The organism is Pedobacter sp. UYEF25 (assembly GCF_054061655.1).
Window position 1 is genome coordinate 1 of sequence record NZ_JBSSEL010000007.1, and the last position, 57,671, is coordinate 57,671.

Below are 57,671 nucleotides of genomic sequence, written 5' to 3' on the forward strand. Positions count from 1 at the left end.
GCAGCCACAAAAAAGGAGCTGCCCTAAACAGGCTGGCACAAAGCCGCCTTGAAAAATAAAGATAGAAATTATTTGGAATTCATCACAGAATCTTTTATGTTTCGGTCTAAAGGCGTTAAGTAGCTGGTGTAAATCCTAAAAGAGCCTTTATTAGGTTGCATAAATGCTATGAAAACAATTTTTACCTATTCAAGTCTGTCGATTAAAACTTCTTTATAATTGATGCATTTTTAAAATTTGCGATTATATCGATTCACTCATTTGCTTAATAGCATACCATTTCTATCTTTGTAACCGTTATCTTTGCACCGAAATGTATAATCATTAGAATCTTTTAAGGCTTTTAATAATTAGAATGGAAAAAGAACTCGTTTTTGTCATCATTTTGTTAGAGGAAATCTATAAAACCAATAGACACAATTGAAGGTTAAATATAATTTTTGAATTTAAACGCTTATTTGTACCGAAATGGATATCTTGATTAACCTTTTAGAACACCTGCGACAAACGAATGAAGTTGGTATTGCTGGCCTAGGAACTTTTTACAAGAAAAAATATCCAGGAAGTTTCGATAAAGAGAAAAAATCTTTTTCTCCTCCTAAAAATATGTTGCACTTTACAGCTGATGTGAAAGGGGCTAACACTTTTGAAACATTTATTTCAGAAAAGGAGCACGTTTCTAGAGAAAGTGCTCAAGATTACATTAGTCAGTTTGTAGAAGAGTTAACTCAAAAACTGAAGTTGGATCATGAAGCAACCTTACAAAACATTGGAAGGTTGTTTTATACAGCACAACTCGACTTGAGTTTCGAAGCCTCAGAAAAATTTGATTATGGCGCTGAGTTTTACGGTCTGCCAATTATTCCCGAAACTAAAATCATCGAAAAAGACATTCTAGCAACATCTGAAAATAAAGAGCACAGTAGCATTGCCGGGATTGTCGCTGATACTCCTTCAGCTGCAAATGAGCCTACAGAAACAGTAGAATCTTCCAACCCGTTTCCTGTTATTGAAAACATAGAATTAGATGAAGTAAGGACAGATCTTGAAAATACCTTAGCTCATTTAGAAACCCACAAAATCAATTCGGAACAGGAAGAGCCAATAAAAGATAAGCAAGATCAAAGCGCTGAGTCATCTACAACCACACCCACTGATATTGAAACGACAGAAGTGAACGAAAGGGACATCAATCTCGCAGATCGGCATTTTAATACTCCGATTGTTGAGCCGCGGTTAACTGAAAAAGAGTTTGAAACGATTTTACCCAACCAAGAAACGGAAAAAGAAAGAGAAGATACATCAACTCCAACTGTGTTGTCAGTTTTAGAAAGTAATCTTAAAAAAGAAACTAGCGAGAAACAGGTAACCGATGCCCCAGAATTTATCAAGGAACAGCACGAGGAACATCCAGAAAAATTTGGAACTGACCCAATGGAGCACCCTACAGAAAAAAGCATCTGGCCGAAGGTTTTTGTTACTTTTATCATTCTGTTGATTTTAGGCGGATTGGCTTATTTCTTCCAACCAAATTTGTTCAACCGAAGTGCCGATCCAATTGCGAAAGTGGTTGCTCCGATCGACTCTACTAAAGTGAAGATTACATCGATTGACACCGCAAAAGGCAAGCAAGATTCTATCAAAAAAGCAGATAGTGTTTTGAAAGTTAACATGGTACAATCACCAGTTAGAGATAGCATTAAAGGACAAAACATTGCAAACAACACACCTATTTTTACTTTCGACGTGATTGTTGCTTCTTACAAAACAGAAAAAGCTGCTTTGTCATACATCAGTATGATGAAAAAAAATGGCTATAATGCAAAAATTGCCAACATGACTGGCACTCGAAAAAAAATTAGCATTGCATCTTTCCCATCAGAACAGGAGGCAAAAAAACAACTGATTATCTTACAGAAAAAACTAAAAGGAAAAGGCTTTTACGTTCAAAAAATCAAAACACTATAAATGACTACTTTACTTATCATTCAAGATACCGCAAGGGTATTGCAAGATTCTCTCAACGCAGCAAACTCAAATTTAAGTCAGCCTGCTCCCGAATTACATTTTATAGATTTGTTATTTAAAGGCGGCTGGGTAATGTTGCCTCTAGGAATTTTAGCCTTCTTAGGCTTAGTTATTTTTGTGGAGCGATATATTACCATAAAAAAATCTACGAAAGAAGAGGCAAATTTAACCGGACAGGTTAAACAATACATTTTATCCGGCAATTTAGATGGCGCCTTAGCCATGTTACGCAACAATCATTCGCCACTTTCGCGGATGCTTCAAAAAGGTTTGAAACGCATAGGCAGACCAATTAAAGACATTGAGGCGGCAATAGAAAATGTAGGGAAATTAGAAGTTTCTAAATTGGAGAAAAATATAGGTATTTTAGGAATTATAGCCGGAATAGCACCAATGCTTGGATTTGTGGGTACAATTATTGGAGTAATTACAATCTTTCATGATGTATCTATAAAGGGCGCAATAGAAATTGGAACCATTTCTGGCGGACTATATATCAAAATGATTTCTTCGGCGACGGGATTGATCATTGGTATTATAGCCTATGTACTTTACCATGTTTTAAATGTAATGGTAGAACGTATTGTATTGAGGATGGAAACAGATTCCATAGATTTTATTGATTTATTAGAAGAACCTAGCAAATAATGAATTTAAGAAAGAAAAATAAGCCTCATGTAGAGGTACATACTTCGGCATTGAACGATATTATGTTTTTCTTGCTCTTGTTTTTTTTATTGGCTTCGGCAGTTGTCAATCCAAATGTGGTTAAGCTTTTGCTACCGCGATCGGAAAGTGGGCAACAATCTACGGCTAAAAAAGCCATTACGGTTACGATCGACGAGAACTTAAAATATACGCTCGACAAGAAGCCGATGACTTTAGACGAACTTCAACCAGCCATCGAGAAATATCAAGCGCAAGAACCAGATCTCACCATTATATTATATGTGGCAAGAGGTGTTTCCATTGAAAATACCATGCAAATTTTTGATATTGCAAACAAATTGAAATTAAAAGTAGTTTTGGCTGTAGAGCCTAAAAAGCGATGATGGAACACCAAGAAAATAACTATCCAAAAGCATTTGCCATTTCCGCGGGGATAATGATTTTCCTACTTGTCATAAGCTTTTTTATTGTTATAGGCCGGTTTCAACCACCGGAAAATGTCGGTATGGGCGGTATGGTTGTAAATTACGGTACTTCGATAGAAGGAATGGGCGATGACTATACAAGTATTGAAGAACCATCTGCCGATCCAAACGCGAATCAAAAAGCACCGGATAAAGTAACACCAGAGGATAAAGTTACTCCAAATACCAATTCTCAGGTAAACGAGAAAGAGATACAAACTCAAAATACAGAAGATGCTGTTGCTATAAATACCAAAAAGGTTAAAGAAAGCAACAATGCGCCAACTACTGCTACTGAAGAGAAACCTGCAAAGCCTGTAATCAATCAGAACGCACTTTATAAGGGCAAGAAAAATACAGGACAAGGCCAAGGGGATGGAACAGGTACTACTCCCGGAAATCAAGGTTCGGTAAATGGCGATCCACTTGCCAATAACTATGGAGAAGGCGGTTCTGGAAATGGAAATGTGGCGCTTTCGCTTGCAAGTAGGCGCTTTGTAAACATTCCTCGAATTCAAGATGATGGCCAAGCACATGGTAAAATAGCCGTAGAGATAAGAGTAGACAAAAATGGGAAAGTCATATTTGCCCGCGCAGGCGCTAGGGGCACAACACTATCTAACTTAGAACTTTGGCGCAAGTGCGAAGCAGCAGTTGTTGGTGCTAGTTTAAACAAGCTAGACTCTGCGCCAGATGTGCAAATCGGAGTAGTTGTGTTTAACTTTAAAGTGAAATAACAGCAGATCGGCAAAAATTGAACTCATCTAGTAATTAACGCAGTGAATTACGAGCAAACGTTACACTTTTTATATGGTAAACTCCCAATGTTTACTAGAATTGGTGCAGCGGCCTTGAAGAAAGATTTATCCAATACCATTGCCCTTTGTAACGCCATGGGCAATCCTGAGCGCAAGTTTAAGACCATCCATGTTGCCGGAACCAACGGCAAGGGATCCACCAGCCACATGCTAGCTGCAGTGTTACAGGCACAGGGCTACAAGACCGGCTTGTACACTTCTCCGCACTTAAAAGATTTTCGAGAGCGCATACTTATCGACGGAAAGAAAATTCCAAAGCCACAAGTTTCGAAATTTGTAAAAGCGCAAAAAGGGCTTATCGAACAGCTAGAACCGTCATTTTTTGAAGTGACGGTAGCCATGGCGTTTGATTATTTTGCTTCTTCTGAAGTAGAAGTTGCCGTTATTGAAGTTGGGTTAGGGGGGCGTTTAGATTCTACCAACGTCATTATACCTGAGATATCAGTAATTACCAACATAAGCCTAGACCATACCAACTTACTAGGCAGTACGGTACAAGAAATTGCAATAGAGAAAGCAGGGATAATAAAACAAGGAGTACCAGCGGTGATTGGTGAGACGCAAACAGCTGTGAAAACGATTTTCGAAGCAAAAGCCAAACAACTTAATTCGACTATTTTCTTTGCTGATGAAAAGCTCTTTTTAAAGAATAAAAAGATCAACCGCGGGCGACTATTATTTTCGGTTTACGAGGATGAAAAATTAAAATTCGACAAATTAAGGTGCGATTTAGCGGGCTCCTATCAGGAGAAAAATATTTTAACTGTACTAAAAACTATAAGCGTTTTAAATGATCAAAAAAGCTTTCAAGTATCAAAAAATGCTGTGTATACAGGCTTGAGGAACGTAAAAAAACTTACCCACTTGCAGGGCAGGTGGCAAATTATCCACAGAAATCCTCTAACGATCTGCGATACCGGGCACAATGTTGCTGGCATTCAAGAAGTGTTAAAAAACATTAATCAAACGCAATTTCGAAAGCTCCATATCGTATTCGGGATGGTAAAGGACAAAGCAATAGGCGAGATTTTAGCTTTGTTGCCCAAAGACGCAACTTATTACTTTTGCAGTCCGAACATTGAGCGAGGACTTAGTGAAGTTTCTTTAATGGAAAGTGCAAAATCTTTCGATTTAAAAGGGAAGCCTTTCTCATCTGTTAAACAAGCTAAAACAGCAGCATTTTCAGCTGCAAAAAATGAAGATTTCATATTTATTGGTGGAAGTACATTTGTTGTAGCAGAGGCTTTACCTTAAGTTAACGCCTTTACGCAATCGCTTTTTAAAAAAAAGGCTACTTTTGAAAAAAAAACCATGAAAAAAATTACTCTATTAGCTTTTATATCAATCATGTTATGTGTTGGGCAAATATTCGCTCAAAATAGAAAACAGTCTAAAGTTTCTGTTGCCAATGTCTCGAAAGATGTAGCCAGGCCAAAGCTGGTTGTCGGCATTGTGGTGGATCAAATGCGTTGGGATTATCTGTACAGATATTACGCGAGGTATGGCGAAGGAGGGTTTAAAAGGTTACTTAGCAAAGGTTTTAGTTGCGAAAACACGATGATAAATTATCTACCAAGCTATACTGCCGTAGGACATTCTACAATTTTTACGGGATCTGTGCCAAGTATTGATGGCATTTCTGGCAATGATTGGATAGATCAACTGACTGGCAAGAACATGTATTGTACGTCAGACAGCACCGTTACGAGTGTTGGTACGGAATCTGCAGATGGCAAAATGTCTCCGCGTAACCTATTGGTTTCGACCATTACAGATGAACTTCGGTTGGCAACAAACTTTAAATCAAAAGTAATTGGTGTTTCATTAAAAGATAGGGCTTCCATTTTGCCGGCCGGCCACTTAGGTTCTGCCTTCTGGTTAGACGATGCAAGTGGAAATTTCATCACTAGTAGCTATTATAGTAAGGAACTTCCTGCTTGGGTAACAAAATTTAATGATGAAAAAAATGTAGAAAAATTACTTTCAAACGGCTGGAATACCTTATACCCGATAAATACGTATACGGAAAGTACTGGGGATGATGTGCCATGGGAAGGAAAATATTCAGGAGAGAAAAGTCCGACTTTTCCACACGATTTAAAGGCTATATATGAAAATAGCAAAGGGGTAATTCGCAGCTCGCCATTTGGCAATACACTCACTTTGCGGCTGGCAACTGCAGCGATAAAAGCAAATGCAATGGGAAAAGGAACCGCGACGGATTTTTTGACCATTAATTGCGCTTCTACGGATTATGTTGGGCATCAATTCGGACCTAATTCTATTGAAGTTGAAGATACCTACCTACGTTTGGACAAAGATTTGGAAAACTTCTTTGTGATGCTTGATGCAAATGTTGGCGCAGGAAATTATACCGTATTTTTAACTGCCGATCATGGCGCTGCCCACTCCATCAATTTTATGAAAGCGCACAACTTGCCAGCTAGCGGATGGAATTCTAATCAATTAGAGAAAGATTTAAACCAAATGCTCGTCGATAAATATGGAAAGGGAAACTTGATCCGCGACATTAAAAACTATCAGGTAAATTTCGATTTAACTAAAATTACCAGTGAAAAATTAGATTTCGAAGCCATTAAGAAAGCAACTTGCGACTATATTAAAATGCTACCTGGCGTTACTTATGCCATCGACGTAGAGAAAATTGGGAGTTTACCCATTCCAGACCCCATTAAAAGCATGGTAATAAATGGGTATAATTTTAAAAGAAGTGGCCAAATACAAATTATTTTAAACAGTGGTGATTTTGAGGGAACGGGGCAGACTGGGACTACACATGGTACTTGGAGTCCTTACGATACGCACATTCCATTGGTTTGGTATGGATGGGGAATTAAGCAGGGATCGACAAATGTACAAGTAAATATGACAGATATTTCTGCGACGTTAGCTGGGCTCCTTCACATCCAAATACCAAATGGCTGCATTGGAAAACCAATAGTAGAACTGCTTTCTAAATAAAAATTTGGTAAAAATTGAAGCCGGCACATAGCCGGCTTTTTTTATTCAGAAAGTGTAAATAGAAATATAAAGCTGGCCTCGCACAGATTCCTTATATTTGGAATAAGCCAGGTATTCCTGTCGAATCTAATAAGATCATATCTAGTAATTGACATGCAAGTAGAAGAAAAATATACGCCGAAAAATAAAATCCGTTTTGTTACAGCCGCATCTCTTTTTGATGGTCACGACGCAACCATTAACATTATGCGTAGGATTTTACAGTCATCGGGCGCTGAAGTTATCCACTTAGGACATAACAGATCCGTAGATGAAGTGGTAAACTGCGCCATTCAAGAAGATGTGCAAGGCATCGCCATGACTTCTTACCAAGGTGGCCATATAGAATATTTCAAATACATGTTCGATCTTTTGACAGAGAAAGGCGCTAGCCATATTAAAATTTTTGCTGGCGGCGGCGGTGTATTTTTACCCATAGAAATTGAGGAATTGCAAGCTTACGGAATTACAAAAATTTATTCTCCAGATGATGGTAGAAAAATGGGTTTACAAGGCATGATAAATGACATGTTGCGGAAAACCGATTTTGTAACCATAAGTGAAATAACAGATGAATTTAAAAATTTAGCCAAAAAAAATAACAATAACATTGCGCGGCTTATTTCCTTCGCAGAAAATCATCCCGATCAGTTTTATACAGAAATGGCAAAAGCAAAATTGCCAAACACAGAAAAGAGTATTGTGCTGGGTATTACTGGCACCGGGGGCGCAGGTAAATCCTCGTTGGTTGATGAGTTACTGAGACGATTTTTACTTTATACAAAAGAAAAAACCATCGCTATCATTTCGGTAGATCCATCCAAAAGAAAAACCGGTGGTGCACTTTTGGGCGATAGGATTAGAATGAACGCAATCAATAATCCTAGGGTTTATATGCGGTCTCTTGCCACACGGCAGGCAAACCTTGCGCTGTCTAAAAATGTGCAAGAAAGCCTAGACATTTGCAAAGCAGCTGGATTCGATTTAATCATTGTGGAGACTTCGGGTATTGGCCAATCAGACACAGAGATAACAGACCATTGCGATGTTTCTTTATATGTGATGACGCCAGAATTTGGTGCTGCAACTCAGTTGGAAAAAATAGACATGCTCGATTTTGCAGACCTAGTGGCGATTAACAAATTCGATAAACGTGGTGCGTTGGATGCAGTTAGAGATGTACGGAAACAGTACAAACGAAACCATCAAAAATTTGATGTGCCGGATGAAGAGATACCTGTTTATGGCACCATGGCATCGCAATTTAATGATCCTGGAATGAACGAACTGTTTTTAGCATTATTCGATCAAATTAAAGAAAAAACCAATACCGATTTCGAACTAGATGCAACAAATATTAATGCAACCGCCGACAAAGCATACATCATCCCGCCCGACAGGATACGATATTTAGCAGAGATTACGGAAGCGAGCGATGCCTATAACCAATGGGTAGAAGCGCAATCTACCATTGCGAGAAAAATGTACCAGTTAGATGGTGTTATTTCTATGTTGGAAAACGTGAAAAACCAACAAGCGGAGCAAGATAAAACGGTTAAGGATTTAAAGGAAATATTGACTGAACTTGAAGACACGATAGATGGTCAGGCAAAAAAGCTATTGCGCAATTGGCCAGCGGTAAAAGAGCAGTATAGGCAAGAAAATTTTGTTTATCAGGTTAGAAATAAAGAGATTAAGCTTCCACTATTTTATGAGTCTCTATCAAAGTTAAAAATACCAAAAGTTGCATTACCAAAATATAAAGATTGGGGCGATTTGCTAAAATGGTTACTTACAGAAAACCTTCCAGGTGAATTTCCCTATGCAGCCGGTGTTTTTCCGCTAAAGCGTGAGGGGGAAGATCCAACTAGGATGTTTGCTGGCGAAGGTGGTCCTGAAAGAACGAATAAGCGCTTTCACTACGTATCTATTGGACAGAAATTTAACCGTTTGTCTACGGCATTCGATTCGGTAACGCTTTACGGAGAAGATCCCCACATTAGACCAGATATTTACGGAAAGATTGGGAATTCGGGTGTTAGCATCGCAACGTTAGATGATGCAAAAAAACTCTACTCGGGTTTTGACCTGTGTGCGCCAAGCACTTCGGTTTCTATGACGATAAACGGACCTGCTCCAATGCTCTTAGGTTTTTTTATGAATGTGGCGATCGATCAACAATGTGAAAAATACATTGTAGCGCACAATATTCAAACAGAGACAGAAGAAAAAATCAAGGCAATTTATCGCGCAAAAACTCAAAATCGGCCAGTTTACAAAGGAAAACTACCAGAAGGAAATGACGGGCTAGGATTAATGCTTTTGGGTGTGACGGGAGATCAAATTCTTCCGGCAGAAGTTTATGCAAAAATAAAGGCAGAAGCATTATGCGCCGTTAGAGGTACGGTGCAGGCAGATATTCTAAAAGAAGACCAAGCGCAGAATACATGTATTTTTTCTACCGAATTTGCATTGCGGATGATGGGCGACATTCAGAAATATTTTATCGACGAAAACATCAAAAACTTTTATTCGGTGTCTGTTTCTGGTTATCACATTGCAGAAGCAGGTGCAAATCCAATTTCGCAACTTGCATTTACGCTTAGCAACGGATTTACATTTGTAGAATATTATCTAAATCGCGGGATGCATATAGATGATTTTGCACCAAATTTATCTTTCTTTTTCTCAAACGGAATTGATCCGGAGTACGCCGTAATTGGACGAGTGGCGCGAAGAATATGGGCGAAAGCGATTAAAAATAAATACAAAGGAAATGATAGGTCGCAAAAGCTAAAATACCACATTCAAACTTCGGGCAGATCTTTACATGCGCAGGAGATAGATTTTAACGACATTAGAACTACGCTCCAAGCACTTTATGCCATTTACGACAACTGTAACTCGCTTCATACCAATGCGTATGATGAAGCAATTACCACGCCTACCGAAGAGTCTGTTAGGCGGGCGATGGCCATTCAATTGATTATAAATAGGGAACTTGGGTTGGCGAAAAATGAAAATCCATTACAAGGCGCATTCATTATTGAAGAGCTAACGGATTTGGTTGAACAAGCCGTGTTGACAGAATTTAAACGGATAAATGATCGTGGTGGAGTTCTGGGCGCTATGGAGACCATGTATCAACGTGGAAAAATTCAGGAAGAAAGCCTTTATTATGAAACCCTAAAACACAATGGCGAATTTCCAATAGTTGGTGTAAATACCTTTTTAAACAAAAATGGCTCACCAACCATTGTGCCAACAGAAGTAATTAGAGCTACAGAAATAGAAAAACAAGATCAGATCGTGTCTTTAAAAGCATTTCAAGATCGAAATGAAAATGTTGCTGCGAAAAATTTGTTAACACTTAGGGCGGCGGCAACTGCCGGTGAGAATATTTTCACAGCGTTGATGGAAGTTTGCAAAACCTGTTCTCTGGGACAAATTAGCAATGCGCTTTACGAAGTTGGTGGGCAGTACAGAAGGAATATGTGAGCACGCTTTGACCTTAAAGTTGCTATTTTGCGCTAACGACAGGAATGACATCCTTTCTACCTACTTTTTAGCAGGCAGAAAGATATAATGGATGGCGTGTTAAAGCGCCCAAATTATTTTAAAGCAGCTGACACAAACAATCACCCTAAATTAAAAAAGCCTATTCTTTATAAAAAGAACAGGCTTAAGATTTTGTATTTTAAGAATTTTACTAAACTATCCAAGTAAATTTATAGTCAATAGTGGGGTTTTTCATCCGATCCGCAACACGTAAAAGGCGATCAGGCAGGGCCAATAGATAATCTCGGGCCTTCTCCCCTGCGCTGTCTAAATCCCTTAAACTTTCTATCTTCCAATCTACCAAAAGCTGCTGCATAATTTCTACATAATCTACTGCGGTGTAAACGCCTAAACGTTGCGCTGCATCTGTAAAATGCCCAAAAGTCTGACCGATTTTTAAGCCTACCTCCCGTAGAAAGTGTGCAGGCATAACGATTTTTTTTCGCATCATGTCTTCAAATGCGAGAATGGCTTCATTGGGATCAACCTCAAAAATCTTATTCATAAAATCTTTGTAGGCCTTGGCGTGTCTAGCTTCATCAGATGCAATTACGCCACACATTTTAGACAGCAATGTGTCGCCCTCTTTTTTTGCCAAAGAAGCAACCCGTCTGTGGGACACATTTGTAGCCATTTCCTGAAAACTTGTATAAATAAAGTTTCTGTAGGGATCGTGGCCGGTACCAATGTCAAATCCATCGGCAATTAAATATTGCGTAGAAATTTCCATCTGGCGCATGTCTACACGCCCCGATAAATATAAATACTTGTTTAATACGTCACCATGTCTATTCTCTTCTGCAGTCCAAAAGCGCACCCATTTCATCCAACCACCTTCTTCATTTTTACTTTGGCCATCTACCATGGTCAACCAAGATTCGTAAGTAGGCAAGGCCTCTTCAGTTATGGTATCGCCAATAAGCACCGCAACTAAATCGTAGGATAAATCTTTTGCAGTTTCCCTCAACGCCCTAACGTCATCAAAAAAACTATCTGATGTAGAATCTGGCAAGAAATCTGAAGGCTGCCAATTGGTGTCAATAGGCTTTAGGTAAGTGCTCATCATCTCAAGCATATATTTCTCAACATGCACCATTACTTCCCGTCTCTTATCTGCAAAAAAACTCATCTGTTGACTTTATATTTTTAAGCACAAATATAACCATTTTTTGTGGCAAAGTATATTTTATGTCTTAATCGAAAAAATATTTCAAAGCCTTGACAGATCCTTTTAAATGGCATAGGCTTAAGTATTAAACGGACTAGATACCCATCATTACTTGAAAAAAGGTCAACACAATCAGTCTGCTACTATTTCAATTCAATACCAATTTTAACTTAGCACTCTTTCCCTATTTTAATGCTGCATATTACCACAAAGTGGGGAAAAATTCCACACCTAAAGGTTTTAGGGTAAATGTTAAGTGATTAACAATCAGATGTTTTATAAAAAAAGCTCAATTGGCATCATTATGTTGCACTACTTGGCATAACAATAATTATTACATTAAAATTTAGAACCATGAAAAAATTAATTTTATCAGCTGCATTTTTAGCTATCGGAGGATTAACAGTAGTAAACGCAAACGAAATGAGGGAAGTTAAAACCACTGCAATTGTAATGGTTCAAGACAGCATTATTAAAACCCCTGTTAAGTTAGATTCTTTACCTGCTGCAGTAACGGAAGCTTTAAAGGCTGACGCTTACAAAGATTGGACACCAACGGAAGCTTGGGCAGTTAAAGACGGTGCGAAAGAATATTTCTTAATCAACGTTAAAAAAGAAGATCAGACAGGTGCTTTAAAAATCGATAAAGACGGAAAACCTGTAGAATAAACACCCATAATTAACACCCATATAGAAAAGCCAGAAATCTCTCTGGCTTTTCTTATTTTTGCTGCATGGCGAAAATCCTAATTTTAGAAGACGATACTACATTTTCTCAATTGCTTGAAGGTTTTCTTACCAAACACAAGCATCAAGTAACGATCGTAAAGCTTGTTAAACAAGCTATTTCTTCTATCGGCAAACATTCATTTGATTTATTTTTAATCGACTATAGACTTCCTGATGGAGTTGGATTGGAAGTAATTACGCATGCAAAATCCTTAGGTTTATCTACTCCAATTATTGTGATGACTAGTTTTAACGATGTTAGGACAGCGGTAAAATCTATTCAGTTAGGTGCGTTTGATTACATTACCAAACCTGTGAATCCGGATGAGCTTTTGATGATCATTAAAAATTCTTTAGAGAAAACAAACAGTACAGCTGATTTAGTAAAGCAAGCCGACGAAGACTTTATAAAAGGGGAAAGTGATGTTGCAAATAAACTTTACGCTTACATTGCTTTGGTCGCCCCCACAGACATGTCGGTAATTATACAGGGAGAAAGTGGTACAGGAAAAGAATTCGCAGCTAGAACGCTGCATCAACAGAGCAAGCGAGCAGATAAACCCTTTGTAGCCATTGATTGTGGCGCGCTTTCTAAAGATTTGGCTGCAAGCGAATTATTCGGACATATAAAAGGCGCTTTCACAGGCGCTTTAAATGATAAAAAAGGTCAGTTTGAGTTTGCCGATGGAGGCACTTTATTTTTAGATGAAGTTGGAAATTTGAGTTACGAGGTTCAGGTGAAATTACTTAGGGCGGTACAAGAAAAAACCATTCAACCCCTTGGAAGTACAAAACAGATGGCTGTAGATGTACGCATCATTACTGCCACAAACGAGGATTTGACCAATATGATTCAGCAGTCAGATTTTAGGGAAGATTTATACCACAGGTTAAACGAATTTAAAATCCAGATACCGGCGTTGAGAGATCGAGCTGGAGATTTAGAATTATTTATTAATCACTTCGTTACTTTGTCAAACAGAGATTTGAACAGGAATGTAAAAAGTATTTCTAATGACGCAAAAACGCTGTTGTTAAATTACGATTGGCCGGGAAATTTACGCGAACTTAGCAATGTAATTAAGCGGATGGTATTGTTAACGCCGGGTGATGTTAGTGAATTAAATGCCTTACCAGATGAAATGATTATTGCGGTTAAAACTCAACACAGCCCTAATCAATCGTCTGATTTGAAAGCCGTAAATGAGCAAAATGAAAAGACACTGATTGGAGAAACGCTTATTAGAGCCAAACACAATAAATCTAAAGCGGCAAAAATGCTAAATATAGATCGGAAAACGCTCTACAGTAAAATGGAACGTTATGGAATTGATTAGGTTTTTTTTAGAAGATTTTATTTTATTTGGGCAGCGTAAAACACAAAAATTTAACTGAAATGCTGACAACCATTCATCCAAAATTGCCGATGCGCGATAAGGCAATTACCAAAGATTTCTATTTAAATAAATTAGATTTTAACCAATTGGGAACAGCCGACTTTGAAGGCTATCTTATGATAGAAAAAGATTCTATTCAGATTCACTTTTTCGAGTTTAAAGACTTAATTCCAAAAGAGAATTATGGGCAGGTATACATCAGAACAAATGACATAGATCGTCTTTATAAAGACCTACAAACTGCCGGAATCAAAATACACCCAAATGGGCACCTTCAGGTTAAACCTTGGGGACAAAAGGAGTTTTCGGTATTGGATCCAGATAAAAATTTACTTACTTTCGGACAAAATTATCCATAAAAATTTTATTTGAGAAAGTGTGGTCTGGAAATTTTGCTTCCAAAAATTTTAATTTAGGTTGGCGCAAACTCGGTTTCTTCTAAAAAGACCAATAGTTTATCTAACTCCATCAATTGGCTATGTAAATCCAGTTTTATTTTGCCAGTCAAACCTTGTTCAGCAATATCTATTTCCAACAATCTAAAAGCGGTAGATAAAGTTTTAGAACCAATTTGAGCCATCCTGCCCGCCAATCTGTGCACAATTAGTCGAGCATCGGATTGATTCTCTTCCTCCAAAGATACTTTTAACTGTTTCCCGTCTTCTAAAGAATCAAACTTACACGTTTTAAGAATTTCTTTTAACATCTCGCGATCTCCAAAAGTCATCTGCTCCATGTTGGCCAAATTAAGTTCTGGTTGGACGTCATCCATGTCTACCCGATCGAATATAGAAAGCAAATCTGCCGCTCTAAACGGTTTCATAATCAATCCTTCGAACCCTTCAGTTAACACCAGCGCCCGTTCATCAGGCAATACTTGTGCAGTTATGGCGTAAAATAGCACATGAGCCGGTAATTTTTTCTTAAGAATTTTACAAAGCGCCAGCCCCGTCATTTCAGGTAGCCGCATATCTATCAGCACAAATGCTAGGTCATCCACAGGTTCCTCTTTCAGAACTTTATTTACTTCACTAAAACATTTGAACGGAATTTTATTCCTTTCGAAAATTATCGCACAAAGATCCAGTATTAATCTGTCATCGTCTATTACCCAAACCGTTTGTTTGGTAGAGATCTCATAATTCTTCAATTCTATAGCGTTGTACAATTGCTGTGCTGAACTTTCATATTTTAGAAAAACGCTAAAGGTAGTACCAATTCCAGGCTTGCTCTTAACGTGAATTCTTCCCGCTTGGCTTTCTACAAGAGACTTTACAATACTTAAGCCCAAACCTGTACCTGACTGGTTTACAACATACTTTTCTGGCGATTCAATTTGCTCGAACTCCTTAAATATTGTATAGAGTTCCGTTTCTGCAAATCCAATTCCAGTATCTTTAACCACAAAATTATAATGCACGTATTCGCCGTGCTTTTTTCCGGAAACGTTTAATTTAACTTCACCATCAAACGTAAATTTAACTGCGTTGCCAAGAATGTTGTATAATACTTGCTTTAGTCGAAAGGCATCGCCTTTTACAAACTCAGTGCCGGGAATATCTAATTTAGTACTCAACTTTAGCGATTTTTTTTCGGCAAGCGGAAGAATGACTGAGACCACCTCTTCCAAAATGTCTCGCATGCTAAAAAGCTGATTGCTAAAAGTAAACTCACCAGAAATTATCCTATTGTAGTCTAAAATTTCATTTACAATTTGCAATAAATGCACCGACGATTGGTATATGGCGTTAATGTCTTTTTTTTGCGGAACATCTTGGAGCGAAATGAGTTCTGAGTAACCTAAAATGGCTTGTAGGGGAGTTCTTATTTCGTGGCTCATATTTGAGAGAAAACGCTGCTTGGCTTTGCCATGATACTCAGCCTCCTCTTTTGCCAATTCCAAAGCCCTCCGGTAACGGTTGCTTTTGGTAATGTCAGAAAGAATGAGAGACATCAACACAATGGTTAAAAAAAAGAATACCACTAAAATTGCCGTTATTTGGGAGATACTGGCATTTACGACCTGTTTTGCTTCAAGGCCGTTTAAATCCATTTGTTGTACCGCTTGCGCCTCCACTTGTCTTAAAATTTTTAGCATTTGCCCAGTTAATGTATTGCTAGCTATGGCAAGCTCAGACTCCTGTTTCAAAAACTTCTGCCCTTTCAACCGTTGCGCTTTGGTAATGCTCTTTAAGGCAGATTCCATTCCATCAAGCAGACTATCCTCTGCTTTTGGATTGATGGTATCTCGTTTAACCTGAAATTCTTCATTAATAATTTTATAGGCATCTGCTTTTTTCTTCCCAAATAACTTGCTTAAAAACCCTTTAGACTTTTGCTTATCGTCGGGCGCTACCGTAGTGGTGCTTGTGGTGGTTTGAGTGGTCAAAACGGCACTATCTGACTTCCTAGATTGCTTGCTAACTAGTCCGCTAATTTTATTTACATCGGCAGAAAACGACTTTGTGTTAACCAAATTCTCCCTTACTTTCAAATAAGCCAGAAACTGTTTGTCCCTGTCTCTCAGCAGCTTTTTCAAAGATTTAATCCGATCTAACTGGCCAGAATCGTTTGAGTACAAATTTCGAAGTGTATCTAAACTTAACCTTAATCCTTTCGATTCTGTCAGGAAATTGCCGTTGCCCCCGGTGTCAAATGCTTGCTTTCTTTGCAGTTGATCTAATCGAGCTATTTTGTGTGTTACATCGTTAACTATCCTCAATCGGGCATTTGGCTGAGAAATTTCCTCTACCACCGAAAGCATTTTTCCAAAAGCAAACTTGCTGATGTACCAAGCTAAAAAAAGCGCGAAAAAGGCACAAATAAAGCCTAAGATTACCTTTCCTTTAATAGTCCTAAAAAATACACGGTCTGTTTGCATTACAAATTCTAGAAAATCTTTAAATAGCTTTAAAGGATATTAACGCTTATTTATCAGGAAAAATACAAAAATTGGTTTTTTGGTGATTAAAAAGTAAATTGGAGTAGTATATATGAGCGTTGGGAGTTTCCTTGCGAAGAAGTACATTATAACACTTAAAAAAAACATTTAGGCGCTACAGAAAAGGAAGCGTGCTTTCCATTCCAGTCTTTTGCGCCAATTCGAGAAGCAAATTTTAATTTAATTTAGGGGCAAAAGGATTTCGCTGCAATTGCTAACGCGAATAAGAAAGTAGGATGGATTTAAACCACGCGAATAGAGCGCTATGCAAAGAAATAACCTATCAAAAGATTTTAAATTGATTTTTTAGAATTTACAATTTCGCCAAACTGCTTGCAATTAAAGGTGAAATCAGTCAACTTGTCCAAATTCCCGCTTCTTCAGGAGAAAAACTCCCACACCCGCTGCACCTACAATTGCAAGCGGAACGTAATCGTCTATGGGGCAGTTTTCCGGAGCAATACTAGCGTAAACACCTGATTTATAAAAACGCATGCTCACCACTTGAGGGGGGCCTGATGAAGATTCGTATTGCTGATAGACGGTACATGAACCTCCTATATCCGTAATGCACCCATAGCTGGCTGTTCTATTACTCCTGTATCCTCCTTTTTCACCTGCGGTAGTGACACTGTCTGAAACCACCGTTTGCCATTCGGACGGGCTACCTGCACCATAAGGTGTGTAATATATGATTTCTTGCATGCCACTTTGAACATGGCAGCCATAAGTTTGGGCATTTAAATGCGACTGGCAATGACAAAACCAAAAAGTTAAAATGAACCTAATGAGCCAATGCTTGGAAAGTAAAAACAACAAGTTTCTCATGAGAGCGAGATTAAATGACCACTATATTCAAATATAACTCCCTAATATACAAATATTTTAAAAGGAACAGGAGGAAATTTTAGACTTTAATTAACATTGAATAAACAACCTTCCACTGATTCATTCAAAACTATATTTAACCAAAAGTCGGCATTCAAACGGTAAAATTTCTATCGCAAACTTTGAGTTAGGAATAGAGGTGGAAATCTTTGGTGTGAGGAAAGGGCAATAAGACTGAAGGCAAGCCCACCAATGGTGAGTCGCAAATCCATTAGAGGAAAAAGCGTACCATAAGAACGAATTTAACAAATTTCATGTAATATACTTACAAGTGCTTAGCTGAATCGAAATTAATAACGCTTCAAATATATCCGCAGCAGTTTAAGTAGGCTTCTTTTTTATCGCAGACCTTTGCAACACTCGTTCAATTAATTTGAACTGTGATCTCAACCTAAAAGCAATCCGCTCTTTCTTAAAAATAGAACACCTAAACCACCAGAAAATAATAATATTAAAGGAAGATTTTCATCTAAAGGACAGTTTTTGATCGTATAATCACTTATTTTTCCGTTAGCGTTCAAACCACTACTCAATAAAGCGGTACAAGGAGCCATACTAATCATCTGAACCTGATAATAAGGGGTGGTATTCGTAGCCATACTGCCACATATTGTTGATCGTTGGCCAGAAAGAATATACACATTAAGGAGTTGCCCTCCTATGTAAATAACATTTTGCGATGCTACATAACAACCTGATCCTGTCGCCCCAACTTGTGCAACTACATTATAAGTTAACCCCAAAAAAAGCATAATCAACCAATATTTTACACTTCTCATAAAATAATTTTTTAAAAAAAACATTTAAGCATTCTTTAGCCCTTTCAATCCATCTTCTTTCTTAGTAGCCAGAAGAATAATAACTCCGGCGTTCCTGAATAAAAAACAACACAATTAGTCAACTCGCGCTCATAATGAACACCGCATAAAAAATAAAATAAAAAATTGAGCACTTAGATTTTGTGTTCTGGGTGGCCAAAACGAAGCCTTGAGAACGTAATTTTTGGAGAGGTTTCTAGAGACTTAAACGTTTACGTTTGTACAAGGATTTTAAATAAATAATTATTAATAGGCTAACCGCAAGTTACTTTATAAATATCCGCAAGTATATACGTACATCTACGCGATATTTATATCCACAAAAAAACTATTCTCTAAATATTTTTAAAGATTCTGCAAATGGCCTGTCTGCCAAAACCTACTACCAATTGGTGTTTGGGAAGTGAAAAAGTCGGCTTAAATATTAATCAACATTCTCACATCCGGACATCTTGCAGAAATACTCGAAAAATCTACCCTTAAACTATAAATTTTTGATGCCTTAATACTTAGCGCACTTAATTCTTTGGAAACAGATAACTGTAATTATAGAATGGATAGACTTCACTACACCCGTACAAATACTTTTAAATTAGGATCTGTTTCGGATCAAAGCATCACATAGATCATCGGGAAGGAAAAAACCATTATTGTTTGACAGGTTAGACATAATAAGTCGAATTTATATAATGGGGATTTTTCTAAAACCATAAATGTTGCATGCCTCAGCTGGGCATTATTGCTTTCCTAAATATTTTTCCTAGATAGAAGATTGCTTTGCAATTAGGGGTCGAAATAAATAGGAGTGAAAATGAGTTGAATGACCTTGCAAAACTTGAAAAACCAAATTTACTCCTTTTTGCTATACGTATTTTTACAATTTACACCCCCGAATAAAAACATTAGTTTACGTACTATTACCTAAAAATTATTTATGTTTGTATAAGTAGTATTACATAGAACAGTTTATGTCCCAAAAGCATTCCTCTGCGCTAATTGCTGTTTTATTTATAGCTGTTTTATTTAACAGTAGCTGCGCTATGCGGAGCAAACAAAGTCTTCTCAATGCGCCCAGCGATATAGTTACCGATACAATTAAGCAAGTATTTGTTGTGAATGACAAGGGTTTAGGAGATCTTCATTATAAGATTAAGACCGACGATTTATTGGCCATTCGCAATGTACAAAACGCTGAGTTTGGGGCATCAGCTATTGTAAGTTCTTCAACTTTAGGATCGAGCGCTATTAACACTTCATCAACTGGCGGCGCATCTACTGCACTCTCTTATCCGGTAGAGCCAGACGGAATGGTCAATCTTCCGGCTATTGGTAAAGTAGCGGTTGCCGGATTAACCAGAGGCGAGGCAGCAGCAAAAGTGCAAGAAATTTACAGCCAGAAGCTATTAAAAGATCCAATTATAGAACTGTCTGTCGTAAATCTAAAAGTAACACTGTTAGGAGAATTCGGCAAACAAGGAAATTACCTTTTAGAAAAAGACAACACCAGTTTAATAGACATTCTGGGAGAGGCTGGCGGAATTACGAAAAATGCTGATCCAAAATCCCTCAAAATTATCCGTGGCGACCGAAGCAATCCAGAAATTATTTATGTGAATTTGAGTGACATCAACAGCTTAGCAAGCAAAAAGCTAATCCTTCAAAACAACGACATTATTGTATTGCAACAAACAAAAAATGCAGTGTCAAGCGACCGGCTCCAAAGTTTTAATAACATTATACAGCCTTTATTGGTGGTCGTAAATCTTGCTGTGTTAATTTTTACCATTACTAGGCGGTAAGAGAGGATTTGAAGTGATGGGTTTTGGAATGAAAAAGGTTTTGGGTTAGAGGGTTGGTCGTATAGATGTCGAGACACTTCAAATTTCTCGCTGTGTTGATGCTGACTACGTGGGACTAATGAGAGGATTAGCCGACAACCTGTTGGGACGGTAATGTATTGAGTTAGTTGCGTCGATATTTGCCACTTAATATTAAATGCGCGATACTAATTATAGAAAGTTTTGAATTAAAGAAATTGACCGAAACAGAGCATAAAAAGGGCGTTAGCCAAAATATAGATTTCTATAAAATTTTTAGCGTTTTTTTAAGCCGTTGGTATTGGATTGCAGCGACTACTTCGATTGCGCTAATGATTGCCTACGTTTATTTGTGGTACACCCCTCCTATTTATCAAACGGCAGCTTCCTTAAAATTAGAAGACAGTAATCCTAGTGTTAGCAGTTCGGCCGGGCCAATGGCTGCCGCGAATTACAATTACACCGACAAAATACAAGCGGAGAGCTTTACCATACGCAGCAATGATGTTATCGCAAATGCAGTGGCTACGTTAAATTATAAAATTAGTTTTTATTTAAAAGGTCGCGTGCGTACCACAGAACTGTACCCAAACATCCCTTTTGTTATAGAAATTCTGAAACAAGACAGTGTAAATTTCGATAGGTCGTTGTACGAAGTAACATCGGTAGACGAAAAGCATTTTAACATCGCTTATGCGGAAGGAAATACAAGCAAAAAAAAATTCAGTTACGGAGCACCGATTGAAATGGGAAATATGGTCTTTGCAGTGAAATCTCGCATATCACCAAACTCGCATTATCTTTTTAAATTCAACAGCAAAGAAGATTTTATTGGCAGAGCCATAGGAGGAATAAATATTGGCGAGGCCGCGCGATTCACCAATGTCATGGGACTAAATCAAACGGATATCAACCCAATTTTTGCTGCAGATGTGTTGAACGCCATCATGAAATCCTATGTGAAATACGACGTCGTGCAACGTAGAAGGTCGGCCTTTCAAACTGTGGATTTCATCAACAGTCAGCTTGGGTTTATAGATACCGCAGCAGGAAAATCTGGCAGTAAATTGGCCAGTTTTAAGACGACAAATAACATGGTGGATATTTCGTCTTCTAGTAATATGGCGCTGAGTAAACTGGTTGATTTTGAGAAGCAAAAAACGGAGTTGCAGCTCAAACAAATGGGCATCAATCGGCTAGCAGAACAAGTTAATAGCAGTAGAAGCAAGGTGGAAATCGGCATTGATTTTTCTGGTGACTTGACATCCGGTCTGGCACCTTTAGTTACACAATTGAATTCCCTTTTATCCATCCGAGAGGCAAAACTAAATCAGTTTAATGTAGAATCATCACCCATTAAACAGATAGAAATACAAATTGCTACTGTTCAGAAAAATATAAAAAGCAGCATTAACGCAATGGGTTTGCGGAACAAACAGACGTTAATCTATATTGATAATCAAATCGCTACTGCAACCCAAAGTATGAACAAACTGCCAATTAAAGAGCAGAATTTTGTGAAATTGCAGACTAATTTTGAAGTAAATAATAAGGTCCGTTCTTTTTTAGCCGAAAAAAAGTTAGATGCAGAAATGACGGCAGCGGCAATCGTTCCTGGAGCATCTATTGTAAATCTCGCATACCCAAATACATCTCCGATTTCGCCAAACAGCAATAAAATTTACAGTACCGCACTATCTCTAGGATTGGCGGCAGGTTTCGGACTTATCCTGCTAGTGCGTTTTCTAAACCCTTACATTTACGATAAAGAAACCGTAGAGGGGCTCACGAACACGCCCATCATTGGAGTGATTAGAAAATTCCCAAGTGTTATAGATAAGGACAGTAAACAAGCGCTTTCACTTTTAAAACCAAAATCTGTTTTTGCCGAGTCGGTCAGATCTGTAAGAACAAACCTTAGTTTTTTAGCTAGTCATAAGAAAAGTAAAATCATTTGCATTACTTCAGAAATAAGCGGCGAGGGGAAATCTTTTGTTACCGTAAACCTGGCGAGCACCCTTGCCTTGATTGAGAAAAAGGTGGTTTTAATAGCCGGAGATTTAAGGAAATCTAAACTTCATAATGCCTTCGGGGTAGAAAATAAGAAAGGGCTTAGTACATTGCTTTCTGGCCAGTCATCGCTATCAGAGGTATTGATAAAAGACAACAATCAACTCGTAGATTTTATTCCATCCGGGCCTATACCTCCCAACCCCTCTGAACTGCTTCACACCGACGCGATGAGAAAATTATTAGCGGAGTTGGCGACGATGTACGATTATATTTTAATAGACACTGCGCCGATAGGCTTGGTAAGCGATGCGATCCCATTGATAAGAGCATCTGACATTAATTTATTTGTGATAAGATCTGGTATTTCACAACAACGCGCCGCAGCAATTCCAGAGCGTTTAAGTATGGAATATGGCCTAAGTAATCTGGCGATTATTTTAAATGCTTTTGGAGACGACGCCCTTTACAGTAATTATTATACAACAGATTATGCACGGAGCGCGGGCAATAACACCTATTACTATTCCGATTACTCGGGCTATAACGGTTCTGGTTATTATGAAGATGAAAATAAAAAATGGTGGATGTTTTGGAAGAAGAAATAGTGGCTTGGGTTGCGAGTTATGGGTTAGAGGTTATAAGTTAAGATGTGAATCAATCAACGACTAAATTAGTTTTTAGGAAAGCAAGTGACAAGCCATTTTTAATGTTTAGCCCCGCTTTCTGCTTTAGCTGCTCATACTTCGCAGGCTGCCGCGACAATCGGGTTTAGGTACGCAGGAAAATTTAAGTAATTAGGGTTGCGACCTGCATAAGAGCAGCGCCAAAAGGTAAGACACAAGATTTGAGGTTTGAGATTCGTTCCAAAAAACTAAATATCAAAAACCCAAACAACCAAAAAACTATGCGCAGATGAACGATTACAAATGGTATCCGATATACACTAGATCTAGAATGGAGAAGAAAGTGTATCAAGAGCTTCAACAAAAAGGAATAACCGCTTATCTTCCGCTTAAAAAGGAACTTAAACAATGGAGCGATAGAAAAAAAATAGTCGAAGAACCCTTAATCAAATCCTATCTATTTGTACATATTACTACTCAGCAGCAGTTGGAAGTGTTGCAGATACATGGCGCTGTGCGGTATATCTATTTTTCGGGGAAAATAGCTTCCATGCCCGAAAAGCAAATAGACGATTTAAAATTACTGTTGGCTACAGACAGCGAACTAGAAATATTTGATTTTGACATAGATAAAGGAAACCAAGTACTTATTAAAGCCGGACCATTTAAAGACATGATCGGCGAGGTGGTCTCCATAAAGAATAAAACAAGGGTAGTATTACGATTAAAGAACTTAGGCTATGCCATAAACATCAACACGTCTATGGCATTTTTAGAACCTTTAAATAGTACGGTTAACTAAATTACATTAACGAATATAAAAACATCACTTCCCTCCTATTTTGGGAAGAAAATATTAACGTTGTAGGTTATATTTTCTGAGAAGAAAATGTGACTGAAAGGGCGAAGCTGTGGGTTGTGTTCATCGTCATCCTGAACTTGTTTCAGGATCTGTTGCCGAAATGAAAGATGCTGAAACGAGTTCAGCATGACAACTTATAGTTCAGCAGGACAGTGCAGATTGGGCTAATCGTCATTCTGAACTTGTTCCAAGATCTGTTTCTATGCACAACATGAAGAACGGATACGTTTATATTGTAAGTAATAAAAACCGAACAACGATTTACATCGGTGTGACCAATGATTTAGAACGAAGGATGCTCGAACATAAATCTGGGTATGGTTCAATTTTTACCAAACGATACAATTTATGCGACCTACTATTTTTTGAAGATATTGAGGGTATGCAAGATGCTATTGATCGAGAAAAGCAACTGAAGCGATGGCATAAAGATTGGAAATGGAATCTCATTAAAGAATCAAATCCTACCCTAACCGATCTCGCTAAAGATTGGTTTACTTCAGTGGAAATCGATGAATATGGAAAGATGCTAAAACAAATTCAGTCTGAAGGTTAGACTAGATTGTCTTCCTGAACTCGGTTCAAGATTTACAACCAATTAAAAGATGCTGAAACGAGTTCAGCATGACACGCTTGGTCAACCTTAGCCTTAGCCTCAACCTCAACCTAACCCCTACACTTTTCTCTAACCCATACCCCATTTTGTGTCGCATAGCAGGAATTATTAATACCGATGAAAGTAAAGAAACGCTTGCTTCTCATTTAAAAAAAATGTGCGATTTAATGGCGCATGGCGGGCCAGACGATGAAGGCTACTACATCAATGAAGAAATTAAATTAGGATTCGGACATCGTCGCTTGGCGCTGATAGACCTTTCTTCTGCCGGACATCAACCGATGTTCTATGACGATAAGAAAATTTGCATTACGTATAACGGAGAAATCTACAATTACAAAGAACTAAAGAAAGAGCTTGAAACGTTAGGGTGCTTATTTATCAGCGAAAGCGATACAGAGGTTATATTGGCTGCGTACGCAACTTGGGGAACAGCAAGTTTTGGAAGGCTAAATGGTATGTTTGCTTTTGCACTTTACGATAAGCAACAACAGAAAACGTTTTTGGCCAGAGACTTTTACGGGATTAAGCCTCTATATTATAGTAATGTTGAGGGCAATCTCGTTTTTGCTTCAGAAGTGAAGGTTTTTAAAACCTTACCCTATCACTATTCTGAAAACCCAAACTGGCGCACCTATTTTTTAGCCTTTGGTCATATTCCAGAACCGCACACTACTTTGGCAGAGGTAAAGATGTTACCAAAAGCGCAGATGCTCATTTGGGACCATAAATCTAACTCGCTCGAAATTAGGAAATACGAACAAACAGACAGTCTTCAATCTGCAGAAAATTACGATTTAAAGGAAAATATTAAAAATTCCGTTAAGTCACACTTAGTTTCTGATGCGTCCATAGGCGTATTTTTAAGCGGTGGGATAGACAGCAGTATCATAGCAATAGAAGCAAATGCAACTTTAGATAAAAGGAGTACATTAAATACGCTTTCCATTAATTTTGAAGAAGAAGATTTTTCCGAGAAAAAATACCAAGATTTGGTTGTAGAACAAATAGAATGTAGCCACAGTTCTTATGTGTTAGACGAACAGATTTTCGGGAAACATTTCCATGAAGCACTCCGTTCTATGGATCAGCCAAGTACAGATGGGATAAATTCTTGGTTTATCTCTCGCTTTGCAAAAGAAAGAGGATTGAAAGCCGTATTATCTGGTATTGGTGCCGATGAACTTTTTGGTGGATATCCCTCTTTCAAGCGAATGGCGATGTTCAATTTGATAGCTGCTTTACCTAAATTTATTTTAAAATCTTTTTTAAAATCAAGCAAACCAGCAATTAGGCGACTTTACTATCTAAGCTATGGCAATACTGCAGGAAAATATTTAGCATTACGAGGTTTTTTTTGTCCGGATGAGATAGCTGAAATGTTGGATAAAAATCTTAAGGAAGTAGATGCGACTTTACGCAGTATGCAAATTGAAGAAATGCTACGAAATCTACGTTCGAAAGAACAAGCCGGTTGGTTAGAGACTAACATGTACATGCAAAACCAGCTGCTTAAAGATACCGATGCCATGAGTATGCAACATGGCGTAGAGGTCAGGGTGCCATTCTTAGATAAAAGAATAAGTGAAGCTTTGGCTCAGATTCCGTACAAAAAAAGATTCGACAAACACTTACCAAAATCTTTACTTATCAACACTTTTAAGCCCGAACTCCCTCAGCAAATTTGGGATAGGAAAAAAATGGGTTTTACTTTCCCTTTTGGCAAATGGTTGCGAAATAATAAGGCATTTATAATCAAACTAGAAACTTCTCCAAATAAAAAAGCCATCGCATTGGCTTCGAAATTTAAAAACAATGAATTGCATTGGAGTAAGGCATTAGCGGTTTATTTGTGTTTTAGGGATTGAGGGTTAGAGGTTAGTGGTTAGGAGGTTAGTATAACAACAAGGAACACAGATGCGTAGCTTCGTCCGAAATAATAGCGGTGGGTTTCAACCCACTGCACATAACCAGGCAGAAAGCCTAGCGAGTGTGATGTCTTCTGTCGTCAACATGACGTACATGATGAGCACGACTAAAGACGCGAGATCGTCACGTCGAGTGCAGCGAGAGGTCTCACAACTCGGAATGTAGATTCGTAGCTTCGGCCGAAATAATTGTAGTCGGTTTCTTAACCCACTGCATACAATTATGCGAACAAGCCTAGCGAGTGTGATGTTTCCTGCGTCAACATGACGTGCATGGTGAAAAAAATAAACAGCTCGCAACGAATGTATGGCTGATCGCCTAAACGACAGACGGAAAACGCCCAACGACTAAACGACCAACAAACCCTTTGAAACCCAATAAAATCCTTTTCCTTACCCTTTACACCTTCAGCCTAACTGGCGGTGTAGAAAAAGTGTGCAGGGCAATGTGCAGGGTTTTAAGTCTTTTACAAAACGAAGATAAGTCTGCATCATTTAACACATTAAGCCTGCACGATAAAAACGAACCCGACGAAAAATACATCAGCTCAACAGACTTTACAGGATTCGCAGGTGCTAAACTTCGATTCGCCGTTGCAGCGGTTGCTAAAGGATTTAAAGTAAACGTGGTGGTATTAAGTCACATACATCTGTTACTATTCACAAAAATAATAAAAACGCTTTCTCCAAAGACACGAATTATATTAATCGCCCATGGCATAGAAGTTTGGGGAAAACTAAAACCTTGGAAACAAAAATTCCTACAAAACAACGTAGAAATTTGGGCTGTGAGCAGTTTTACTAGTAGAAAACTAGTAGAGGTGAACAATATTCCAAAATCGCAGATTAAAATATTAAACAATTGCTTAGACCCCTATTTCAAACTACCGAAAATCTACTCTAAACCTCGCCACTTGCTTATCAGATACGGTTTAACCGAGCAAGATAAAATTATCTATAGTTTGGCCAGGCTATCATCGGCAGAGCACTATAAAGGTTACGATAAAGTGTTAGAAGCAATGCAATATTTACCAAACATCTATTATATTTTGGCGGGCAAAGCCGATGAAGCAGAAGAGAAGCATGTGCAACAGCTTGTAAAAAAATATAGTTTGGAAAGCAGAGTCTTTATCGCTGGTTTTATATTAGAAAGCGAACTCAGCGATTATTACCTTATGGCAGATGTTTTCGCAATGCCGAGTAGCGGCGAGGGTTTCGGCATCAGTTTCATAGAAGCGGCAGCTTGTGGCTGTCCGATTGTTGCCGGCAATTTAGATGGGAGTAGTGATGCGCTATTGAACGGCGAACTTGGGATTTTGGTTGACCCTAATAATGTTGAAGAAATAAGAAATGCCATTGAAAAAACGCTGTATGCAGAAAAACGCTCATCGTCCGCACTACTACAAAAAAAATGCATAGAACATTTTGGCTTCGATCAGTACAAAAAAAGAGTGTTGGCTCTTCTCAAGTCAGGTGCGGAAACAACTCACTAAAAATAGGCATCAACTAATTGGAAGATACAGAACACAATTACGAATGGACCATAGAGGCAAAATCTTCTCTGTTCGATTTAAAAGGGAACGAAGTTTGGGCCTACAGAGATTTGCTTTGGTTGCTGGTGCGCCGCGATTTTGTATCATTTTACAAGCAGACTATTTTAGGTCCGCTGTGGTTTTTTATACAGCCATTATTTACCACCATCATTTTTACTTTTATTTTTGGAAACCTAGCTGGTATCTCGACAGATGGTTTACCAAAGCCTCTTTTCTACCTTGCAGGCATTACCGCATGGAATTATTTTGCAGATTGCCTAACAAAAACCTCTACCGTTTTTAGAGACAATGCCGGCGTTTTCGGCAAGGTTTATTTCCCGAGGTTAATTGTTCCGTTGAGCATTGTACTAAGCAACTTAGTGCGATTTGGCGTTCAAATGATTTTGTTCTTTATATTGATGGCGTACTATTATTTCTCAGGCGCAAACTTCCAACCCTCTTGGGCCATTACGCTGTTCCCATTATTAGTAATACTAATGGCAGTTTTAGGTCTAGGCGCTGGAATGCTTATTTCTGCCATGACGACCAAATATAGAGATTTAGCATTTCTCGTGGGTTTTGGCGTGCAGTTGTTAATGTATGCAACCACGGTCATTTATCCCCTATCCGTTGCTTTAGATAAATACCCAAAATATGCATGGATTATTAAATACAACCCCATGACGCCAATTTTAGAAACTTTTAGATTTGGCTTCTTAGGCGAAGGTAGCTTTAGTTGGTTGAGTCTAGGATACGTAACACTTATCAGTTTTCTAATGCTCCTTTTCGGAATAGTTATTTTTAACAAGGTGGAGCGAAATTTTGTGGATACCGTTTAGTCGTGGTTAGCGGTTAGAAGGTTAGGGATTAGATGGTTAGACGGCTAGAGGTTAGAAGGTTGGATTCAATTTAAATAGATATGCATTTATACTCGTTTGAAAAGCTTGATGTTTGGAAATTGTCCATGACATTGAGGAAAGACATATATCTTTTAACTACAAAATTTCCAAAAGAAGAGACATTTGGATTGACCAGCCAAATTAAAAGATCATCGAGCAGTATTGGCGCTTGTCTTGCTGAAGGTTCAGGAAAAATTACCGGAAAAGACAAAGCACATTATACAAATATGGCATATACCACCACCCTCGAAACATTAAGCCACCTAATTGCCGCTTTAGATTTAAATTACATCACCGAAGAAGATTATATTTTTTACAGAGCACAGATAGAAGTTATCACCGTTAAATTAAGTGGATTGCGAAAGTCCCAACTCAGTACCTAACCCCTAGACTCGTTTCTAACCACTAACCCGTTTCTAACCGCTAACCATTTTCCTAGCCGTTAACTCATTTCTAACCCCTAACCACTTCCTAACCCCTAACCCTTTGACACCCGCCATTAAAGTAGAAAACCTCTCCAAAGCTTACCAACTCGGTCAAATTGGCACTGGTACCATTAGTCGAGATTTAGAAAGATGGTTTGCACGTTTACGCGGAAAAGAAGACCCATTTTTAAAGATCGGTGAAAATAATGTGCAACATACCAAGAGCGATAATGACGTAGTTTGGAGTTTAAAAGACATTAATTTCGAAATAGAACAAGGTGACGCGGTAGGAATTATTGGACGCAACGGGGCGGGGAAAAGTACCTTACTAAAAATTCTAAGTAAAGTTACCGCACCTACTAATGGCAAAATATCTGGCAGAGGCCGAATTTCCAGCTTGTTGGAAGTTGGAACTGGCTTTCACCCTGAACTCAGCGGACGCGAAAACATCTTTTTAAACGGTGCCATTTTAGGGATGCGCAAAAAAGAAATCCAACGCAAGCTAGAAGAAATTGTAGATTTTGCCGGCGTAGAACGCTATTTAGATACCCCTGTAAAACGCTACTCGTCGGGCATGTACGTCAGGCTAGCGTTTGCGGTTGCAGCTCATTTGGAAAGCGAAATTTTAATTGTAGATGAGGTTTTGGCTGTTGGCGATGCAGAATTTCAGAAGAAATGTCTCGGTAAAATGAGTGATGTGAGCAAAGGCGAAGGTAGGACGGTGTTGTTCGTGAGCCATAATATGGATGCAGTTACTTCTCTTTGCAATACTGGATTGGTTTTAGGAAATGGTAGTGTTATTTTCTTAGGGGAAACACAAAACGCAATCGCTCATTATGAGAAACGAAGTAAATTGGGGCAAGTGCGTAAGCTATCTAATCATCCCCTTGGAAAAAATTTGAAGCTCAAACAATTTGAAATAAATAAAAGCCAATACAGAATTTTCGATGATCTTGACTTTAAAATTATTTTTGAAGGAGATCGTGAAAATGTATATACCTCAATAGCACTCAACATTTTTGATGAAGCTGATCACAAAATTGCTTTCATTGATCTGAGGAGAGAGAATATCAGAAAAAAAATGACAGCAGGTGACCTGTTTGAAATTAGCGGCAAAATAATGAGGCTACCTCTTTTGCCAGGAAATTATAGTTTAACGCTTCACGTTGAATCAAACTTAGTTTTTAACGACTACTTTGATCTCTTGCAATTTAATGTCGTTGAAAGAGACAATATCGCCGGAATATTACCCTACCCAATGCATGTCCGTGGTAGATTACAGATGGAGTGTGATTTTGATTATATCAATTTTGATTAATTGATTTTTTGTAAAACATCTATTGTTAAATAATTACACTACAACCTGAGATTGTGAAAGAACTTTATTCAAAAAAAGATATTTCTTATTATAGCCATACTCGTCCGGAAATGTTGAAATTTTTACCAAAAGACTTCAAAACTGTTTTAGATGTCGGTTGCGCTACCGGAAATTTCGGTGGAATGTTAAAAGATCTTTACAACTGCGAAGTTTGGGGTGTGGAACCAGATGAAAATTCAGCAAATATTGCAAAGAAAAAGTTAGACAAAGTCTATCATGGTATGTTTGATTGTTCTTTAGAAATACCACCTAAAAAAAAATTTGATTGTATAATTTTCAATGACGTACTTGAACACCTATCTGAACCAAATAAAGCACTAGATCTTGCTAGGAAAAATTTATCCGCTACAGGCTATATAATAGCTTCTATTCCGAATATTAGATATTATCCCGTTATTCTTTCTTTGCTGAGGTATAAGGACTTTAAATATTTAGATGCCGGAGTAATGGATAAAACCCACCTACGATTTTTTACAAAAAAAAGTATGATTAGGTTATTTGAAGAGGCAGGCTATAAGATTAAAACGATTGAGGGTATAAATCGTACCTCGTATAAATATTTATCAATATTAAATTTCCTTTCATTAAAGTCGTGCGATGACATGCATTTCCCACAGTATGCAATAGTAGCTTACAAAACATGATTGTAGAGAAAAAGATTATTGATATTATTATACTAAGCTATTCTAAGAATGAAGAACTCAGAAAACTCACAGAACAGACCATAAAAACCTGTTTAAAATCTGAAGATTCAAAATTAATTCAGTTCAACATCGTGGTTATCGAATCTAACAAAGGTAACGCACCTCATCAATTCGATAATGCAACAACAATTTGCCCAGATACAGAATTTGGTTTTCATAAATACTTAAACCTCGGCATAAAAGTCACTTCGAACGAATATGTTTGCTTGTGCAATAACGATCTAATTTTTCATAAAGGCTGGGCGACTGCAATTCTAAATACGATGGGTAAAGACCCTGAATTGATGAGTGCGAGCCCATATTGCCCCACTTTTCACGCCAATAGAAAAATTGACAAAACCGAAAATACAATTTATGGATATACAAATGGTATACACCTAGCCGGATGGTGCATTTTTGTTAAAAGAAAAATTTTCGACCAGATTGGGTTGCTAGACGAACGCTTTATTTTTTGGTGTTGTGACGACGATTATAGAATGACATTACAAGCCCAAAATATAAAACACGCATTGGTATGTAGTTCTATAGTTAAACATTTAGAAAGTACATCAATTAATGCTATAAATAATACGCAGAAAAGAAGTTTCCGCACTAAATTATACACAACTGCGCAACAACATTATTTCGATTATAAATGGAAGCACAAAAGTCGAATAATCTTGTATTTTAAGTATGTAAAACTGTTTGTTTTCGATAAATAATGACAGGAGGTCAAATTAAAAAGAAGATAAAAATTAATTTCCAAAACGGACTAGATTTTAGCTCATTTAAAAAAGAAGTTTTTGATATAAATGGCCTTAGCGACATTTTCAATTTTGAACTATCTGACAATCCCGATGTTATTATTTTTGGACCCTATGGAACGGACATTCCAAAAAAAGGCAATTACCTAAGAGTTGGCTATTTTTGCGAAAACATGGTGCCCGATTTTGACAGCTGTGAGTGGGCACTTGGCATACCAAGAGAAGAATCTTTTAAAAATCCACGGTATCGAAGAATTCAATGGCATGGAGTAAACCCGAATAATTTGGTCAAAACTTTATCTGAAAACGACATTGATAGGATAATTAATCAGAAAAAAGAGTTTTGCAACTTTACCTTCTCTAATCCTGTGCAATATAGAGAAGCCTTTTTTAAACAACTTTCAAAATATAAGAAAGTTCATGCACCCGGAAAGTCAATGAATAACATGAGTTCATTCGATAACCTTTATACAGGTAATTTTTGGGAAAGAAAACGTCAGTTTTTATCAAAATATAAATTTACAATTGCATTCGAAAACTATGTTTTTCCCGGTTATCAAACAGAAAAATTATATGACCCAATGCACTCAAATAGTTTACCTATTTATTGTGGAGATCCTTTTATAAGTGAAATATTTAACACAAAAAGCTTCATCAATGTAGAAAATCGAGATTCTAACCGAAGAATTTGGCCCGTGAAATTTTTAGAAAAAAATGCTCAGCCAAATTTTAAAAACGATTGCAATCCAGTTGAAAACAATAAATTAAGTCAAAAAGTTATAAGAAAATTAAAAAAAATTGGACGCTCACAAAAAATGAAACTACAATTTAGACCTTCCAGTTTCGAACCCATTATTGAGGAGATAATACGAATTGATAGCGATGTTGATCACTATGCCAAGATGTTGCGAGAACCGTGGTTAAAAAACAACGAGCCATTGACAGGAGCAATGATGGATAGTTATTGGATGGAAATTTTTTCAGCGAGAAAGCCATGACGGCATTAGTTTCTGTAATTATTCCGGTTTATAATTGCGAAAATCATTTAGGAAAGACTATTGAATGCGCCGTAAATCAGACTTGGCCAAACATAGAAATAATTGTTATTGATGATGGATCTACAGACAACTCGTTGCAAATTGCCAACAAATATGCTGCCGATTTTAAAAACGTAAAAATTTTTTCACAGAAAAATAATGGTGCAAGCTCTGCCCGCAACCTAGGGTTAGAAAATTGCAAGGGGGAATACATCCAGTTTTTAGATGCAGATGATTTGTTATCCCCCACAAAAATTGAAACTCAGGTTGATATTTTAAAAAACAATAACAATTGTATGACTAGTTGTAGCTGGGTGCGATTTAAGAATAATACTACTGAGACGATTGGAGAGATAGGCCCACACGAAAGCATTAGTAAGACTTTAACACCAACACAATGGCTTTTAAAACAGCATACTATGCTAACCCACGCTTGGCTTTGTCCAAGAAGTATTATTGATAAAGCGGGAAAATGGGACACATCACTAACTTATAACGACGATGGAGAATATTTTGCAAGAGTAGTAGCGCATGCAGAAAACCTAATCTTTGTACCGAATGTAAAGGCGTACTATAGACTTAGTAAAAAAAACTTAAATCTTTCTAATTTGAATAGTGAGACGAAGCACTACTCAGCCTATTTAGCAAGCCTTACTTATAAAAATGTTATTTATAAACTAACAAATAAATCTCCCGCAGCTCAAGTGGCTTTTGGAAATCATCTAAAACAAATAATGTTTGGAGCATATCCAAAATACAACAAAGTTGTAAAGGCTTGTCTTAGTCATGACGAAATAAGGTTAGCAAATATCCATTATGAAGGTGGGGGGTTGTTAAGTATATTTCTCGTTAATATTATCGGTTGGAAACTCACCAAAAAACTTAAAACTTTTGTCTCAAAATTCTAAGTTGCGCATCGCGATTATTGCAGATCCATTTTTACCTGTCCCACCCGTGGGCTACGGCGGTATAGAGCGAATTATAAACTTACTAATTAACTATCTAGTCGCCCAAGAACATGAACTAGTTCTTGTTGCAAATAAAGACTCGAAGGTTAGCATTCCCTTAATTCCATTCCCAGAACAAAGCGGAAAGTTGAAACATTTGAATAACATTTTAGCAGTTAATAAGATTAGAGCATTTAAGCCAGATATCATTCATAGTTTCGGTCGATTGGCATATCTACTCCCCTTTTTACGGTCAGATATTCCAAAAATAATGTCTTACCAAAGAGAGCCTACTTTAGCGCAAATAAGCAAATCTATTAGACTTGCAAAAAGCAACACGCTAAGTTTTACAGGTTGTAGCAATTACATTAGCAATAAAATTAAAATTGTAGCTAGCGCGACAACTATCTACAATGGTTTCCCTCCAGATACCTACACCCCGAATTTTGAAATTGAACAAGATGCGCCATTGGTTTTTCTGGGGCGTTTGGAGGAGATAAAAGGCGTGCATCTTGCCATTGAGGTTGCACGAAAAACAAATAGAAAATTAGTTATTGCGGGTAACATTCCGCCCGAGGGAAAAGATTATTTCGAAACGGCTATACAGCCACACTTAAATGAGCAAATTACCTACATCGGAATAGTAAACGATGAGCAGAAGAATGAAATGCTAAGACACGGCGCTGCATTATTAATGCCAATACTTTGGGAAGAACCTTTTGGTATTGTAATGGTAGAAGCAATGGCATGCGGAACGCCCGTAATCGCACTAAATAGAGGTTCGGTACCAGAGGTGGTTACAGAAAATGTAACAGGCTTTGTTTGTAAAAACGTAGATGAATTGATAACAGCCGTAAACCAAATAAAGAAACTTAATAGAGCTAAAGTTTATAAAAAGGCATCACAAAGATTTAATAGCGATGTTATAGGAGAAACCTATTTAAACTTATACCGCAATAAAATAAATGAGTTTAATTAAAGGGATCATTCCCAAAGGATTCAAAGATTTTCTAAAAGGCCGTCTTGGCGTTCCAAACATGTTTTCTAGTTTTAAGCAGATGAAAAAGCTTGGCTACTACCCAGAAGTAATTTTGGATATTGGTGCTTATCAAGGCGAATGGACGGCAGAAATGAGCAAGATTTTCTCTAACGCAGAATTCTTAATGGTGGAAGGGCAAAATGAAAAAGAAGAGGAACTAATTGAGGTTACCAAGAAAGTAGACAACTGTAGCTACAAAATTGCTCTATTGGGTGCAGAAACAAAACAGGTTAAGTTCAATAAATATGAAACGGCAAGCTCCGTTTTATCCGAAGAAAATACCACAGATGCAGAGGTAGAAGAAAGAACGCTTATTACCTTGGATGAACTTTTGTCTACAACCGAAAAGGCAAAAGATATTCTCGTAAAAATAGACACTCAGGGCTATGAATTGGAGATTTTAAAGGGCGCAAAAGAAACTTTAAAAACTACCAAGGTGGTGCTTTTAGAAGTATCGATGTTAAACATCTATAAAGGCGGACCACTGGTAGATGAAGTGATTCTGTTTATGAAAGAACGAGGCTTTTTCCTTTACGATATTTGTTCTATTGTTAGGCGACCGCTAGATAACGCGCTGTACCAATCTGATTTTATCTTTGTTAAAGAAAATGTCCTGAACCGCAACAGCACAAAGTGGGCTTAAAAAAAAAGACGGTCGTATTTATTACCTCCGGCCAACCAAGTACCAACCCTAGATTGGTTAAAGAAGCAGACACACTTTCTAAAGACGGATTTGATGTTACTGTAATTTACCAATACATCTCCAATTGGGCCACCAATGCAGATAAAGAACTCTTATCTGGTAAAGCCTGGCGATTTGTGGAAGTTGGAGGAAATCCGATCAACGAAAAAACAGTCTATTTGTTGAGTAGAGCTATCCATAAAATTGCTTTAAGCTTTGTGCGAAGATTTGGCTTAAAACCGGCTACTGCGAATCTAGCTATCGGTCGTTGCGGTTATTGCCTAGAAAAAGAGGCGAAAAAGCACAAGGCCGACTTATATATTGCGCATAATTTGGCCGCATTGCCGGCAGCTTGTAAAGCCGCAAAACAATACAAAGCCAAGTTTGGATTTGACGCTGAAGATTACCATAGGCAAGAACTTACAGACAATATTGACAGTTTCGACTATCGGTTAAAAGCATATATCGAAGAAAAGTATATGATGCAAGCAGATTATTTAACTGCGGCGAGTCCGTTAATTTCAAAAGAATACGAGCGCATTATTAACAAATCCCTCAACCCTATCTTAAATGTTTTCCCTAAAATAGTTGCTTCAAATCAACCATCAACAGATGAAGAAACTTTGAAATTATTTTGGTTTTCTCAAACCGTAGGACAAAATAGAGGTTTGGAGCAAATTATTGCTGCAATTGGAAAATTAAAAAATGATTCGATCAGTCTTTCTCTTTTAGGAAATACTAGTAAAAATATGAAAGCATATTTTTTGGCATGTGCAGTTAGCGCTGCGATGGATGAAAAGCAATTAAAATTTCTGCCACCTGTGGCGCCTAACAAAATATTAGAAATCGCTTCAAATTTCGACATTGGAATTGCTTCAGAACCGGGATTCTGTTTAAACAATAAACTAGCCTTGTCCAACAAAATATTTACTTACCTCACTGCCGGATTAGCGATTCTTGCATCTAATACAGCTGCACAAGCTGAGTTTCTGGTAGAAAACCCCGAAATTGGAGCTTTGTATCAGATTGGAGATACAGCAAAAATTGCTGCAATTATCGATGAACTTTTCAAGAATAGAAAGTTGTTGAATAATTATAAAAAGAATGCTTCTTACTTGGCTCAATCAAAGTATAATTGGGAAGTTGAAGAAGCGAAATTTCTAACAGTTATAAACCAAGTGCTCGATTGAAAAAACTACTCATCATTTCGCCGCACTTCCCACCGGTAAATGCGGCAGACATGCACCGCATTCGCACAAGTCTGCCTTATTTTGAAGAAAACGGATGGGAAGCAGAAGTGGTTGTGGTAAAGCAAAGGTACGTTGATTTACCGATCGACAACTTACTTCTAGAAAGTCTGCCAGAAAATATAAAAATCCATCAGGTTAGCGCATTTTCTAAAAAAACGACTTCTAAATTTGGTCTAGGTAGTTTGGCTTTGCGCAGCATGTATTTTTATAAAAAATACATAGATAAGCTATTAGAGAAAAACCCATTCGATTTAATCTATTTCTCTACTACAGAATTTCCGTTATGTGTACTTGGCGCCCATTGGAAAAAGAAGTTTAACATTCCTTTTGTTATCGATATACAAGATCCGTGGCATAGCGAATACTACCAAGACAAACCGAAAAACGAGCGACCGCCAAAATATTGGTTTTCTTATAATTTACATCGCTTGTTAGAGCCTATTGCTATGAAAAAGGTTTCGGGATTGATTAGCGTATCTGAGCATTACATAGATGACTTGCAAAATCGATACTCAGAAACAAAAAACATTCCAACTACAGTAATAACCTTTGCAGCTTCGGATTTGGATGGGGAGATTGCAGAAAAAAATGCTGAAAGTTTAGAAACTCCTTTGATAGACAACTCATTTATCAATTTAGTATATGTAGGCCGTGGTGGGTTTGATATGCAGCATGCTGCTAAATTGCTATTTAAAACTTTTAAGAGAAAACTAGATATCAATCTGCACAACTTTAAAAATATTAGATTTTACTTTATTGGGACGAGCTATGCGCCAAACAAACAGGGGATTAAAACGATTTCACCGATTGCCAAAGCATTTGGCATTGAAGAGTACGTATTAGAACAGACCGACAGAATTTCTTATTTCCATGCATTGGCTTATTTAAAAAAAGCAAATGGACTAATTATAGTGGGTTCAGACGATGCAAGTTATACCGCCAGCAAAATCTACCCATACATTTTAGCAGCGAAACCATTGCTAGCAGTTTTCAACGCAAAAAGTAGCGCAGCTAAAATTATCGCAACATGTAACGCGGGTATGGTTGCAGATGTAAATAATATAGAGGAAGCAGAAAAAATTATAGAGGGTTATTTAAGCGAAATGATTTTAGCAGAAACCACAAAAAATACAACCGATTGGGACATATTTTCTAAATATACCGCTAAAGAATTAACAAAGAAGCAATGCGAATTATTTAATGCTGCGATAAGTTGAGATTGATATTCTTGCTAAAAAAAGTAGTCATTGTGAGGCGTTTAAGCCGTGAGTTCGTCTACGCTGCACAGTTTGCGTGAGGGATTGAAGTGGAGCTCTTTTTTTATTTGGTTTTTTTTCGAAATAAAAAAAAGCGGGAACGATAAAGCCCGACCCAAAGTTGCGAGGAGGAACGACGAAGCAACCTGAAGGGGCACGCCCAAGTGGCAAATCTTAATTAAAAAAACAAAGAATACGCAACAATTTACATCTATATAAAGACTTACACATTGTATAGTTTCAACTAGCGAAGCCAAAAGATGAACGGAATTAAACAATACTATCTTTTATATTTAATCATCCCTTAGCAAGAAGGCGCAAAATACAAATCTTTTCTAAATTTCTCTTTTGGCAATTAAAGTATCGAATTTCAAATAAGCGACATAAAATAAACTTAATACATGGTGTAGCATTTTATGCTGAAATAAAATTGAATGGCATTACTAAAACCAGAATAGATTGTTGCCTAAATTAGCCATAATTACCACCCATCCAATTCAATACTTTGCTCCCGTATTTAAATTATTGGCTACTAGATGTGAGCTCAAAGTTTTTTATACTTGGGGGCTGGCTGGCGAGGCAGAAAAACTCGACAAAGACTTCGGAAAGACATTTAAATGGAACATTCCGTTATTGGATGGCTATGAATACGAATTTTTAGAAAACACGGCGAAAGATACCGGCTCACATCATTTTAGGGGCATCAGAAACCCAAAAATTATAAGTAGAATATCGCTGTTTAAACCAGATGTGATTCTAGTTTATGGATGGGCATATAAAAGTCACTTGAAAGTGTTACGAAGTTTTAGCGGCAGTATTCCAATCTGGTTTCGTGGCGATAGCACTTTAATGGATGACCAAGCCACTTTGAAAAAAACTATTCGGAAAGTGATCTTAACTTATGTTTACAAAAATGTGGATAAAGCGTTCTATGTAGGAAGCAAAAACAAAGAATATTTTAAAGCATTTGGATTAAGAGAAGATAAACTGATTTTTGCGCCACATGCAGTAGATAATGATCGTTTTGCCGAAAATAGAAAAGAAGAAGCAGAAGAATTGAGAACAGCATTAACTATAAAACCTGAAGATATTCTGATTCTATTTGCTGGAAAGTTTGAATGGAAAAAAAATCCAGAATTGCTATTGCAAGCATTTGTTGAATTGATAACGAGCAAGCGACATGGAATTACGAACAATGAGCAAGGAACAAGGAGCAAAGACCAACATGCCACGCTAGCTACTTCCCCTTTAGGAGCTGTCCGCACGACAGGGGTTCACTTACTCTTTGTAGGAAACGGTGCTTTGGAATCAAGTCTCAAATCTCACATCTCACATCTCACATCTAATCGCATTCACTTCATGCCATTTCAAAATCAAACCCAAATGCCGGTAATTTACCAAGCCTGCGATTTGTTTGTTTTACCCTCACAAACAGAAACTTGGGGCTTAGCTGTAAACGAAGCGATGGCATGCGGAAAAGCAATCTTAGTTTCTGATAAAGTTGGTTGTGCAATTGATTTGGTAGATACGACAAATGGAGCAATATTTAAAAATGGAGATCTTGACTCGCTAGTTAAAAAATTAGCGATTCTCACTCAAAGTAAAAGCTCACTTAAAGAAAGAGGAATAGAATCTGCTATTAAAATTAAAGCGTGGAGTTTTGAAAAACAATCTGAAGCGATCTTAGGCGAACTATCAAAGTTGGAGAATGGATAAAAAAGTGTTAGTTTTCTGTGGAGGAAGCTATGTTTTTGGTGCAGAGATTGTCACTCTTTCTGTTTTAGATGTTTTTAAATCCAATGGAATACAGGTTCATTGTATTGTATCGGGTTGGAACAATGGCGATTTTATCAAACGCTTAGAACAAAATTCTATCTCATTTACGGTAGTAAAACTTGGTTTTTTTTATCTTTCAAAACCATTATGGACGTTTGATACGCTGCTGCATTATCCTAGGGCTATTTATAAAATTAGACAAGTAATCAAAGACTTTAAGCCAGATTTTGTTCATCATGTAAGTTATAGATCTATCATCACAACATATCCCATAGTTCGAAAATTAAATAACTATCTCTTTGTATTCGATGCACATTTTGGAAACTTAAACAGAACGTATTTTAAAATATTGAATAACGTTGTTTTCCTATATGTTTCGGTCTCTGATGCCATTAGAAACAATCTGATAGACATTGGAGTAGATAAAAATCGAATAAGCGTCATTCATAATGGAATTAAGCTCACACAAAATATATCGCCAACAGCAGTTTATTCTACTATTAGATTTGGTATAATCGGCCAAATTATTCAAAGGAAAGGTCATAAATATTTAGTTGAGGCGCTTAAAATTTTAAAAGAAAAAAAACTTGAATTCGAGTTATCAATAATAGGCGACGGAGATGATATGTTCATTGAAGAATTAAAGGAGTACATTATCAAAAACAAACTCACTAAAAACATTAAATTTCTAAAATTTATCGCTGACCGAGATATCATATTCAAAGATTTAGATGTTGTATTAGTTCCAAGTGTAACTTCCGATCCATTACCAACTAGTGCAATGGAAGCAGGATTTTACTTCAAGCCTGCGATTGTTACCAATGTTGGGGGCTTACCAGAAATTATTGTCCAGAATAAAACAGGGGTTATCATAAATCCAGCATCTGCTGTTGAAATAGCCTCGGCGATGGAACGGTTCATTTTATTTCCGAATTTAGTTACTGAATATGGAACGTTGGCGAACGAACACATCACACAAAACTTTAACGTAGAAAAAAATACATTAAAGTTGATTGAACTTTTAAAACATACTGAGTAGCATTGAACTATAAGGACAATTACGATATCTGGCATCAGAATCTATCAAAAACAGAATCTGCAGATCACGTGCTAAATTCGCCATGGTATAAAACTGTTGATGGCTTGATGCCATTAAGTTTTGAAGGAAAAATTCTGGAAATAGGCTGCGCACGTGGCGATTTTTCGATCTATCTTGCTCAGAAACTTCCTAAAGCGACAATTGTAGCTACTGATTTTTCTAGCTTCGCAATAGAAGATGCTAAAAGAAAACTCGATACCTTAAATGGCTTATCAAATCTTGTATTCCAACAAGAAAATGCAGAAAATCTAAATTTTGATACCGAAAGTTTTGACTTAGTATTTTCTTGTGAAACTTTGGAACATGTAAGTAATCAGAACAATATGTTATCTGAAATTTATAGGGTTATGAAAAAAGAAGGCAGTTTTATTTTAACCACAGAAAACTATTTTAACGGAATGATTTTAAGCTGGTTTAAAACTTGGATTTTTAAAACTCCTTTCGATTCTGGAAGCGGAGCGCAACCAAATGAAAACTTTATGATTTGGTTTTCTACATTAAAAAAAATAAAGAACGCAAAACTTAAAAATGTTGAGACTCAGAGCGATCATTTTCAATGGCTATTATTGCCTAAAGTAAATCCATCCAAACTTTGTACAAAAAATTTCAAAAAGAAATTGCTAAACAAATTGTTCAAACCATTCGGCAGGCATTTCACTTATAGCGGAACTAAATAGATTTGTTTAAAAAATCCATCAAGCTTGGTAGTTTCAAAATTGGAATAGGAGTTATTTTAGCATTATCGCTATTAACCATAAATCCTATCGCTACATTTTTAGCTGTCTTATTTATACCCTTTGTTGCAAAGCTATTGTGGAGAAAGGACGAACCTCCTGTATTATTTTTCGCCATGTTAATGCAATGGTCGCAGGTTAGTCTAAAAATTTTTTATGCAGATTTTCTCTACAAAGATTTTAGCGAGCTTTTTACCTACTATCAGAATATAAACCTTGCTTATTATTACAGCTTAACATCGCTATACGTCATTACTTTAGGTATATTTTTAATCATAACAAATGTTGATCAGCTAAGCTTCGACAGCTTTAGGGAAAAAATGTCCGAATACAATCAGGCCAAAATTAATATCCTTTACATTGCTGCAATACTATTGATTCCATTTCTCGTAATCTTCTCCTGGGTTATTCCCGGGCTTCAACAGGTATTTGTTAAAATAGAAGACTTAAAGTGGGCAATATTTTTCTTCTTCTTTTGCTATTATTTCATATTCGACAAGAACAAGAGGTTTTTATACATCGTATTAGTTGGAGAAATTGTAATGAGTTTGACGGGGTATTTCAGCTCTTTCAAAGAGTTTTTTATTATTGGAATTGTGTTGTATTTATTTGTAAAAAAATCTTACAGCTATTTAAATTATGCCTTGTTTGGCGCGATGATAGTGTTACTATTCAATCTTATGATCGTTTGGCAATATGTAAAGCCAGAATACAGATCTTACTTATCAGGAGGAGAGCAAGCACAAACGGTTACCGTTTCTAAAACAGATGCGTTAGAGAAGTTATATCATCTGGCCAGCAATAATGAAGGATTAAAATACCAGGACGGCATCACAAATTTGTTAGATCGGATAACCTATATAGATATATTTTCTGCCTCGATTGCTTATGTGCCACTCAATCGCCCCCATGAACATGGAAGGTTATGGTTCGATGCGATAAAAAGAGTGTTTATGCCTAGAATATTATTCCCCGGAAAACATGCGATAGAAGATTCAGAAAAAACCGTCGCTTACACTGGGGTTGGCTTTGCCGGTGCAAGTTCAGGAACTTCCATAAGCTTAGGTTATGTTACAGAAAGTTATATAGATTTTAGTTTCCCCGGAATGCTGGTTCCATTATTTGGATGGGGCCTTTTAATCGGAATTGCTTACAAATACATCATCACCAAATCTTACAATGCAATATGGGGATTAGCGTTTGCGGTGCCTTTTTTATTCCAGATAAATCTATTCGAAATGGCATTAGATAAAATGGTTGGAAGCTTTGTGGCCTTCTTTATAATTTATCTATTGTTGAACAAGTTTGTTATCAAGCGTTTAGACACTTACCTCAGGAATTGAAAATTATCCACATCACACCATCCTACAAACCGGCCTTTGTTTATGGCGGGCCTACCATGTCTATCGCAAAATTATGCGAAGCACTGGAAGAGCAATTTCTTGGGAACAAAGAACAAGGAGCAAAGAGCAAAGAGCAAATAGCAAGTACTATAAACAAAACCAAAAACCGTCATTGCGAGAAACAGCCTGTCCCGACTATTCGGGAAAGCAATCTTTTTACACGAGCAAAAAACAAGGAGCAGGAACTAATTACGAATGAACCAATAACGACAAACGAACCCCTCGAAATACAAGTTTTCACAACTACAGCAAATGGAAATGAGGAGTTAGATGTAAAATCTGGAGAGCCAAAATCAGTAGATGGCGTATTGGTAACTTATTTTAAACGCACTACAAAAGACCACACACATTTTTCGCCGGCCCTATTGTTGCATTTACGAAGCGTGCTTCGACAGGCTCAGCATGACAAATCTCGAGTAATATTGCATATCCATGCATGGTGGAATTTGGTTTCTATTCTTAGTTGTGCAATAGCAAAATGGTACAAAGTACCAGTAGTGCTTTCGCCGAGAGGAATGTTAAATTCTTACAGCCAAACACATAAAAATTCCGTAGCTAAAAATTTACTACATCAAACGATTGGCAAAAATTTACTGCAATACTGTCACTTGCATTTCACCAGTGCTAAAGAAAAAACTAATATTTTACCTTTTTTGATTGATAAGAAACAATCGGTAATTCCGAATTTAATCCAGTTACAAAAAATTGAGATCGAGAGCCGAATAAATACAAATGAAGAACAGCAAATAATAAACGGTCATGCTGTTTTCAAATTGATTTTCCTTGGTCGGATTGAAAGAATAAAAGGGCTAGAAATACTATTTCAATCTCTCGCGGCATTGGAATTCAACTACACTTTAACCATCGCCGGAACTGGAGAACAAAAGTATGTTGAAAGCTTAAAGGCAAAAGCTGAAAACCTAAAGATCGAAGGTAAAATAGATTGGGTCGGGCAAGTAAAAAATACAAATAAGTTTAAATTTTTAGCCAAACACAATTTACTTGTCCTTCCCTCCTACAGCGAAAATTTTGCCAATGTAGTGTTAGAAAGTTTAAGTGTGGGTACACCAGTTTTGGTTTCTGAGCATGTTGGAATTGCAGATTATGTGATTGAGAATAATCTCGGTTGGGTTTCGAATTTACAGCCTGAGTTAATTACCAGAACAATACTCGAGGCTTCGAAAGACTTGGAGAAAAGAAAAAACATCAGAACTTCGGCTCCTCAAAAAATAGCCGATGATTTCGATGATGCTATTTTAGCAAGACGATATCTACAAATGTATGGGCATGTCTTAAACAGCGTCCTGCTTTAGCATGTTCAATTCTAATTTCTCCTTTATTATTTTAACTTTCAATGAGGAAATGCATCTTCCTCGAATATTAGATTCTATAAAAGGATTAAGTGCAAAGACATTCGTTCTAGATAGCGGCAGTACAGATAAGACTTTAGAAATTGCCCATAAGGCTAAGGTTGAGCTTAAGTCTAATAATTTTGTCAATCATCCCCGACAGTGGGATTTCGCTTTAAAAAATTTCGATATAAAAACCCCTTGGACAATTGGCCTAGATGCAGATCAAGTGTTATCTGATGAATTATTCGAACTTCTGAAAAATTTTAATGCAGCGAAATTTACCGATGTAGATGGAATTTATTTCAACAGAAAAAATATTTTTCAAGGGCAATGGATTAAGAACGGTGGCTACTTTCCTTTTTACATGCTTAAAATGTTTAGAACTGGCATTGGCTTCTCTGATTTAAATGAAAATATGGATCATAGATTTATTGCTCTGGGAAAAACGACGATTTGGAAAACTGGCTACTTGATCGAAGAAAACTTAAAAGAAAATAAACTTGATTTTTGGATAGAGAAACACCGGAGATATAGCGACTTGATTGCCAAAAAAGAAATACAAACACAACATCTACTAACGGATTGCAAACCAAATCTTTTTGGAAATCCTGATGAAAAAAGAGCATGGCTAAAAGTAATTTGGCAAAAACTGCCGCTGGGCTTTAGGCCAGCAATATATTTTGCTTATCGGTTTTTCTTTAAATTGGGTTTTCTAGATGGTAAAACAGGGCGCAAATTCCATTATCTACACAGTTTTTGGTTTCGCAGTTTGGTCGATCAAAAAATTAGATCGTTAAAAAAATAAATAAAATGAAGTACTGATGTCAGACGACCTTACAAAGCCAGAAATTGCGCAACAAACCAAGAAACAATTAGACGCTAAAGCTATTAAATTTGTCGTGATTCTATTTGTTCTTTACCTCTTTTTTAGTCAAGGTAATTTATTTATGAATAGCGTTATGAGCCCGGGCGGACGGTTTTACAACGCATCTCTTGCAGAAAACTTTGATTATATACAAGGATTGAAAACGCTAATTATCGTTCCTTCCACTTGGCTCATCAATCTATTTGGTTTCTTCACGGTTCATAACGAGATGGATATAATGGTGGTAAATGGGCCATATTTAAGAGTTAATTATTCTTGTTTAGGTTTAGGAGTAATGAGTTTTTTAGCCGCATTCGTAGTTGCATTTCCCATAAAATGGAAATCAACGTGGCCTATGCTACTATCTGGTATTTTAAGTATCTATATTTTAAATGTCATTCGAATTGCAGGCTTGGGAATACTTTTCGGCACCTTTCATTCTCAGCGAAATTACTTCGAATACCATCATGAAATTTTTAACGTGTTGGTTTACATGATCATTTTTGTCCTACTTTATATCTGGATTCGAAGAAATACGAAAAAAGCGGAAAGCCAAAAGCCTTAGGCCTAAAGCTAAAAGGCTAAACCTCAGCCTTAATCAAATTCTCAACCTAAACATCAAACCCAACCTTAGGCCTAGCCTCAACCTCGACCTCACTACCAAATGTACATTTTAGGACTTAACGCTTACCATGGCGATTCTTCAGCCTGTATTTATAGAGATGGGGAAATTATTGCCGCAGCCGAAGAAGAACGTTTTCGCCGCATAAAACATTGGGCGGGTTTGCCAACTATGGCTATTGATTTTTGCTTAGCAGAAGCAGGAATTAGCATCACCGAAGTTGACCATATTGCAATTTCTAGAGATCCAAAAGCCAATTTTTATAAAAAGGCTTTCACAGCAATAAAAAATAAATTAAGCATTTTTAACATCGCCAATCGTTTAAAAAACTTGAAAAAGGCAGGAGGAATTCATTTCGAACTTGCTGACCATTTTAATATTGATGAGCGTCTTTTAAAAGCCAAAATAATTAATGTAGAACATCACCGCAGCCATTTGGCCAGTACGTTTTTTGCCTCTCCATTTCAAGAATCTGCAATTTTATCTTTAGATGGTTTTGGCGATTTTACCAGCACCATGACCGCTATTGGAGTTGATAATAAGATAGAAGTATTAAAAAGTGTTTCTTATCCACATTCGCTCGGTATTTTCTACACGGCATTGACCCAATTTTTGGGTTTCCAAAATTATGGCGATGAATATAAGGTGATGGGTTTGGCTCCTTATGGAAACCCTAGATACGAAGAGGAAATTAAGAATCTCATTTCACTTAAATCTGATGGCCTATTTGAATTAAACCTAGCTTACTTTAATCACCCAAAAAATGGGGTAAACATGGTTTGGGAAAACGGTATTCCTTCCGTGGAAAATCTGTATAGCAACAAATTAATTGAGTTATTAGGCGATCCGCGCAACGAAAACGCACCGATTGAGCAATTGCATAAAGATCTAGCTGCTTCAATTCAGGCAGTAACTGAAGAAGTAATCTTTCATGTACTTAACTACCTCCATGCGGAAACAAAGTTAGAAAGTGTAAGTATTGCAGGAGGGGTGGCTCAAAATTCCGTTGCAAACGGCAAAATAAAACTTAACACCCCTTTTAAAGAAGTTTATTTTCCACCAGCAGGGCAGGATGCTGGCACCGCAATTGGTGCTGCACTTTGGGTATATAACCAATTACAAAACAAGCCCAGAACCGCAACTATGCGACATGCTTATTTTGGTTGTAAATTTAGCAACGACTATATTGAGGAGATGTTAAAGAAAAGATCGATATCTTATTCAAAGCCTATTCGAGGTGATTTCTATAACCAGATTGTACATTGCCTTACTACTAACGGAGTTGTTGGTTGGTTTCAAGGTCGGGCCGAATTCGGTCCTCGCGCTTTGGGCAACCGTTCCATTTTAGCAGATCCAAGAAATAAAAGCGCAAAAGAGCTTCTCAATAAAAAGATAAAGATGCGGGAATCTTTCAGACCCTTCGCTCCCTCTATTTTATCAGAATATGTTTCTGAGTATTTTGAGCAAGATGACGAGGTACCTTTTATGGAAAAAGTAATTAAGATTAAGGCAGAAAGGCGAGATGAAATTCCTGCTGTTACTCATTTAGATGGAACAGGTAGATTACAAACTGTGCATAAAGAGACCAATCTGAAATATTATCAGTTAATTGAAAACTTTTATAAAAAAACTGGTACACCAATTTTGCTAAATACTTCGTTTAATGAGAATGAACCGATTGTAAATTCGCCTGAAGAAGCCTTAGATTGCTTTTTAAGAACAGAAATGGATATGCTGGTTCTGGAAGATTGTATTGTTGTGAAGAAAATTAATGGTTGAATTGATTGATGGTTGAGTTGACCACTCGCTAATATTGATACTTGATACTCAATTCTTTTTACTGAAAAAAGGTTAAAGACTAGATTGTTTAGGCATTGCGATGTTTAGCAGTTCAGACTAGAACCCCTCAATGCGTAGCTCACAACTTTCGTTACCCAAAAGTATCCAAATATAAATCTTCTACCTTCTTTCTCGCCCAAGGCATGTGCCTCAAAAACTTAAGACTAGATTTTACGTTAGGACTGTTATTAAAACAATCTATTCTTATTTTCTCTCCGAGCACTTCCCAGCCAAAATGTAGGCTCAAATCTGTTACTATTTTTTCTAATGTGATTCCGTGCAGCGGATTGTTTTTTTGAATTTCTGTCATGACTTATCTCTCTGCGGCTTTCTTAATGTAAAGGTGGAAAAAATTATGGATTTAAAGGAACGACTCCCTAAAAGATTCCGGGTTGAGAAATCTATTTTATATTTACTTATTTAAAGTGTGCCACAAAATTAAAAGGTTTAGGATGATTTCTTTTTTTAGCATAAAGGCCGGGCTGTGTTATATGCCGGTAACGATTGAAGCGGCATCCTGATCTTAATCCTTTTCTGCGCAAAAAAACAGCGTAGAGCGTGCAAAAACGTCCAAATCTCTATCAGTAAATATATAAAAAAGCCCCGATCTTTTAAAAATTGGGGCTTTTGATTTAATTGCGAATGCTTTAGTTCTCTTTCGTAAAAGTATAGGTTTGTCCGCCTTGGGTAAGTACCACTTCCTTTTTAGCGGGATTAAATTGAAACTCCAATCCACCCTCTTCAAACGTAAACTTATCTTTGCCAACATAATCCAAAGTAAGTTCGGGTTGGTTGGGAATGGTGATGTGTAACGCCTTATCCACATTGCTCACGGTTAACTTTATAGGAACAGTTTTGCTGCCGTAAACGCCTACATACTGATCTATATTATCTGGAACCATGGCAGCAGAGGTAATTCCAGACGATGTCCATTTATTATTGTCTGGATTTGCATCTGGAAGAACATTGTTGGGATCTATAACTATAGAAGTTAGCTCTTCGGTAGTTGGATATCTAATGGTCCAATTGTCGCTTTTCATCCAAACATCAACTTTAACTGTTAAAGAATCTTGCTTACCGCTTTTGGTAGTTATTCCCAAAATAATCGGCATTGGCATCTTTTCATTATTATCTATCTTAATGTTATAAGCCACCAGTTTTCCACCTTCCATTACTGGTTTAACACTTTCTATGCCTTGATCCATTTTCCAGTTGTTTAACCACCAACTTCTCCAAAACCAAGCTAAATCTTCGCCGGCTGCATTTTCCATAGAACGGAAAAAATCAAAAGGTGTTGGATGTTTGTAGGCCCAATTTTTGATGTACTGTCTAAAGGCGTAATCAAACCTATCTTTTCCTAAAATCTGATCGCGAAGAATATTTAATCCCCATCCTGGCTTAGAATACAAATTTATACCAATATTTCTTTCCATCATGGCATCAGGCATTTGCATGATGTTCTCAAATTTTGGATTTCCGATATAGCTTTTGCCAATAAAATGCATATTTGCCGCCTTTGTAAGATACTCGCCATGGTTAAAATTTTGCGAAGAAATTCCGTTAATAAACGTATTAAACCCTTCGTCCATCCAACCATATTTACGCTCGTTAGAACCAACAATCATTGGAAACCAGGTGTGACCGAATTCATGATCTATTACGCCCCAAGCCGAACCCTTTTTTGCTTTCCAGCCACAAAAAACAATTCCAGGATATTCCATGCCGCCTACAGAAGTAGCAATATTTACAGCCATTGGATATGGGTATTCGAACCATTGCTTAGAATAGTGTTCAATGGTCGACTTTACATACTCTACGCCTCTACCATAACCATCAATACCATTACTTTCTACCGGTTGCGCAGAAACTGCCAAAGATTTTGCGCCGCTTGGTAAATCAATACGTGCTGCATCTAACACAAAAGCTTTTGATGCCGCCCAGGCTGCGTCCCGCGCATTGTCTATGCGGTATTTCCAAGTTAAAGTTCCTTTTCTAGGGCTTCCGCTATTTGCTTCTGCTTCGGTACGAACATGAACGGTTGTTGCACTGTTTTTTGCCTCGTTCCAACGTTTCAATTCTGTTGGTGTAAAAACCTCGGATGGGTTAAGCAATGTTCCAGAACCCATCACTATTTGATCTGCCGGAGCAGTAATTGCGAAATTTATGTCGCCATATTCGCAATAAAATTCACCGCCTCCCCAATATGGCAAGGTATTCCAACCGATCACATCATCATATACGCACATGCGCGGAAACCATTGCGCTACCGCAAAAATTTCTCCATTTTTCGTCATCAACCTGCTGGTACGGTCAGAGCCGTCTTGGGGAATTACATAAGAATAATCAATTTTTATGGTCACTACATCGCCATTTGCTGCCAACGGTTCCGCCAATCGAATTTGCATCCGAGTGTCTTCTATAATCTTGCTAAACTTTACAGCACCTTTCTTTTGAGAAACAGTTACATTTTTAATGTCATAACCGCCATCAAATTTTTCACCCTGCGCGCCATATCTACTCTTTCCTGGCGTAATGTCTGCGCCTCTGGAATGTTTTTTGAAGGTATTTTGATCTAATTGAAGCCACAGATATGGTAATTTATCCGGACTATTATTTTTATAGGTAATGGTTACTGATGCCGTAACCGATTTTTCTGCCGTATCTAACTTTGCAACAATATTATAATCTACTCTATTCTGCCAATATTTTGGGCCGGGCGCACCAATGGCCGATCGAAATTCGTTTCCATTTTGTGTGTAAAAAAGTGGCCCAAATGCCTCCGACGGACTATACTTGCTTGAGTCCGATTTTTGAGTTATTTGTTGTGCGCTTGCCGCAAAACTGGCTAGGCAGCAAACTAAACACCACCGAAATAAATTGTTAGTTATTTTTTTCATTGTTTTTAGAATATAAGTTGGACAAATATAAAAAATTATCGTTTCTACCAAAAGATTGATAGCGTTTTGTTACCTATCTAAATAATGTATTCTAAATATCGACTGCTTTCTGATAAACTAATGGATTTTTGGTAAATCCTTTAAGATTCGTTCGGCCGGAGGCAGCTTTTTCCAAGCGCTAATAGAGCGCGCGATATAAAGTGTGTAATTAAAAGGTTGATCGTTCATTACTCTTTCTACAGATGGACGATATAAAACCATAAAGTCCTGCATTTCTTTTTCTGTAAGCGTGATGTATTCAGAAATGGTTTTAGCATTAAAATTTTCGGTAATCTGATCCAAATATTTTTCCTTTTCGGCAATACGCTGCTCTGTGAGCTGCTGCCTTCTATATTTGCCGTAGCCTAAACTTAAGGAAAGGCCGCCAACTTTATCATTCATTCCCTTGTGCTGCAAATTTCCTCCAGTACTCATCAAAGTTGGCTTTTCTGCTGTAGAATCTTGAAGGTTATTTAACGAGCCATTTATCCTAGCGCTATTTATATTTACGTCGCTTAAAGAATTGCTCTGTACCGGAAGATAAATTTCCTTTTTAAGCAAATTCGTTAAATACAAAGTGTCTATATGATAACCAAGCAATGAAAATTCTAGCAGGTCACCGACTTTGGCTGAAATAGTAAAAGCGCCTTTACTATTTGTGATGGTAGCTTCTTTTCCGGATAAATTTCTAACTATTACGCCAGGTAATGGCAAATATTTTTTAGAGTAATCAAAAACAGTTCCGGTAGTAACGGTTTGCGCCTTAACAATCGCAGGAATAATTAAAAGGAGTAAGAGCGCAACTTTATACATCGTCAAATGTAACAGGTTTACAGGGCGCAATTGTTGCTTTAACATATTTTAACATCAAACACTATAAACCGAATAACTGTCTATATTGTTCTTCATCAAACGAGATTAGCACTGCTGCACCGTCTTTTTCTAATATCGGACGCTTTATTGCGCTTGTCATTACTTTCATAAACTCTACTGCCTGCTCTTGGTTGTTAATTAAAGCCTGCTCTTCTGCGGATAGTCTTTTAACAGTTGTTCCTTTTCTATTTAGCACTTTCTCCCAACCAAAAACATTGCACCATTGGTTAAGCTTAAGCACATCTATTCCATTTTTCTTAAAATCGTGAAACTGATATTCTATGTTATTTTCATTTAAAAAATGTTTAGCTTTTTTTACACTGTTGCAATTGGGAATACCAAATAATACCATGTTTTTGATTGATGTTTAAAGAATTTTGAGTTCTGAGAATTGTTGTCAAGTTACGAAAAAATACAAATTTCGATAATTCTGGTATTAAAAGAGGTTGAGACTGAGGTTGAGGTTTAAGGCGCGGTTCTCTTGCTACTTGATACTAAATACTTGCTACTAGATACTAATTCTACGTTCATCCCATTTTCTCGGTTATTCGTCACATTTTATTTCTTGTTATTTAAAAGCTTTGTAACATTGTTTCACAAAAGAAACGCTTTATGCAAACCAAAAACATCAATCAATTAGAATTCTGGATTTCTACCACTATTTATATTTTGGCTGTCATCGGCATTTGTTCTTCAACTGGCTTCGGCTCAGATCTTTCTTACAGTTTTAAAGAAGCAGGCATTTCCTACAACGTCATAAGCAATTATTTTATGCCCGAGCTTTTTAAGGTTAGCCTGCTCTACAGTAGCTTTTTGCTTTTTAATTTTTGCTTTATTCCACAACTGGTCGACAATAAAAATGTAGCGCTTAATATTATTTTGAGCATTCTTGTTACCTGTGTTTCGGTTTTGGTTTGGATGGTTGCAAATACTTATTCTCAGGCATATGTATTGGTTCGATACGATGATTTAAGCCTAGGCTACGACTTACTTTTTGGCCAGGCATTTGGCTATATCTTTACTGTTTATTTACTTTTTAACGGCTATGCCTATTTTAATGAAAAAGGGTTTGAACTCTTGTCAAGAATAACCTATTTAAAACAATTTGGTGGGACCGCGCTTTCAGCATTTTTTGTTGCCATTAAAATATGGCTGATTACATTGATGACCTGCGCAGTGGTTTTTTCTCTTCGATCAAATTCAGATCTCATGTTAATCTGGACCATCGTACCGCCTTTAAATATCGCTTTTGCATTTTATGCCATCTACGTAAGCATACCAGAATTGCGAAAGAAAACACAAGGGTTTGGAAAATATTTTTGGAAAAGCGTCACTTACGCAATCGTTTTGCTTGCCGGAGTTTTGGTTCTGGTTCTATTATTTATAAAAAGAGGAGATATTGGGCCTGCTCTTGTTTTAATTAGTGGATTAACGTTAATTCTAGTTACCACCCCGCTGTCTTGGTACATTTATAAACAAAACTTCGAGAAACAGACTCAGATTCAGTACCTACAAACAGAATTGGGCAAATCTGATGCTACGCTTAATTTTCTCAAGTCTCAAATCAACCCCCACTTTTTGTTCAACGCACTCAATACTCTTTTTGGAACTGCCTTACAAGAAAATGCAGAGAGAACAGGAGAAGGAATACAGAAATTGGGCGATATGATGCGTTTTATGCTTCACGAAAATACCTTGGATAAAATTTCTCTTGCCAGGGAAGTCGAATATCTAAATAATTATATCGACCTACAAAAACTGCGTACCTCTCGCACAGCAGATATAAAAATAGAAACCCAAATAGAAGAACCACTGAATAATTTACAAATTACCCCAATGCTGCTTATTCCGTTTATCGAAAATGCTTTTAAACACGGAGTTAGTATGCAGCAACCTTCTTACATCAAAATTACGCTGCAAACAAAAAATAGCACACTTTATTTTGATGTAAGCAACAGCATCTATTTGAAACCAGATAACGACCCAGAAAAGCTGAAAAGCGGGATCGGGCTGGAGAATGTAAAGCAACGACTGTCGTTGCTTTACATAGGCAAACACGAATTGATTATACGCGAAAGTGCAAAAGAATTCTTCGTTCATTTAACGCTTCAGCTGGATTAGCATGTTAGCGATTTGCGGTCGATAGGATTTAGAAAATAGCGTGTAGACTTTTAATTGAAACACGCCGGCTTAATCCATCTAACCTGAGGCTAAAGGCTACTTCATACGCAAATTCTAGTACACAAAAGTCAGCCTGCTAGCTGCAACTGCATGCCTAAAGCGTCTTCAAAAAATTAAATATTAAAGTGTTATTCGTAGTTATTGCAAAAATCCAATATCTTAATGATTATGGTTAATTTAGCGTCTACAAAAAATGAATTAAATGAAGGCTATTGCCATAGATGATGAACCGATTGCATTAGAAATCATAACCTCGCATGCCGCCAAAGTCCCTTTTTTAGATTTAAAAGAGACTTTTGTAAATGCATTTGAAGCCGCAAATTACATGCAGCAACACAAACTCGATGTTATTTTTCTTGACATCAAAATGCCAGACATTACGGGAATAGATTTCTTGAAGAGTCTGAAAAATCCACCGATGGTAATATTTACAACAGCTTACTCAGAACATGCTGTACAAAGTTTTGAACTAGATGCCATAGATTATCTCCTGAAACCGTTTTCGTTAGCCAGGTTTTTAAAAGCTTGTAATAAAGCGCAAGAACAATACCATTTTAAAAATGGAAACATAGAAAAAGCAGCAGCTTATATCTTCGTAAAAGATGGATACGAACAAATAAAAGTGTCGCTCAAGGATATCCTTTACATTGAAGCATCCGGAAACTACACCCTAATTCAGCTTCAAGATTCGATGATTAGTTCTCGAATCACAATTAATGAATTGGCTACTTTATTGCCGCAAGACTGTTTCATTCGTTGTCATAGGGCATTTATTGTGCAGAAAAGTAAAATTAACAGGTTTGATAGAAATCAGATCGTTATTGGTCAAAAAACCATCCCAATAGGCGCCACTTATTCAGGAATTCAATTAATTTAAAAATAGTAAAATGAGATTTCAAAATCCGCTCAACGGTAAGATGTGCGTAAAACTTATAAATAGCGGGAAAAACAATTTTTTTCAAACACGCTTAACATTATCTTTGCGGCATGGCTAGCAAATTAAAAAATCTATCAGATTTTTCTCAAACAACCGTTCCGAATGGAAAAAATTTCAAGTTTGGCATCTTGGTTTCCGAATGGAATGCGGAAATTACTGGTGTTTTATATCAAGGGGCGTTCAATACGCTTTTGGCACACGGAGTATTAGAGGAAAATATTTTTTCCTACCCAGTACCCGGAAGTTTTGAGTTGAGCGGTGCAGCAGATATTCTTTTAAGTAAAAAAGCAGCACTAGATGGAATAATTTGCTTGGGTTGTGTGATCCAAGGCGACACCAAACATTTCGATTTTATTTGTAATGCAGTTGCAGATGGCGTTACAAATGTTGGTATTAAATATAGCAAACCTGTTGTTTTTGGCGTCCTTACCACCAACGACTTTCAACAAGCAAAAGACCGAGCTGGAGGTAAACATGGAAACAAAGGAGATGAAGCCGCAGTTACAGCGCTTAAAATGGCCGAATTTTCAGCGATTATTTAGTGCCTACATTGATAAAATTTTGTACATTGTGCCTCGTAACCAAGTGGTTTGATTCTTAAACCATTCCTGATTAAAAAACGATGAAAAAAATAGCAATTCTTTTGTTGGCAATATTTTCTACAATAACCATTTTAGAATCTTGTTCATCGAAAATTTGTCCTGCGTACAGTTCGTATCCGCAAGGAAGAAGACATCGGAACTAATAAAATTTTTCTTCTTTTCCTTAAGAACATTTCCCGACCTATAAGGTTATCTCAAAAAAATAATTATGTCTATGAATTGGGTACAATTAACATCAGAACAGCAATTGGCTGATATAAAAAAAGCAGATGGATACAGTGTCATCTTTAAACACAGTACAAGGTGTTCAGTGAGCATGATGGCCAAACGAACATTTGAGCGGGATGGTGATGTAATTCCACAAGATGCAATACTTTATTTTTTAGATTTAATTGCATTTCGCGATCTATCTAGACAAGTTGCAGAAATGTTTGACGTGCAGCACCAGTCGCCACAAGTTTTGCTAATTAATAACGGCGAATGTGTACTAGAAGCGTCTCATAGCGATATCTCTGCTGATGAAGTGGCCGAGACAATGGCTGCCTAGGTAAGATTTAATATGTAAAAATTAGGATCAAATTTAATGTGTTAAGTATTAAGAATAAAGCACCAAAGCAACGAATGAATGTGTTTGAAATCTTAGTTCATTTCATTACCAGGTGTGCTCGACTTTTAAAACCGATACCTCTAAACCCGACACGTCAACAGCACAACATCCAGTTTAGTTTTACCTACGGTTATCTAAAAAAAGTTGTGCGAATGCCGATTTCTATGTAAGCCAGGCTTATTTTCTTGCTCCGCTACAGTTAAACGTTCATAAATTTCTATGCGCAGATCTGGCTCCAATTCTTGTAAAATTAAACTTAGCGTGGTACTCATTATTCCTGCGCCAATCAGCAAGACATCCGCTACATCGGTATCCTTGTTATAATCTTCTTTTAACATCTTTTTCTAAGCAAAGTGCAAATGTAAAACGATTTTATTATATTTTAAATAGTAGAATAGAACCGATCTAAAATGTTGCCTAACATTTTCTAAGTGAAAACATCTCCTAAAAAATATACCGGATACTTTTCTTTATATCGGGATGTAAACTAAAATGCACCGGACAAGTATTAGCCGAGTGCTCAATAATTTTTTTAATCTTATCCGTGTAGTCGTTTTTTGGGAAAGTAACGTCAATCGCAATTTCACAAACCCGTCTCGGACTTTCTGCCATAAATTTGGTGACATCAGCACTGGCTCCATCAATACTAAATCCATGTTCTTGAGCAGCTATTCCAATAACAGTCAACATACAGTTTGCGAGAGAAGTAGCCAACAAATCGGTAGGAGAAAATGCTTCTCCTTTACCTTTATTATCAATTGGCGCGTCGGTAATGATCTCATTACCAGATTTTAAATGAACGGATGCAGTGCGCAAATTGCCTTGATAAATAACTTTAGAAGTAGCCATAGTTTTGTTATTAAGACACAAGATTACATTTTCTTTACGCGATTTTCCAACCAAATCATCAAGTTTACTAAATAAAAACATTACAAGGAGGCAACATGTGTAAACTCTAAATTTACCCAACTTATGCTTAACTTTGCTTTATGATTGATTTACCGGTAATACCATCGAGCGCGGAAAAAGCACGCAAACCCAATTGGTTGCGCGTTAAATTGCCTGTAGGCAAGGAATATGCGCAAGTTAGAAGCTTGGTGGATGAACACAAGTTACACACCATTTGCGAAAGCGGCAATTGCCCAAATATGGGTGAATGCTGGGGCGCCGGTACAGCAACTTTTATGATCTTAGGAAATATATGTACTCGAAGTTGTTCCTTTTGTGCCGTTGCGACGGGTAGACCAATGGCTGTAGATGTGGATGAACCAAATCGAGTGGCGAATTCCGTAAAATTAATGGGTGTAAAGCATTGTGTAATTACTTCTGTAGATAGAGACGATTTAAAGGATGGCGGATCTATTATATGGGCAGAAACGCTAAAGGCCATTAGAAGAGAAAGTTCTTCTACAACCCTGGAAACCCTAATACCAGATTTTAGAGGGATTTGGGACAATTTATACAGGGTGTTAGAGGAGCGACCGGAAGTGGTATCGCACAACATGGAGACGGTAAAAAGACTAACAAAACAAGTAAGAGTGCAGGCGAAATACGATAGAAGTTTAGAGGCTTTGAATCGCATATATAAGGCAGGT

50 protein-coding genes (1 of these 50 running past the window's edge) are annotated in these 57,671 nt (G+C 37.2%); 40 read left to right on the plus strand and 10 right to left on the minus strand.

What is annotated here, in order from left to right:
* The first annotated feature begins 468 nt into the window (after nucleotides 1–468).
* The 7 genes from ACVWYG_RS08295 to ACVWYG_RS08325 all read left to right on the plus strand — a co-directional run bounded on the left by ACVWYG_RS08295 (nucleotide 469) and on the right by ACVWYG_RS08325 (nucleotide 10,498).
* A complete protein-coding gene (locus ACVWYG_RS08295) occupies nucleotides 469–1,968 on the plus strand; it encodes an SPOR domain-containing protein (protein ID WP_457269722.1) in 1,500 nt (499 codons plus the stop codon).
* The gene (locus tag ACVWYG_RS08300) at nucleotides 1,969–2,676 is read left to right on the plus strand and encodes a MotA/TolQ/ExbB proton channel family protein (RefSeq protein ID WP_457269723.1); all 708 of its coding nucleotides are present in this window, start codon (nucleotides 1,969–1,971) and stop codon (nucleotides 2,674–2,676) included.
* Nucleotides 2,676–3,080, plus strand: a complete 405-nt coding sequence (locus tag ACVWYG_RS08305) for an ExbD/TolR family protein (protein ID WP_457269724.1) — start codon at nucleotides 2,676–2,678, stop codon at nucleotides 3,078–3,080. Before ACVWYG_RS08300 ends, ACVWYG_RS08305 begins: the two co-directional genes overlap by 1 nt.
* The gene (locus ACVWYG_RS08310; protein ID WP_457269885.1) at nucleotides 3,080–3,898 is read left to right on the plus strand and encodes an energy transducer TonB; all 819 of its coding nucleotides are present in this window, start codon (nucleotides 3,080–3,082) and stop codon (nucleotides 3,896–3,898) included. The genes ACVWYG_RS08305 and ACVWYG_RS08310 overlap by 1 nt, the downstream gene beginning before the upstream one ends.
* Before the next feature lie 87 nt (nucleotides 3,899–3,985).
* Entirely contained in the window at nucleotides 3,986–5,233 is a 1,248-nt protein-coding gene (locus tag ACVWYG_RS08315) for a bifunctional folylpolyglutamate synthase/dihydrofolate synthase (protein WP_457269725.1), read from the plus strand.
* 57 nt (nucleotides 5,234–5,290) lie between these two features.
* Nucleotides 5,291–6,961, plus strand: coding sequence for an alkaline phosphatase PafA (gene pafA / locus ACVWYG_RS08320; protein ID WP_457269726.1), 1,671 nt, complete (start codon nucleotides 5,291–5,293; stop codon nucleotides 6,959–6,961).
* A 153-nt stretch (nucleotides 6,962–7,114) separates the two neighbouring features.
* The gene (locus tag ACVWYG_RS08325) at nucleotides 7,115–10,498 is read left to right on the plus strand and encodes a methylmalonyl-CoA mutase family protein (RefSeq protein ID WP_457269727.1); all 3,384 of its coding nucleotides are present in this window, start codon (nucleotides 7,115–7,117) and stop codon (nucleotides 10,496–10,498) included.
* 211 nt (nucleotides 10,499–10,709) lie between these two features.
* Here ACVWYG_RS08325 and ACVWYG_RS08330 read toward each other — a convergent pair whose 3' ends face one another.
* The gene (locus ACVWYG_RS08330; protein WP_457269728.1) at nucleotides 10,710–11,687 is read right to left on the minus strand and encodes an acyl-ACP desaturase; all 978 of its coding nucleotides are present in this window, start codon (nucleotides 11,685–11,687) and stop codon (nucleotides 10,710–10,712) included.
* A gap of 393 nt (nucleotides 11,688–12,080) precedes the next feature.
* Here ACVWYG_RS08330 and ACVWYG_RS08335 point away from each other — a divergent pair, with 393 nt between their 5' ends.
* The 3 genes from ACVWYG_RS08335 (at nucleotide 12,081) to ACVWYG_RS08345 (ending at nucleotide 14,211) form a co-directional block, all read left to right on the plus strand.
* Nucleotides 12,081–12,395 (plus strand): hypothetical protein, encoded by a 315-nt coding sequence (locus ACVWYG_RS08335; RefSeq protein WP_457269729.1) that lies wholly within the window; start codon nucleotides 12,081–12,083, stop codon nucleotides 12,393–12,395.
* A 65-nt stretch (nucleotides 12,396–12,460) separates the two neighbouring features.
* Nucleotides 12,461–13,792 carry a sigma-54-dependent transcriptional regulator gene (locus tag ACVWYG_RS08340; RefSeq protein WP_457269730.1) on the plus strand — a complete coding sequence of 444 codons (1,332 nt, stop codon included), beginning with the start codon at nucleotides 12,461–12,463 and terminating at the stop codon, nucleotides 13,790–13,792.
* 59 nt (nucleotides 13,793–13,851) lie between these two features.
* Nucleotides 13,852–14,211, plus strand: a complete 360-nt coding sequence (locus ACVWYG_RS08345) for a bleomycin resistance protein (RefSeq protein WP_457269731.1) — start codon at nucleotides 13,852–13,854, stop codon at nucleotides 14,209–14,211.
* A gap of 53 nt (nucleotides 14,212–14,264) precedes the next feature.
* On the opposite strand, the gene ACVWYG_RS08350 is transcribed toward ACVWYG_RS08345, so the two are convergent.
* The 3 genes from ACVWYG_RS08350 to ACVWYG_RS08360 form a co-directional block, all read right to left on the minus strand.
* Nucleotides 14,265–16,733, minus strand: a complete 2,469-nt coding sequence (locus ACVWYG_RS08350; protein ID WP_457269732.1) for an ATP-binding response regulator — start codon at nucleotides 16,731–16,733, stop codon at nucleotides 14,265–14,267.
* A gap of 411 nt (nucleotides 16,734–17,144) precedes the next feature.
* The gene (locus ACVWYG_RS08355; protein ID WP_457269733.1) at nucleotides 17,145–17,498 is read right to left on the minus strand and encodes a hypothetical protein; all 354 of its coding nucleotides are present in this window, start codon (nucleotides 17,496–17,498) and stop codon (nucleotides 17,145–17,147) included.
* A gap of 569 nt (nucleotides 17,499–18,067) precedes the next feature.
* Nucleotides 18,068–18,460 (minus strand): hypothetical protein, encoded by a 393-nt coding sequence (locus tag ACVWYG_RS08360; RefSeq protein ID WP_457269734.1) that lies wholly within the window; start codon nucleotides 18,458–18,460, stop codon nucleotides 18,068–18,070.
* Between the two features lie 1,007 nt (nucleotides 18,461–19,467).
* On the opposite strand from ACVWYG_RS08360, the gene ACVWYG_RS08365 reads away from it, so the two are divergent.
* The 25 genes from ACVWYG_RS08365 (at nucleotide 19,468) to ACVWYG_RS08485 (ending at nucleotide 47,880) form a co-directional block, all read left to right on the plus strand.
* Nucleotides 19,468–20,298 carry a polysaccharide biosynthesis/export family protein gene (locus tag ACVWYG_RS08365; RefSeq protein WP_457269735.1) on the plus strand — a complete coding sequence of 277 codons (831 nt, stop codon included), beginning with the start codon at nucleotides 19,468–19,470 and terminating at the stop codon, nucleotides 20,296–20,298.
* 236 nt (nucleotides 20,299–20,534) lie between these two features.
* A complete protein-coding gene (locus ACVWYG_RS08370; RefSeq protein ID WP_457269736.1) occupies nucleotides 20,535–22,934 on the plus strand; it encodes a GumC family protein in 2,400 nt (799 codons plus the stop codon).
* A 307-nt stretch (nucleotides 22,935–23,241) separates the two neighbouring features.
* Nucleotides 23,242–23,754 carry a UpxY family transcription antiterminator gene (locus ACVWYG_RS08375; protein ID WP_457269737.1) on the plus strand — a complete coding sequence of 171 codons (513 nt, stop codon included), beginning with the start codon at nucleotides 23,242–23,244 and terminating at the stop codon, nucleotides 23,752–23,754.
* Nucleotides 23,755–24,025: 271 nt separating this feature from the next.
* Nucleotides 24,026–24,370, plus strand: a complete 345-nt coding sequence (locus tag ACVWYG_RS08380; protein WP_457269738.1) for a GIY-YIG nuclease family protein — start codon at nucleotides 24,026–24,028, stop codon at nucleotides 24,368–24,370.
* A 146-nt stretch (nucleotides 24,371–24,516) separates the two neighbouring features.
* Nucleotides 24,517–26,298: an asparagine synthase (glutamine-hydrolyzing) gene (asnB, locus tag ACVWYG_RS08385; RefSeq protein ID WP_457269739.1), complete on the plus strand. Its 1,782-nt coding sequence runs from the start codon at nucleotides 24,517–24,519 to the stop codon at nucleotides 26,296–26,298.
* 428 nt (nucleotides 26,299–26,726) lie between these two features.
* Nucleotides 26,727–27,851 (plus strand): glycosyltransferase family 4 protein, encoded by a 1,125-nt coding sequence (locus tag ACVWYG_RS08390; RefSeq protein ID WP_457269740.1) that lies wholly within the window; start codon nucleotides 26,727–26,729, stop codon nucleotides 27,849–27,851.
* Nucleotides 27,852–27,868: 17 nt separating this feature from the next.
* Nucleotides 27,869–28,729 (plus strand): ABC transporter permease, encoded by an 861-nt coding sequence (locus ACVWYG_RS08395; RefSeq protein ID WP_457269741.1) that lies wholly within the window; start codon nucleotides 27,869–27,871, stop codon nucleotides 28,727–28,729.
* 80 nt (nucleotides 28,730–28,809) lie between these two features.
* Nucleotides 28,810–29,172 (plus strand): four helix bundle protein, encoded by a 363-nt coding sequence (locus ACVWYG_RS08400; protein WP_457269742.1) that lies wholly within the window; start codon nucleotides 28,810–28,812, stop codon nucleotides 29,170–29,172.
* Nucleotides 29,173–29,275: 103 nt separating this feature from the next.
* Nucleotides 29,276–30,532 (plus strand): ABC transporter ATP-binding protein, encoded by a 1,257-nt coding sequence (locus tag ACVWYG_RS08405; protein WP_457269743.1) that lies wholly within the window; start codon nucleotides 29,276–29,278, stop codon nucleotides 30,530–30,532.
* Nucleotides 30,533–30,585: 53 nt separating this feature from the next.
* The gene (locus tag ACVWYG_RS08410; protein ID WP_457269744.1) at nucleotides 30,586–31,236 is read left to right on the plus strand and encodes a class I SAM-dependent methyltransferase; all 651 of its coding nucleotides are present in this window, start codon (nucleotides 30,586–30,588) and stop codon (nucleotides 31,234–31,236) included.
* Nucleotides 31,233–31,997 carry a glycosyltransferase family 2 protein gene (locus tag ACVWYG_RS08415; protein WP_457269745.1) on the plus strand — a complete coding sequence of 255 codons (765 nt, stop codon included), beginning with the start codon at nucleotides 31,233–31,235 and terminating at the stop codon, nucleotides 31,995–31,997. The genes ACVWYG_RS08410 and ACVWYG_RS08415 overlap by 4 nt, the downstream gene beginning before the upstream one ends.
* The gene (locus ACVWYG_RS08420) at nucleotides 31,997–33,037 is read left to right on the plus strand and encodes a glycosyltransferase family 10 domain-containing protein (protein ID WP_457269746.1); all 1,041 of its coding nucleotides are present in this window, start codon (nucleotides 31,997–31,999) and stop codon (nucleotides 33,035–33,037) included. Before ACVWYG_RS08415 ends, ACVWYG_RS08420 begins: the two co-directional genes overlap by 1 nt.
* Nucleotides 33,034–33,984, plus strand: a complete 951-nt coding sequence (locus tag ACVWYG_RS08425; RefSeq protein WP_457269747.1) for a glycosyltransferase family 2 protein — start codon at nucleotides 33,034–33,036, stop codon at nucleotides 33,982–33,984. Before ACVWYG_RS08420 ends, ACVWYG_RS08425 begins: the two co-directional genes overlap by 4 nt.
* Nucleotides 33,968–35,002, plus strand: a complete 1,035-nt coding sequence (locus ACVWYG_RS08430) for a glycosyltransferase family 4 protein (protein ID WP_457269748.1) — start codon at nucleotides 33,968–33,970, stop codon at nucleotides 35,000–35,002. The genes ACVWYG_RS08425 and ACVWYG_RS08430 overlap by 17 nt, the downstream gene beginning before the upstream one ends.
* The gene (locus ACVWYG_RS08435; RefSeq protein ID WP_457269749.1) at nucleotides 34,989–35,705 is read left to right on the plus strand and encodes an FkbM family methyltransferase; all 717 of its coding nucleotides are present in this window, start codon (nucleotides 34,989–34,991) and stop codon (nucleotides 35,703–35,705) included. The genes ACVWYG_RS08430 and ACVWYG_RS08435 overlap by 14 nt, the downstream gene beginning before the upstream one ends.
* Nucleotides 35,696–36,934 carry a glycosyltransferase gene (locus tag ACVWYG_RS08440; protein WP_457269750.1) on the plus strand — a complete coding sequence of 413 codons (1,239 nt, stop codon included), beginning with the start codon at nucleotides 35,696–35,698 and terminating at the stop codon, nucleotides 36,932–36,934. Before ACVWYG_RS08435 ends, ACVWYG_RS08440 begins: the two co-directional genes overlap by 10 nt.
* A complete protein-coding gene (locus ACVWYG_RS08445; protein WP_457269751.1) occupies nucleotides 36,931–38,211 on the plus strand; it encodes a glycosyltransferase in 1,281 nt (426 codons plus the stop codon). The genes ACVWYG_RS08440 and ACVWYG_RS08445 overlap by 4 nt, the downstream gene beginning before the upstream one ends.
* A gap of 498 nt (nucleotides 38,212–38,709) precedes the next feature.
* Nucleotides 38,710–39,966, plus strand: a complete 1,257-nt coding sequence (locus tag ACVWYG_RS08450) for a glycosyltransferase family 4 protein (protein ID WP_457269752.1) — start codon at nucleotides 38,710–38,712, stop codon at nucleotides 39,964–39,966.
* Nucleotides 39,959–41,065: a glycosyltransferase gene (locus ACVWYG_RS08455; RefSeq protein WP_457269753.1), complete on the plus strand. Its 1,107-nt coding sequence runs from the start codon at nucleotides 39,959–39,961 to the stop codon at nucleotides 41,063–41,065. The genes ACVWYG_RS08450 and ACVWYG_RS08455 overlap by 8 nt, the downstream gene beginning before the upstream one ends.
* 2 nt (nucleotides 41,066–41,067) lie before the next feature.
* Nucleotides 41,068–41,802 (plus strand): class I SAM-dependent methyltransferase, encoded by a 735-nt coding sequence (locus tag ACVWYG_RS08460; protein WP_457269754.1) that lies wholly within the window; start codon nucleotides 41,068–41,070, stop codon nucleotides 41,800–41,802.
* A 2-nt stretch (nucleotides 41,803–41,804) separates the two neighbouring features.
* Nucleotides 41,805–43,202 (plus strand): hypothetical protein, encoded by a 1,398-nt coding sequence (locus tag ACVWYG_RS08465; RefSeq protein WP_457269755.1) that lies wholly within the window; start codon nucleotides 41,805–41,807, stop codon nucleotides 43,200–43,202.
* The gene (locus ACVWYG_RS08470; RefSeq protein ID WP_457269756.1) at nucleotides 43,199–44,575 is read left to right on the plus strand and encodes an XrtY-associated glycosyltransferase XYAG1; all 1,377 of its coding nucleotides are present in this window, start codon (nucleotides 43,199–43,201) and stop codon (nucleotides 44,573–44,575) included. The genes ACVWYG_RS08465 and ACVWYG_RS08470 overlap by 4 nt, the downstream gene beginning before the upstream one ends.
* A gap of 1 nt (nucleotide 44,576) precedes the next feature.
* Nucleotides 44,577–45,419 (plus strand): glycosyltransferase family 2 protein, encoded by an 843-nt coding sequence (locus ACVWYG_RS08475; RefSeq protein WP_457269757.1) that lies wholly within the window; start codon nucleotides 44,577–44,579, stop codon nucleotides 45,417–45,419.
* A gap of 16 nt (nucleotides 45,420–45,435) precedes the next feature.
* Nucleotides 45,436–46,044 (plus strand): exosortase Y, encoded by a 609-nt coding sequence (xrtY, locus tag ACVWYG_RS08480; protein ID WP_457269758.1) that lies wholly within the window; start codon nucleotides 45,436–45,438, stop codon nucleotides 46,042–46,044.
* Nucleotides 46,045–46,143: 99 nt separating this feature from the next.
* Nucleotides 46,144–47,880, plus strand: coding sequence for a carbamoyltransferase family protein (locus tag ACVWYG_RS08485; protein WP_457269759.1), 1,737 nt, complete (start codon nucleotides 46,144–46,146; stop codon nucleotides 47,878–47,880).
* 151 nt (nucleotides 47,881–48,031) lie between these two features.
* Here ACVWYG_RS08485 and ACVWYG_RS08490 read toward each other — a convergent pair whose 3' ends face one another.
* From ACVWYG_RS08490 to ACVWYG_RS08505, 4 genes are all read right to left on the minus strand, one after another.
* Nucleotides 48,032–48,250, minus strand: a complete 219-nt coding sequence (locus ACVWYG_RS08490; RefSeq protein ID WP_457269760.1) for a VF530 family protein — start codon at nucleotides 48,248–48,250, stop codon at nucleotides 48,032–48,034.
* Between the two features lie 337 nt (nucleotides 48,251–48,587).
* On the minus strand, nucleotides 48,588–50,837 hold the full coding sequence (locus ACVWYG_RS08495; RefSeq protein ID WP_457269761.1) for a M1 family metallopeptidase: 2,250 nt from the start codon (nucleotides 50,835–50,837) through the stop codon (nucleotides 48,588–48,590).
* A gap of 117 nt (nucleotides 50,838–50,954) precedes the next feature.
* Complete coding sequence (locus ACVWYG_RS08500) at nucleotides 50,955–51,734, minus strand: hypothetical protein (RefSeq protein ID WP_457269762.1); 780 nt, start codon at nucleotides 51,732–51,734, stop codon at nucleotides 50,955–50,957.
* A gap of 16 nt (nucleotides 51,735–51,750) precedes the next feature.
* The gene (locus ACVWYG_RS08505) at nucleotides 51,751–52,101 is read right to left on the minus strand and encodes a Spx/MgsR family RNA polymerase-binding regulatory protein (protein ID WP_457269763.1); all 351 of its coding nucleotides are present in this window, start codon (nucleotides 52,099–52,101) and stop codon (nucleotides 51,751–51,753) included.
* Between the two features lie 260 nt (nucleotides 52,102–52,361).
* Between ACVWYG_RS08505 and ACVWYG_RS08510 the strand changes: the two genes are divergently transcribed.
* From ACVWYG_RS08510 to ytxJ, 4 genes are all read left to right on the plus strand, one after another.
* Complete coding sequence (locus ACVWYG_RS08510) at nucleotides 52,362–53,870, plus strand: sensor histidine kinase (protein WP_457269764.1); 1,509 nt, start codon at nucleotides 52,362–52,364, stop codon at nucleotides 53,868–53,870.
* 262 nt (nucleotides 53,871–54,132) lie between these two features.
* Nucleotides 54,133–54,807, plus strand: coding sequence for a LytR/AlgR family response regulator transcription factor (locus ACVWYG_RS08515; RefSeq protein ID WP_457269765.1), 675 nt, complete (start codon nucleotides 54,133–54,135; stop codon nucleotides 54,805–54,807).
* Nucleotides 54,808–54,917: 110 nt separating this feature from the next.
* Nucleotides 54,918–55,409, plus strand: a complete 492-nt coding sequence (gene ribH, locus ACVWYG_RS08520) for a 6,7-dimethyl-8-ribityllumazine synthase (RefSeq protein WP_457269766.1) — start codon at nucleotides 54,918–54,920, stop codon at nucleotides 55,407–55,409.
* A gap of 274 nt (nucleotides 55,410–55,683) precedes the next feature.
* Nucleotides 55,684–56,016 carry a bacillithiol system redox-active protein YtxJ gene (ytxJ, locus tag ACVWYG_RS08525; RefSeq protein ID WP_457269767.1) on the plus strand — a complete coding sequence of 111 codons (333 nt, stop codon included), beginning with the start codon at nucleotides 55,684–55,686 and terminating at the stop codon, nucleotides 56,014–56,016.
* Nucleotides 56,017–56,210: 194 nt separating this feature from the next.
* Here the strand turns inward: ytxJ and ACVWYG_RS08530 are convergent, their stop codons facing one another.
* Together ACVWYG_RS08530 and ACVWYG_RS08535 are read right to left on the minus strand one after the other, a co-directional pair.
* Nucleotides 56,211–56,414: a malate:quinone oxidoreductase gene (locus ACVWYG_RS08530; RefSeq protein ID WP_457269768.1), complete on the minus strand. Its 204-nt coding sequence runs from the start codon at nucleotides 56,412–56,414 to the stop codon at nucleotides 56,211–56,213.
* A 106-nt stretch (nucleotides 56,415–56,520) separates the two neighbouring features.
* Nucleotides 56,521–56,925 (minus strand): OsmC family protein, encoded by a 405-nt coding sequence (locus ACVWYG_RS08535; RefSeq protein ID WP_457269769.1) that lies wholly within the window; start codon nucleotides 56,923–56,925, stop codon nucleotides 56,521–56,523.
* 140 nt (nucleotides 56,926–57,065) lie between these two features.
* Here ACVWYG_RS08535 and lipA point away from each other — a divergent pair, with 140 nt between their 5' ends.
* A protein-coding gene (gene lipA, locus ACVWYG_RS08540; RefSeq protein ID WP_457269770.1) for a lipoyl synthase crosses the window boundary here: on the plus strand, nucleotides 57,066–57,671 show its 5' portion. It continues 288 nt past the right edge of the window; 606 of the gene's 894 nt are visible here — the first part of the coding sequence; it begins with the start codon at nucleotides 57,066–57,068; the stop codon falls past the right edge of the window.

Coding starts and splice junctions, on each gene's coding strand:
- ACVWYG_RS08505 (WP_457269763.1), bottom strand. CDS start 52,101: ATGGTATTATTTGGTATTCCCAATTGCAACAGTGTAAAAAAAGCTAAA.
- ACVWYG_RS08305 (WP_457269724.1), top strand. CDS start 2,676: ATGAATTTAAGAAAGAAAAATAAGCCTCATGTAGAGGTACATACTTCG.
- ACVWYG_RS08530 (WP_457269768.1), bottom strand. CDS start 56,414: ATGTTAAAAGAAGATTATAACAAGGATACCGATGTAGCGGATGTCTTG.
- ACVWYG_RS08535 (WP_457269769.1), bottom strand. CDS start 56,925: ATGGCTACTTCTAAAGTTATTTATCAAGGCAATTTGCGCACTGCATCC.
- ACVWYG_RS08310 (WP_457269885.1), top strand. CDS start 3,080: ATGGAACACCAAGAAAATAACTATCCAAAAGCATTTGCCATTTCCGCG.
- ACVWYG_RS08400 (WP_457269742.1), top strand. CDS start 28,810: ATGCATTTATACTCGTTTGAAAAGCTTGATGTTTGGAAATTGTCCATG.
- ACVWYG_RS08300 (WP_457269723.1), top strand. CDS start 1,969: ATGACTACTTTACTTATCATTCAAGATACCGCAAGGGTATTGCAAGAT.
- ACVWYG_RS08345 (WP_457269731.1), top strand. CDS start 13,852: ATGCTGACAACCATTCATCCAAAATTGCCGATGCGCGATAAGGCAATT.
- ACVWYG_RS08380 (WP_457269738.1), top strand. CDS start 24,026: ATGAAGAACGGATACGTTTATATTGTAAGTAATAAAAACCGAACAACG.
- ACVWYG_RS08335 (WP_457269729.1), top strand. CDS start 12,081: ATGAAAAAATTAATTTTATCAGCTGCATTTTTAGCTATCGGAGGATTA.
- pafA (WP_457269726.1), top strand. CDS start 5,291: ATGAAAAAAATTACTCTATTAGCTTTTATATCAATCATGTTATGTGTT.
- ACVWYG_RS08420 (WP_457269746.1), top strand. CDS start 31,997: ATGACAGGAGGTCAAATTAAAAAGAAGATAAAAATTAATTTCCAAAAC.
- xrtY (WP_457269758.1), top strand. CDS start 45,436: ATGTCAGACGACCTTACAAAGCCAGAAATTGCGCAACAAACCAAGAAA.
- ACVWYG_RS08425 (WP_457269747.1), top strand. CDS start 33,034: ATGACGGCATTAGTTTCTGTAATTATTCCGGTTTATAATTGCGAAAAT.
- ACVWYG_RS08510 (WP_457269764.1), top strand. CDS start 52,362: ATGCAAACCAAAAACATCAATCAATTAGAATTCTGGATTTCTACCACT.
- ACVWYG_RS08490 (WP_457269760.1), bottom strand. CDS start 48,250: ATGACAGAAATTCAAAAAAACAATCCGCTGCACGGAATCACATTAGAA.
- ACVWYG_RS08375 (WP_457269737.1), top strand. CDS start 23,242: ATGAACGATTACAAATGGTATCCGATATACACTAGATCTAGAATGGAG.
- ACVWYG_RS08455 (WP_457269753.1), top strand. CDS start 39,959: ATGGATAAAAAAGTGTTAGTTTTCTGTGGAGGAAGCTATGTTTTTGGT.
- ACVWYG_RS08340 (WP_457269730.1), top strand. CDS start 12,461: ATGGCGAAAATCCTAATTTTAGAAGACGATACTACATTTTCTCAATTG.
- ACVWYG_RS08500 (WP_457269762.1), bottom strand. CDS start 51,734: ATGTTAAAGCAACAATTGCGCCCTGTAAACCTGTTACATTTGACGATG.
- ytxJ (WP_457269767.1), top strand. CDS start 55,684: ATGAATTGGGTACAATTAACATCAGAACAGCAATTGGCTGATATAAAA.
- ACVWYG_RS08495 (WP_457269761.1), bottom strand. CDS start 50,837: ATGAAAAAAATAACTAACAATTTATTTCGGTGGTGTTTAGTTTGCTGC.
- ACVWYG_RS08315 (WP_457269725.1), top strand. CDS start 3,986: ATGTTTACTAGAATTGGTGCAGCGGCCTTGAAGAAAGATTTATCCAAT.
- ACVWYG_RS08360 (WP_457269734.1), bottom strand. CDS start 18,460: ATGAGAAGTGTAAAATATTGGTTGATTATGCTTTTTTTGGGGTTAACT.
- ACVWYG_RS08355 (WP_457269733.1), bottom strand. CDS start 17,498: ATGCAAGAAATCATATATTACACACCTTATGGTGCAGGTAGCCCGTCC.
- ACVWYG_RS08475 (WP_457269757.1), top strand. CDS start 44,577: ATGTTCAATTCTAATTTCTCCTTTATTATTTTAACTTTCAATGAGGAA.
- ACVWYG_RS08415 (WP_457269745.1), top strand. CDS start 31,233: ATGATTGTAGAGAAAAAGATTATTGATATTATTATACTAAGCTATTCT.
- ACVWYG_RS08365 (WP_457269735.1), top strand. CDS start 19,468: ATGTCCCAAAAGCATTCCTCTGCGCTAATTGCTGTTTTATTTATAGCT.
- ACVWYG_RS08325 (WP_457269727.1), top strand. CDS start 7,115: ATGCAAGTAGAAGAAAAATATACGCCGAAAAATAAAATCCGTTTTGTT.
- ACVWYG_RS08435 (WP_457269749.1), top strand. CDS start 34,989: ATGAGTTTAATTAAAGGGATCATTCCCAAAGGATTCAAAGATTTTCTA.
- ribH (WP_457269766.1), top strand. CDS start 54,918: ATGGCTAGCAAATTAAAAAATCTATCAGATTTTTCTCAAACAACCGTT.
- ACVWYG_RS08350 (WP_457269732.1), bottom strand. CDS start 16,733: ATGCAAACAGACCGTGTATTTTTTAGGACTATTAAAGGAAAGGTAATC.
- ACVWYG_RS08330 (WP_457269728.1), bottom strand. CDS start 11,687: ATGAGTTTTTTTGCAGATAAGAGACGGGAAGTAATGGTGCATGTTGAG.
- ACVWYG_RS08515 (WP_457269765.1), top strand. CDS start 54,133: ATGAAGGCTATTGCCATAGATGATGAACCGATTGCATTAGAAATCATA.
- ACVWYG_RS08295 (WP_457269722.1), top strand. CDS start 469: ATGGATATCTTGATTAACCTTTTAGAACACCTGCGACAAACGAATGAA.
- ACVWYG_RS08485 (WP_457269759.1), top strand. CDS start 46,144: ATGTACATTTTAGGACTTAACGCTTACCATGGCGATTCTTCAGCCTGT.